Genomic DNA, 43,640 nt, shown 5'->3' with positions numbered 1-43,640 from the left:
CGATAGCGGTGTATCAGTCGCCGCCGCCATCGCAGGCAAGCCAGCTCCCACAGTTGATTGGGTTTGCAATTCAGAATAATGGTTGTTTGTTGGGTCTCATCGGAGTCTGGCAATGGCATTACGCGAATCATGCTTGTGGGAACAACTTACCCCTGGCCGGCCGGATCGCGCCGCGCTCAAGGGCGAGGTCAAGGTGGATGTGTGCGTGATCGGCGCCGGCATCACCGGTTTGTCGGCAGCCATTCACTTGCTTGAACAAGGCAAAAGCGTCGCCGTGCTTGAGGCTCATCGCACCGGCCACGGCGGCTCGGGGCGCAACGTCGGGCTGGTCAACGCCGGCCTGTGGATCCCGCCAGACGAGATCGAAGCCGGTTTCGGCGAGGCGGTCGGCAGCCAGCTCAACCGCATGCTCGGCGCGGCACCGTCCCTGGTGTTCAGCCTCATCGATAAGTACAACATTGATTGCCAGCTGCGCCGCGAAGGCACCTTGCACATGGCGCACAACGCCCGGGGCGAGGCGGACCTGCGCAGCCGTGAAGAACAATGGAAGCGCCGTGGCGCGCCGGTGGAATTGCTCACCGGCCAGGCCTGCGAGCAGGCCACCGGCACCAAAAAAATCGCCGCTGCCCTGTTGGATCGGCGTGCCGGCACTCTTAACCCGATGGCTTACACCACCGGTCTGGCGAATGCGGCGGCCGGGCTGGGCGGGCAGTTGTTCGACCATTCCCCGGTTACTCAGCTTGAGCGCCAAGGCGCGCACTGGTCGGTGCAGACCGCCCAGGGTTCGGTGCAGGCGGCGCAGGTGGTGATCGCCTCCAATGCCTACACCGAAGGCGAATGGACCGAGTTGCGGCGCAATTTCTTCCCCGGCTATTACTACCAGGTGGCGTCAGCTCCGCTCACGGACGACGCGGCCCAGCAGATCCTGCCAGGTGGCCAGGGCTCGTGGGACACGCGCCAGGTGTTGAGCAGCATCCGCCGCGATGCCGACGGTCGCCTGTTGCTCGGCAGCCTGGGCAACGGCAATCAGAAACCGGCGTGGTTTCTCAAGGCGTGGGCCGATCGGGTGCAGCAGCACTACTTCCCGTACCTCAAATCGGTGCAGTGGGAGTGCACCTGGACCGGCTGCATTGCCTTCACCCCGGACCACTTGATGCGCCTGTTCGAGCCAGCACCGGGCCTGGTGGCAGTAACGGGCTATAACGGGCGTGGCGTGACCACTGGCAGCGTGGTCGGCAAGGCGTTTGCCGATTACCTGTGTCACCAGAATCCCCAGGCCTTGCCCATTCCCTTCGCGCCGATGCGTCCGCTGGCCGGGGTGGGCCTGCGCAGTTGTCTGTATGAAGCGGGGTTCTCGCTGTATCACGCCGGGCAATGCCTGCGGATCGTGATCTGATCAGCGAAATACCGCCCAGAAGCCTGCATTTTCTTAGCAAGCTACTAATCTGTATTGGTGCAAGTCGTAGCAATCGCGCACTGTAAATGTGCAGTTCCGTTACGCACATTGTTACAGGTGTAGGAACTGTCGTTTATACGCTTGGTTGCAGGTGCGACCTGCCAGGGTTGTACTTTTTGGATCCATTGGTTGCACCTCTTGGTGCTAGGCGGTTGCACGTCCTGGCAAAAGGAGTCGAAACGCCTGTAATAACAATGACACCGTGTCTTTTTGATTAATAAAAACGTAATGGCACGCGCCTTGCTCTGGGCTTTCTCGTGAAAGTTTGCAGTGAACTCGTAGTGCCAATAAACAAAAACCTCGGAGCACCACTCATGTCCCAGACGTTTTACAAGAAAGGTTTTCTGGCCCTCGCCGTGACAGCGGCACTGGGTGTTTCTACGTTTGTTCAAGCTGATGTGAAGATTGGCGTGGCGGGCCCGATGACGGGCGCCAACGCAGCTTTCGGTGAGCAGTACATGAAGGGTGCCCAAGCGGCAGCCGATGTGATCAACAAGGCCGGCGGTATCAACGGCGAGCAGATCAAGCTGGTGGCCGGTGACGATGCCTGCGAACCCAAGCAGGCCGTGGCAGTGGCCAACCGCCTGGCCGACCAGGACAAAGTGATCGGTGTGGTCGGGCACTTCTGCTCCTCCAACACCATCCCGGCGTCCGAGGTCTACGACGAAGCGGGCATCATCATGATCACCCCGGGCTCCACCAACCCACAGGTGACCGAGCGTGGCCTGGGCGCGGTGTTCCGTATGTGCGGGCGTGACGACCAGCAAGGCATCGTGGCCGGCGACTATATCGTCGACGTGCTCAAGGGCAAGAAAGTCGCGGTCATCAACGACAAAGACACCTACGGCAAAGGCCTGGCTGACGCCACTGCTGCCCAGTTGACCAAGCGCGGCGTGAAACCTGTGCTGGAAGAAGGCCTGACCCGTGGCGAGAAAGACTTCAGCGCCCTGGTCACCAAAATCCGCTCCACCGGTGCTGACGTCGTGTACTTCGGCGGCCTGCACCCTGAAGCCGGTCCTCTGGTTCGCCAGATCCGTGAAGCCGGCCTCAAAGACGTCAAGTTCATGTCCGATGACGGTGTCGTGACCGACGAATTGGTGGCTACCGCTGGCGGCGCGCAATACGTAGACGGCGTGTACATGACCTTCGGCGCCGACCCTCGCCTGCTGCCTGACAGCAAGGCCGTTGTGGAGCAATTCCGCAAAGCTGGCGTAGAACCTGAAGGCTACACCCTGTACGCCTACGCCTCGATCCAGGCCCTGGCTGCCGGCTTCAATGGCGCCAAGTCCAACAAGGGCGAAGACGCGGCCAAGTGGCTCAAGGCTCACCCAGTCCAGACCGTCATGGGCAAGAAAGAGTGGGACGGCAAGGGCGACCTGAAAATCTCCGACTACGTGGTTTACCAGTGGGATAAAGACGGCAAATACCACCAGCTGGAAAAACAGAAGTAATCAACGCGACAGCTTGAACACCCTCCATCCCTGTGGGAGCTGGCTTGCCTGCGATTGCATCACAGCAGTACACCTGAAGCACCGCGGTGTCTGCATCGCAGGCAAGCCAGCTCCCACATGGACAGTGGTTGTTTGAGCCCGGCCACAAATCTGTCTTTTCCTCCAGAAGCGCCGCACACCCACCGGTGTGCAGGTGCTCACCGCGTGAGATTGCGTTATGGATGGTATTTTCCTGCAGCAACTGGTCAACGGCCTGACCCTCGGGTCGGTCTATGGCCTGATCGCCATCGGCTACACAATGGTCTATGGCATCATTGGCATGATCAACTTCGCCCATGGCGAGGTTTATATGATTTCCGCTTACCTCGCGGCGATCAGTCTGGCACTGCTGGCTTACTTCGGCATCGAATCCTTCCCGCTGCTCATTCTCGGCACCTTGATCTTCACCGTCGTCGTCACCGGCGTTTACGGTTGGGTCATCGAGCGTGTCGCCTACAAACCGCTGCGCAACTCCACCCGACTGGCACCGCTGATCAGCGCCATCGGCATCTCCCTGATCCTGCAGAACTACGCCCAGATCGCCCAGGGCGCCAAGCAACAAGGTATTCCCACCCTGCTGGCCGGGGCCTGGCGTGTCGACTTCGGCACAGGCTTCGTTCAGTTGACGTACACCAAGGTCTTCATCCTGGTCGCAGCCTTCGCGGGCATGGCCCTGCTGACCTATGTCATCAAATACACCAAGCTCGGCCGCATGTGCCGCGCCACCCAGCAAGACCGCAAGATGGCGTCCATCCTCGGCATCAACACCGACCGCGTGATCTCCTACGTGTTTGTCATCGGTGCCGCCATGGCCGCTCTGGCCGGTGTGTTGATCACCTTGAACTACGGCACCTTCGACTTCTATGCCGGCTTCATCATCGGCATCAAGGCATTTACCGCAGCGGTACTCGGCGGCATCGGCTCCCTGCCTGGGGCCATGCTCGGCGGGATCATCCTGGGTATTTCCGAGTCGTTGTTCTCGGGGTTGATCAACTCTGACTACAAAGACGTGTTCAGTTTCTCCCTGCTGGTGGTGATTCTGATTTTCCGTCCCCAGGGCCTGCTCGGTCGCCCACTCGTGGCGAAGGTGTAAACATGTCTGCTGCCAAATCGATTGATATCAAGAAAAGTGTGGTCGACACGATCCTCGCCGGGCTGATTTCGCTGATTGTGTTCGGCCCGATCGTCGGCGTGGTCCTCGACGGCTACAGCTTCAACCTGGAACCGGCCCGCGTGGCCTCGCTGGTCGCCATCGTGATGGCCGGCCGCTTCGCCCTGAGCCTGTTCCTGCAAACCCCCAAGGGCCTGAAGATCCTTCAAGGTTTCGAGAGCAGTGGCTCCGGCGTGCACGTACTGCCACCGGACTACAAGTCGCGGCTGCGCTGGATCATCCCGGCGCTGATCGTGATCGCGATCGTGTTCCCGATCTTCGCCAACAAGTATCTGCTGACCGTGGTGATCCTCGGGCTGATTTACGTGTTGCTGGGCCTGGGCCTGAACATCGTGGTCGGCCTGGCCGGCTTGCTCGATCTGGGTTACGTGGCGTTCTACGCCATCGGTGCCTACGGCCTGGCGCTGGGCTATCAATACCTCGGCCTGGGCTTCTGGACGGTGCTGCCGCTGGCGGCAATCTGCGCGGCGCTGGCGGGGTGCATACTTGGCTTCCCGGTGTTGCGCATGCACGGTGACTACCTGGCAATCGTGACCCTGGGATTCGGTGAAATCATCCGCCTGGTGCTCAACAACTGGCTGTCGTTCACCGGTGGCCCGAACGGCATGCCGGTGCCGTCGCCGACTTTCCTGGGCCTGGAGTTCGGGCGCAAGGCGAAGGACGGCGGGATTCCCTTTCACGAGTTCTTCGGCATCGATTACAACCCCAACATCAAGTTCATGTTCATCTACATCGTGCTGTTTTTGGTGGTGCTGGCCGTGCTGTACATCAAGCACCGCCTGACCCGCATGCCGGTGGGCCGCGCCTGGGAAGCCTTGCGCGAAGATGAAATCGCCTGCCGTTCCATGGGCCTGAACCACGTGCTAGTCAAGCTCTCGGCGTTCACCATCGGTGCGTCTACAGCCGGTTTGGCCGGGGTGTTCTTTGCCAGCTACCAGGGCTTCGTCAACCCGTCGTCCTTCACCTTTTTCGAGTCGGCGCTGATCCTGGCCATCGTGGTGTTGGGCGGCATGGGGTCGACGGTGGGCGTGGTGATCGCGGCGTTCGTCTTGACCGTCGCGCCGGAACTGCTGCGCAGCTTCTCCGAATACCGCGTGCTGCTGTTTGGCGTGTTGATGGTGGTGATGATGATCTGGCGACCGCGCGGATTGATCCGCATCAGCCGTACCGGTGTGACCCCACGTAAAGGAGTGGCGCCATGAGCAAGGAAGTCGTCCTTTCCGTTGAACATTTGATGATGCACTTCGGTGGCATCAAAGCCTTGAGCGATGTGAGCCTCAAGGTCGAGCGCAACTCGATCTTCGCCCTGATCGGCCCCAACGGCGCCGGCAAGACCACGGTGTTCAACTGCCTCACCGGCTTCTACAAAGCCAGCGGCGGCAAGATCGAACTCAACGTGCGTGGCAAGCAGACCAATGTGATCCAGCTGCTCGGTGAGCGTTTCCAGCCCATCGACTTTGTTTCGCCGAAAAGCTTCCTCAGCCGCGTCTACTACAAGATGTTCGGTGGCACCCACCTGGTGAACCGCGCCGGCCTGGCCCGGACGTTCCAGAACATTCGCCTGTTCAAGGAAATGTCGGTGCTGGAAAACCTGCTGGTGGCCCAGCACATGTGGGTCAACCGCAACATGCTGGCCGGCATCCTCAACACCAAGGGCTACCGCAAAGCCGAAAGCGACGCCCTCGACCACGCCTTCTACTGGCTGGAAGTGGTGGACCTGGTGGACTGCGCCAACCGCCTGGCCGGTGAGCTTTCCTACGGCCAGCAGCGTCGCCTGGAAATCGCCCGCGCCATGTGCACCCGGCCGCAGATCATCTGCCTGGACGAACCGGCAGCGGGCCTCAACCCTCAGGAAACCGAAGCCCTCAGCGCGATGATTCGCCTGTTGCGCGACGAACACGACCTCACGGTGGTGCTGATCGAACACGACATGGGCATGGTGATGAGTATTTCCGACCACATCGTGGTGCTGGACCACGGCAACGTGATCGCCGAAGGCGGGCCGGACGCGATCCGCAACGACCCGAAAGTGATTGCGGCCTACCTGGGCGCCGACGAAGAGGAGCTGGTATGAGTGCACCTATCCTCGAAATGAAGGACCTGGACGTGTTCTACGGCCCGATCCAGGCCCTGAAAAAAGTCTCGCTGCACATCAACGAAGGCGAAACCGTAAGCCTGATCGGCTCCAACGGCGCGGGTAAATCCACGCTGCTGATGTCGATCTTCGGCCAGCCACGGGCCGAGTCGGGGCAGATCATCTACAACGGCGTCGACATCACCCACAAGTCGTCCCACTACATCGCCTCCAACGGCATTGCGCAGTCGCCGGAAGGGCGGCGGGTGTTCCCCGACATGACCGTCGAGGAAAACCTGCTGATGGGCACCATCCCCATTGGTGACAAGTTCGCCCAGGAAGACATGCAGCGCATGTTCGAGCTGTTCCCACGGCTCAAGGAACGCCGTAACCAGCGGGCCATGACCATGTCCGGTGGCGAGCAGCAAATGCTCGCCATCGCCCGTGCGCTGATGAGCCGGCCCAAGCTGCTGTTGCTGGACGAACCGAGCCTGGGCCTGGCGCCGATTGTGGTGAAGCAGATCTTCGCCACCCTGCGCGAGCTGGCGGCCACCGGCATGACCATCTTCCTGGTGGAGCAGAATGCCAACCACGCGCTGCGCCTGTCGGACCGGGCGTATGTGATGGTCAACGGCGAGATCCGCCTGACCGGCACCGGTAAAGAGCTGCTGGTCAACGAGGAAGTGCGCAACGCCTACCTCGGCGGGCACTGATCTAACCAACGACGCGGACCCTGTAGGAGCCGGCTTTGTGTGGGAGCTGGCTTGCCTGCGATGCAGACACCTCGGTTTGTCAGGGACACCGAGGTGATGCCATCGCAGGCAAGCCAGCTCCCACATGAGGCGGTTCCCACATTCTTTTTTGTGCTATCCACAGACCGTTCTGGAAATTGTGGAAAACAAATCTGGCTCCCCTCCAAAGCGCGACATATAGCCGCCGCAAATCCCTGTTTTGTCACAGTTTTGACTTGTCCCCATCCGCTGTGGAACCGGCTGTGGGTAACGTGGGAGTAGCTGGCTGAAAGCCAATGAATACGTGGCCTGTAGCGCGACGGTTGTTTTTTGATCAGCGGTTTTTTCGTGACCTGCCGAGGGCTTTGTCAACCTGTTTAAAGACACAGGTATATGACCGATTTATGTCCACTCAGCCTGTGGATAAGTCTGTGATTAAACTCTGGAAAGACCTCCGCAGAGGCCGGAATGACTGGCCTGGAGCCATCGCTCGGTTTTCCTCTCGCTCGATGGGCCTACATACGGCCCCGCCCAGGTCAAGCAAAAAACTTTCTAAAACCGCCTGCAAGCCCCGCATACAGGGGCTTCGGGCTTTTTGCACTTGCCCCCAAAGACTGTGGGCGCAGTTGTGGATAACCTGCGTGCATATGGCTGCAGGCCACGTTTTATAAGGCTTTGCGCGACGTGGTTAATAAATGATCAGGCTTGCATGAAGTTATGCGCATAGCGGTTGCCGCAACGGCGGCGTAAGGGCATTCTGCTGGCTGCTTTTTTTCCCGATGCCCGCAAGGAGAACACCATGTCCGACACGCTGTTTATTACTGGCGCAACTTCTGGTTTTGGCGAGGCCTGCGCCCGCCGTTTTGCCGAAGCCGGCTGGAAACTGGTGCTCACTGGCCGTCGTGCCGACCGCCTCAATGCGCTGGTCGAAGAGCTTTCCAGGCAAACCGAAGTCCACGGCCTGGTGGTGGACGTGCGTGACCGCAAGGGCATGGAAGACGCCATCGCCAACCTGCCGCCGTCGTTCGCCAAGCTTCGCGGGCTGATCAACAACGCCGGCCTGGCCGTGGGCACCGACCCTGCGCCCAAGTGCAACCTCGACGATTGGGAAACCATGGTCGACACCAACATCAAGGGCCTGCTGACCACCACCAACCTGCTGTTGCCACGCCTGATCGCCCACGGCCGTGGCGCGGGCATCATCAACCTGGGTTCCATCGCCGGCAACTACCCGTACCCGGGCAGTCACGTGTACGGCGGCTCCAAGGCGTTCGTGAAGCAGTTCTCGCTGAACCTGCGCTGCGACCTGCAGGGTACCGGCGTGCGTGTGACCAATATCGAGCCAGGCCTGTGTGAGAGCGAGTTCTCGTTGGTGCGCTTTGGCGGTGACCAGGCGCGTTACGACGCGACTTATGCGGGTGCCGAGCCGATCCAGCCGCAGGACATTGCCGACACGATCTTCTGGGTCATGAACACCCCGGCGCATGTGAACATCAACCGCCTGGAGCTGATGCCGGTGAGCCAGACTTGGGCGGGATTTGCGATTGAGCGTGGGGCCAAGTAAGGCTTTAGACCGCGCCGCGCCCATCGCAGGCAAGCCAGCTCCCACACTTGGATGTGTGAATACATTCAAATGTGGGAGCTGGCTTGCCTGCGATGGCGTCATATCGGTCAAAAACAGGCCATAAGGTACACTCCCCTCCTGAAAGCCCCTCCGCACTGTGCGGATTTAAGGTTTTGACGGGAGGAAATGTGAGTAACCGAGGTGAGCAGGCACTGCTCAAGCAATCAACGATTCTGATGTTCGCCGTCGCGATCGCCGGGATTGTCACGGGTGTGGTATCTGGCGCCCAATCCATTCTGTTCGACGGCTTTTTCTCGCTGATCGCCACCGCCATCAAGGTGTTGATGCTGATCACGGCCAAGCTGATCGCCAAGAAAAGCAACGAACGCTTCCAGTTCGGCTATTGGCACCTGGAACCCATGGTGCTGCTGATCGAAGGCAGTTTCCTGTTGCTGATCGCCATCTACGCGTTCCTCAACGGTGTGTTCGGCATTATCAATGGCGGGCGCGACATCGAGTTGGGGCTGGTGATCATTTATGCGGCGGTGTTCACCGTTGTGGAGTTCGCCTACTTCTTCTACGTGCGTTATCGCAATCGCACGCTCAAGTCGTCGCTGATCCAGTTCGACAACATCAGCTGGCTGGTGGATGCGATGCTGTCGATCGGCTTGCTGATCAGCTTCCTGGCGGCACTGTTGCTCAAGTCCCAGGGCTATGGCAAGTGGGCGGTGTATGTCGACCCGTTGATCCTGATCCTGCTGGCCCTGAGCATGCTGGCGCCAGCGCTGAAGATCCTGCGCCCGGCCTTGCGCGAGGTGCTGGGGATTGCCCCGGACCAGTTGGACGACAAGGTGCGCGAAGTGATGGAAGCGGCCCAGGCCAAGCATGGTTTCGACGACTACGTGTCCTACGTGCAAAAGCACGGGCGGGCGCGGTTTATCGAGATTCATGTGGTGTTGCCGGCGGATTACCCGGTGGACAACGTCGCGACCCTGGATGGGCTGCGCGAAGAGATATCCACAGGGCTGGGGAAGCCGGATGCGGCACGCTGGTTGACGATCAGTTTTACCGGGGATCGCAAGTGGATTGCGTGATCGGCAGTTAGACCGAGGTGAAGCCATCGCCGGCAAGCCAGCTCCCACAGAGGAATGCGATCAACCTGTAGGAGCCGGCTTGCCGGCGATAGGGCCCTAAAGCTCAGCCCAAATGCTGGATCAACCCCTGATAACAGGTCGCCAAATGATAAGGCGTGGTCGACGGCATATCCCGCCGGCTGACAAGCCCCTGATCATTCAGGCACTCATTCCAACCCTTCTCATGCAAGAACCGCAGTTGCAGCGCCCGTAGCTGGCGCTGCAACACCGCTTCGCTGTTCGGCCGCAAGGTGAGTGCCCGCAGGTACTCGGCCTGGGCCCAAATACGCTGCGTGCCATCGCGCACGGTGCCGTCCAGGGCCAGCATGCCGCTGACGGCTCCGGTCACGTTATCCACACCCTTCTGCTCGGCGTAGGCAAACGCGCGGGTCAATGACGCATGCAGCGGCGTGCCGCGCAGCACGTCGGACGATTCCAACAAAAAGAACCACTCGAACTGGTGGCCCGGTTCAAACCAGTTATCCACAGCGCCCAGCGGTTTTTCCATCATCACGCCCTGCTGGCGGTCGATGAAGCGCTGCTGCATGGCCGTCGCCAAAGACAGCAGGGCCGCTTGCACATGGGCATCGTCACGCACCGCGAGGGTGGCGAGGAAACCTTCGGCCAAGTGCATCAACGGGTTTTGCAACGGGCCGGACTTGAGGGACGACCAGTTGCGTTCCAGCACCGCTTCGTACAGGCCGTCGCCGGTGGCAAAGCGCTGGGCAACCACTTCCAGGGCGGCGTTGAGCACCGATTCCACCAGCGGCTCGCGCACTTTGGCCCAGTAGTGGGCACAGGCGAAGATGATGAAGGCGTGGGTGTAGAGGTCTTTGCGCTTGTCCAGCGGCTTGCCGGCCGGGTCGATGCTGTAGAACCAGCCGCCGTGCTCGGCATCGTGGAAATGCCGTTGCAAGGAGCGGAACAGCGCAGCGGCGCGTTCCTCGGCAAACGCGGCGCCGGGTTCGCCGATCAGGCTGGCGAACAGGTACAACTGCCGGGCGCAGGCCATGGCGCGGTAGCGTTGCGGGGGCAGCGGCTGATGGTCGGCGTCCAGTGCTTCATAGGGCAAGGCCAGGTCGGCATTCCAGCCCGGGCCTTGCCAGAGCGGCACGATCAGGCTGTGGAAGTGCGTGAGCACGGCGTTCAAGGCGGAGTGTGGAGCGGTGGGCATTGGCTGGCGTCGTCACGGCAGGGGTGTAGGCGCGCATGGTAGCAGGGTTGGGTTCTGTGGTGTCTGTGGGACCGCTATCGCAGGCAAGCCAGCTCCCACATTTGATTGGGTTCGCAGATCAAAATGTGGGAGCTGGCTTGCCTGCGATGAGGCCCTGACAGGCGCCGCAAATCAGCCCGCGAGCAACCAAACCCCAGTCGCCGCCGAAGCCGCCCCGGCAATCCGCACCAACGGCGCCGCCGCAGCCGGCAGGAAACGCACCACGCCATAACCAGCGGCGTGCAGCACGGCGGTCGCCCCCACAAACCCGGCCGCATACGCCCAAGGGCTGGACATGTCCGGCAGTTCAAGGCCATGGGCCACGCCGTGGAACAAGGCAAACAATGCAGTCGCCCCGACGGCCACGAACAACGGCGGGCGAACGGCCAAGGCCACCGCCAGGCCCAGCGCGAGCACCGAGGCGGCAATCCCGCTTTCCAGCGCCGGCAGTTCCAGGCCTTCAAAGCCCAGCAGGCCGCCGATCAGCATGGTGCCGACGAACGCACACGGCAGCGCCCAGCGCGCGTTGCCTTTTTGCTGCGCGGCCCACAGGCCGACAGCGACCATGGCCAGCAAGTGATCGATACCGCCCAGAGGGTGGCTGATGCCAGCCACCAGCCCGTTATCGCCATGCCCGGGGTGAGCGAAGGCGAGGGCTGGGGCGAGCAGCAGGGCGGCGGTGGCGAGAAGTTTGTTGAGACCCATGAGCAGGCTCCTTTCAGGGTGGGATCAGGCCGCAGTCAGCAGGCCCTGACGTTCGATAAAGGCGACGATGTCATCCAGGCCGACACCGGTTTTCTGGTTGCTGAACACAAAGGGTTTGCCGTTGCGCATGCGTGTGGTGTCGCTGTTCATCAGCTCCAGCGATGCACCGACCAACGGCGCCAGGTCGATCTTGTTGATCACCAGCAAGTCGGATTTGCAGATACCCGGGCCGCCCTTGCGTGGCAGCTTGTCGCCGGCCGACACATCGATCACGTAGATGGTCAGGTCCGACAGCTCCGGGCTGAAGGTCGCCGACAGGTTGTCGCCACCGGACTCCACCAGGATCAGATCCAGGCCGGGAAAGCGCCGGTTGAGCTGGTCCACGGCTTCCAGGTTGATCGATGCATCCTCGCGGATCGCGGTGTGCGGGCAGCCACCGGTTTCCACACCGATGATGCGCTCGGGCGCCAGGGCCTGGTTGCGCACCAAAAAGTCAGCGTCTTCACGGGTATAGATGTCGTTGGTGACCACGGCCAGGTTGTAGCGGTCACGCAGGGCCAGGCACAGCGCCAGGGTCAGCGCGGTTTTGCCGGAGCCCACCGGGCCGCCGATGCCGACGCGCAGGGGTTGTGTGTTCATGTGCTTCTCCAAGGTAATGGGGCTCTAGGAACGAAACAGGCGGCTGTACTGGCGCTCATGGGCCATGCACGCCAGGGACAGGCCGAATGCAGCACTGCCGATGTGGTTGAGATCGATGCGGCTGGCGTCCTGCTGGGCTTGCTGCAACAAGGGCAGCAGCTCACTGGTCAGGCGCTGCGCCGCTTGTTGGCCCAGGGGCAGGGTTTTCATCAATACGGCCAACTGGTTTTCCAGCCAGCTCCACAGCCACGCGGCCAAGGCGTCATCGGGGCTGATGTGCCAGGCGCGGGCGGCCAGGGCCCAGCCGAGCGCCAGGTGCGGTTCGGCCTGTTGTTCAAGAAAGTGGCGTGCGGCGGCGTCGAGTTCGGGCAAGCCATTCAATAACTGCTGCAGGGAGTAGCCCATTTGGCGACTCTCTTGATACAGCTCGCGGGTCTCACGGCTGGCGCGGTGTTCCTCGCATAACTGCGCCAGACGCGGCCAGTCCTGCTCGGCGGCGGCGCGGCAATGGGCGAGCAGCAGCGGCGCTTCGAAACGGGCCAGGTTGAGCAGCAATTGGTCGCTGATCCAGCGCCGGGCGCTGGCTGCTTCATTGACGCGGCCGTTCTCCACGGCCATCTCCAGGCCCTGGGAATAGCTGTAGCCGCCAATCGGCAGTTGCGGGCTGGCCAGGCGCAGCAGCGCCCATGCTGGGTTCATAGGCGTACGCCGAACTGGTGCAGCTTGGGCGGGTAGTTGAAGTCTTCATCGCCATGGCGCGAATGGTGGTGGCCGCCCCCATAGGCGCCGTGTTCCGGCTGGAACGGTGCCTCGATGGTTTCAGTGGTGGCGCCCAGTTGTTCGAGCATGGCCTTGAGCACGTAATCGTCGAGCAGGCGCAGCCAGCCGTCGCCGACTTGCAGGGCCACATGCCGGTTGCCGAGGTGATAGGCGGCGCGGGTCAGTTCAAAGGCGCTGCTGCAGGTGACGTGCAGCAGTTGTTCAGGGCGTGCGCACACGCGTACGACACGTCCGTCTTCTGCTTGTAGGAATTCGCCATCGTGCAGCGGTGGCTGGCCGCGCTCCAGGAACAGGCCGACGTCTTCACCTTCGGAACTGAAACAGCGCAGGCGGCTTTTGCTGCGGGCTTCGAAATTCAGCAGCAGTTCGGCGGCCCAGAGGGCTTGGGGGGCGATTCGGCGGTGGATCACCAGCATCAGGAAGCTTCCAGCTAAGAGCGATGAAAGAGCTAGAGCAAGGGCCTTGCCAATCACGCCGGGGAGTGGGAATTCCCTGTAGGCAGGCACGGACGTGCCACCCAATAGGGCGTCGATCCATTGGTTGAGTGTTTCAAAATGGTGCGTGCCTGGATTTATAGCACCGGATCCGGGCGTTTTGCGTTGAGAACGGCTCTGCGCTGCATGAAGTTTCTTTCATCTATTTCGCGCTGGTGTTTTTTCGGATTTGTCCTACGCGGTATGGGGATTTGCCGTTCGTGCCGTTACGCGGGGGTTCTTTAGGCTTTGCGCCGTGTTTAATCCACTGCGACGTTCATCATGTTTCGATCAATTTTGTGTTTAGTCATTGTCAGTCTGTCTTTCTTCACGGCCTCGGCCTCGGCCAATGTTCAACCCCGTGCCGCGTTCGGCGCTTCACTGCAGGGCATAAAGCCCACCTCCATCGACGACGTCATCGATCGTGCCCACGAGTTATTGGGTACGCCGTATAAATGGGGCGGGACGTCGGCAGAGCAGGGTTTCGATTGCAGCAGCCTGCTGGTCTATCTGTTCAAAACTGAAGCCAACATCCAGATCCCGCGCACGACGGCGGCCATGCACCGTTCAACGGCGCAGACCATCAAGCGTGAGGCGCTCAAGCCCGGGGACGCGGTGTTCTTCAAGGGCAACGGGCGTGGCCAGGTCAGCCATGTTGGCCTTTATATCGGGGCGGGCAAGTTCATTCATTCGCCGCGCACGGGCAAAAACGTGCGTATCGATTCGTTAAGCAATAGTTACTGGAACAAGCACTACACCACCGCCAAACGCTTTCACACGTCGGGATGACCTTTTTACTCGGTGCTGCCCAGGCCTTGCCAATGCTTGAGGCCGATAAAGATAAAGCGCAGTTGCTGGGTGATTTTCGCCTGGGGCGTGAGGTGGGCCGGCAGGGCCTGGGCCGGAGGGTCGATGATGTCCGGCAGGGTGGCGAACACACTCTTGACGATCAAGTCGGCCATCACATGCAAGCCTTCGGCATCCAGGTGCTGGAGTTTGGGCATCAACGTGAGGTCGGCCGCCAGGTCGCGGGTGATGTCTTCACGCAACGCACCGATGGCCTGGCGCACGGCCAGGCAGCCACCGTATTGCTCGCGGGCGAGGAACAAAAATTGGGAGCGGTTGGCCGAGACCACGTCGAGGAAGATCCGCACGGACGCATCGATGATCCCGCCCATCACGAATTCGTTATGACGCACCAGGCGAATGGTTGCGCGGAAGGTCTGGCCGACTTCACTGACCAGCACAAGCCCGAGCTGGTCCATGTCGTCAAAGTGGCGGTAGAACCCGGTGGGCACGATGCCCGCGGTCTTTGCTACTTCACGCAGGCTCAAACTGCCAAACCCACGGCCACACTCCATCAGATGGCGGGCTGCGTCCATCAAGGCAAGGCGGGTCTGTTGCTTCTGTTCGGCGCGGGGCAGCATGGCGAGCGGGCTTTGTCGGCAAGTACAGCGACGCACTCTAGCAAAACCGCTTTACCGGCGTCGAACTTGGCGGGGGTGGTGCGAGGCGTGATCTATAGAAAAGCAAAAGCCCGATCGGCAGATCGGGCTTTTTTCTGGGCCACCACGGGCTTAGCTCTGAGCTTGATGCAGTTCTTGCAGGCGGTCTGCACCACCTTCGGCAACGCCATCGGTGTAAGCGCGTTTGTTGGCTTGTTCAGCACCGCCTTCAACCAGGCCTTTCTGTTCCAGGCGATCACGGCCACCTTCAGCGACGCCTTCGGTGTAGGCACGTTTGTTGGCGTGTTCCGAACCGTTTTCAGCAACACCTTTGGCGTAGTCGCGGTTCTCTTCTTCTTGCGAACCGCTGCGAGCCAGGGTCTGGCTGGACTGAACGGCTTGCGCTTTGTTCTGTGGGGTGGCCTGTTCGGCGGCTGGCAGGGCAAAGGCACTGGAGGCCAGGACAGACAGCAGGACGGTAGCGAGTACTTGGCGTTTCATGATGGTTGCTCCTTGGGAGGGCGATAAAGTGGGTACAGGGCTAATGCTACTCTCGATAAGTCGATATAAAAGTTCATAAACACAATGGTAATAATCAACAGAATTGATTGTTCCCGGCAGAGGCTCTAGAACGCGCCTCTCAAGCCCGCGGTTTTGCACCGTGGTGGGTATTTTCGACACGACCCTGGGTAACAATGGTGCGCCGTCGATGCTGGAAACTGTCCGTTCGATCAGAAAACTGGCTTTTTGCGACTAAAACGGTGATCCGGTTAAACCCCCGCGCCGTTTGCCAGTCGTAGCCTTATGAGCTGTAGTTCAGCTAGTCGTATTCAGGAGTCATGTGCAATGACGCGCACTCGTAAAATCGTTGTCTGGAGCTGCGCCAGCTTCGCTCTGTTAATCGCTGCGCTGGTGTTGGTCCTGGTGTTTTTCGATTGGAACCGCATCAAGCCGCCGCTCAATGCCAAAGTCTCCGAAGAGCTGCATCGACCGTTTGCCATCAATGGCAACCTGGCGGTGGTGTGGGCGCGTGAGCCGGATCAAGGCGGCTGGCGTGCCTGGGTGCCGTGGCCCCATGTGATTGCCGAAGACCTGACCTTGGGCAACCCCGACTGGTCGAAGAAACCGCAGATGGTCACCCTCAAGCGTGTGGAATTGCGCATCTCGCCGCTGGCGTTATTGGCCCAGCGTGTAGTGATCCCGCGCATCGACCTCACTGAGCCGAGCGCCGACCTGCAACGCTTGGCCGATGGCCGTGCCAACTGGACCTTCACGTTCGACCCCAAAGACCCGAATGCCGAACCGTCGAGTTGGGTGGTGGACATCGGTGCCATCGGCTTCGATAAAGGCCATGTGACCCTCGACGACCAGACCCTCAAGACGCAGTTGGATGTCACCATCGATCTGCTGGGCAAACCGATTCCGTTTGGTGAAATCGTCGGCGCCGCCGATGCCAAGAAGGCCCAGGACAAAGGATCAACCCCCCAGGACTATGCGTTCGGCCTCAAGGTCAAAGGCCAGTACCACGGCCAGAAGCTCGACGGCACGGGCAAGATCGGCGGCCTGCTCGCCTTGCAGGACGCGGCCAAGCCGTTCCCGTTGCAGGCCCAGGTGAAAATCGCCGACACCAGCATTGCCTTGGCCGGTACGCTGACCGACCCCCTTAACCTCGGCGCCCTCGACCTGCGCCTGAAACTGTCCGGTAGCAGCCTGGGCAACCTTTACCCGCTCACCGGCGTCACCTTGCCGGATTCGCCGGCGTATTCCACCGACGGCCACTTGATTGCCAAGCTACATGAAGCCAACGGCGCCTCGTTCACCTACGAGAACTTCAACGGCAAGATCGGCAGCAGCGATATCCATGGCAACCTCGGCTACGTCGCCAGCCAGCCACGGCCCAAGCTCACGGGCTCGCTGGTGTCCAACCAACTGTTGATGACCGACCTGGCTCCGCTGATCGGCGCCGATTCCAACGCCAAGCAAAAGGCCCGTGGTGGCGAAAGCAAACAACCCGCGACCAAAGTGCTGCCGGTGGAAGAATTCCGTACCGAGCGCTGGCGCGACATGGATGCCGATGTGGAATTCACCGGCAAGCGCATCGTGCAGAGCGCCGAATTGCCGTTCACTGACCTCTATACGCACCTGGTGCTCAACGATGGTGAACTGAGCCTTGAGCCCCTGCGCTTTGGCGTGGCCGGTGGCAAGCTGGATGCGCAGATTCGCCTGAACGGCCGCACCACGCCGATGGAAGGTCGCGCCAAACTCACCGCGCGCAACTTCAAGCTCAAGCAACTGTTCCCGACGTTCGAACCGATGAAAACCAGCTTTGGTGAGCTCAATGGCGACGCGGACATTGCCGGGCGTGGCAACTCCGTTGCAGCGCTGCTGGGCAGCTCCGACGGCAACCTCAAGATGCTGATCAATGACGGCGCCATCAGCCGTGGCCTGATGGAAATTGCCGGGCTCAACGTGGGCAACTACGTGGTCGGTCGCCTGTTTGGTGACAAGGAAGTGAAGATCAACTGCGCAGCGGCGGACTTCGGCATCAAGACCGGCCTGGCGACCACTCGCCTGTTTGTGTTCGATACCGAGAACGCGATCATCTACATCGACGGCACCGCGAACATGGCCACCGAGCAACTGGACCTGACCATCACGCCGGAGTCCAAGGGCTTTCGCATGTTCTCGTTACGTTCGCCGCTGTACGTCAACGGGCCGTTCATCAAGCCCAATGCTGGCGTGAAAGCCGTACCGCTGATGCTGCGTGGCGCGGGGATGGTGGCGCTGGGTGTGATCGTCGGGCCTGCGGCCGGGCTGCTGGCGCTGGTGGCGCCGAGTGGTGATGTGCCCAACCAGTGCGCGCCGCTGTTGCAGCAGATGAAGGAAGGCAAGGCGCCGAAAACGGTGAAGGGCTAACTGACTAAACCGCAACCAAAAATGTGGGAGCTGGCTTGCCTGCGATAGCGCTGTAACAGTCAACAGATGCGTTGACGGTTGGATAGCTATCGCGGGCAAGCCCGCTCCCACATTGGGTTCAGAGGTGTTGCGGTTTACAGGTCTTGCAGAATGTCCGCCATGTCGTCGGCGTGCTCTTCTTCCTGGGCCAGGATTTCTTCGAACAGGCGGCGGGTGGTTGGGTCTTTGTCGCCGATGTATTGGATGATCTCGCGGTAGCTGTCCACCGCGATGCGCTCAGCCACCAGGTCTTCGTAGACCATTTCCTTGAGGTCCTTGCCCGCGACGTACTGCGCGTGGGAGTGCTTGGACAGCAGGTCCGGGTTGAACTCCGGCTCGCCGCCCAGTTGCACGATGCGTTCGGCCAGTTTGTCGGCATGCTCGGCTTCCTGGGTGGCGTGCTCCAGGAATTCGCTGGCGGCCACGCTGGCCTTGAGGCCGTTGGCCATGAAGTAGTGGCGCTTGTAGCGCAGCACGCAGACCAGCTCAGTGGCCAGCGACTCGTTGAGCAAGCGGAGGATTTCTTCGCGGTCGGCGTCATAGCCTTCAGTGACGGCGCCGTTTTCGACGTGCTGGCGGGCGCGGCTGCGCAGGGTGGCAACGTCGGTCAAGTGTGCTTCAGTCATCTCAATCTCCTGGTGCTAATCCGGTTTTACGCCACGCTCTGTTGGCGTGATCGCTCCAAGTTGTGAGTGTTGGCTGAAGCAAAAAGTTTTATCGGATTTCAAAGGGCATGGCCGGACAGCTTTGCCTCCGCCTGCACCCACTGGAAAAACGCACGCACCGGCGGATGACGCTCACGCCCCGGCACGCACAGGGCGCTGTAGCCGGCGCCGTCGACGTGGACCTGCGGCTTGTAGGGCGCCAGCAAACCGGTGGCAACACTCTCCGACACCAGGATGTTGCTCGCCAGCACCAACCCCTGGCCGGCAATGGCCGCCTGCAACGCGTAATGCTCCTCGTCGTATTCGCGCAGCAAGGCCGTGTGAGCCAGCCATGTCTCGCCTGATTTCTCACACCAAGCCTGCCAGCCCAAGGCGTACAGCTCAGAGTTGTGCCAGCGCACGCTGATCAGCGTCGGCACCTGGCTGCTCGCCCGTGCGACCTGTTCGGGGGCGCCGTACACCGCAAAGCGCTCATCGAACAGGCACTCGCCGTACAGGTGCGGGTAGTCGCCTAGGCTGTAGCGAATTACCAGGTCGACGCTGGCGTCCTGTTGCAGGTCGACCACGTCGCACTGGGTGTCCAGGCGCAGGCTGATGTCGGGGTGGGCAGCATAAAAACGCCCCAGCCGGGGTACCAGCCACAACGCGGCAAACGCCGGAGTGGTGGAGACGGTGAGCTGCCCGGCGCTGCGTTGCGGGCGCAACGTGTCGAGGCTATGGGCGACGTCCAGCAAGGCGCCGTGCGCGCTGCGAAACAGCCGCTCACCGCCCTCGGTAAGGCGTACCTGGCGTGGCAGGCGCTCGAACAACGGCACGCCCAGCCAGGTTTCCAGGCTGCGAATCTGGTGGGACACCGCCGTGGGCGTCACCGACAGCTCCAGGGCGGCCGCCTTGAAGCTCAATAGTCGCGCTGCCGATTCAAAAGTGCGCAGAGCGGTGAGGGGCAGTGAGGCAAACATCGGGGCTCCATGGATGAAATAAACTCATCCGGATTAACTATTGCTCATTTGTCGGGCCGTGCGCTCATCACTAGATTTGCGAGCAAGAGCGGTGGCCAGTCAGGTCGCCAGAGTCTAACTCGTGAAGGTGATACAGATGAAAAAAATGCTAGTAATTCACGCCAGCCCGCGTGGCGAACGTTCCCACTCCCGACGCTTGGCCGAGTCGTTTCTCGATGCCTGGCAGGCTGGCAACCCGGGTGCACAAGTGACCCGTCGCGAAGTCGGCCGGGCGTTTATCCCCCATGTGACAGAGGCCTTCGTGGCGGCCAATTTCTATCCCGAACCGCAGGCGTTGCCGAAGGTAATGAAGGCCGACCTGCAGTTGAGTGACGAACTGGTGGGCGAGTTGATCGAGCACGAACTGCTGGTGATTTCGATGCCCCTCTACAACTTCGGCGTGCCCAGTGGCCTCAAGGCCTGGATCGATCAGATCGTGCGCATGGGCCTGACCTTCAACATCACCCAGGACAGCAACGGTATCGCCCAGTATGAAGGGCTGTTGAAGGGTAAAAAGGCGCTGATCATCACCAGTCGCGGTGGCAGCGGGTTCGGCCCGGGTGGCGAGTTCGAGTGGATGAACCATGCCGACCCGCACCTGCGCACGGCGTTGGGCTATATCGGTATCGACGATATCAGCGTGATTGCCGCCGAGGGTGAAGAGTCGGACAAAAGTGTATTCAAGCGCTCCTACGACGAAGCCGAGCGCCAATTGCACGATTTCGCCGGGCGCTTTTAAGGTGTCATGAGTCTGTCACCGGGTGGTCATGTCGATTTATGAAACGCTGGTCTAGGATGGGTTCATCGCCTTCCCTATCAGGACCCCTGTGCCATGCCGCACTCCCTTGCCACGCGTTATCCCCTAGTGCTGGTGCCCGGCATGCTGGGGTTCGTGCGCCTGGGGTGGTTTCCCTACTGGTATGGCATCGTCCCTGCGCTGCGCAACGGTGGCGCACAGGTCTTCCCGGTGCAGGTGGCGCCGCTGGATTCCAGTGAGGTGCGTGGCGAGCAATTGCTGGTGCAGATCGAGCGGATCCGCCGCGAAACCGGTGCCGACAAGGTCAACCTGATTGGCCACAGCCAGGGCTCGCTCACCGCCCGTTACGCGGCGGCCAAGCGCCCGGAATGGGTGGCGTCGGTCACCTCGGTGGCGGGGCCCAACCATGGGTCGGAACTGGCAGACCATATCCACACCCATTACCCCGCCGACAGCGTGAAAGGGCGCCTCATGAGTGCGCTGTTTCACTTGGTGGCCGGGGTGATGAGCCTGTTGGAAACCGGTTATCGGGGGCCGCGTTTCAAGGCCGACTTGCACGCCTCCCACCTGTCCCTGACCAGCGCGGGTGTGGCGCTGTTCAACCGCCAGTACCCACAAGGTTTGCCGCAGACCTGGGGCGGGCAGGGCGCAGAAGAGGTCAATGGCGTTCGCTACTACTCGTGGTCTGGCACCTTGCAGCCGGGCAAGACCGATCGCGGGCGCAACCTGCTGGACGGCACGAACCGCAGCTGCCGCTTGTTTGCCCGAAGCTTTGTGCGGGAAAAGGGCCAGTGCGATGGCATGGTGGGACGCTACAGCTCACACTTGGGGTTGGTGATTGGCGACGACTACGCGCTGGACCACTTCGACATCGTTAACCAATCGATGGGCTTGGTTGGGAAGGGGGCTGAGCCGATTCGGTTGTTTGTCGAGCATGCACAGCGGTTGAAAGCCGCGGGGGTTTAGTCGAGAGACCGCGTTATCGTTCATCGCCGGCAAGCCGGCTCCTACAGGGGAACGCATTCCAAATGTAGGAGCCGGCTTGCCGGCGATAGCGCCGGATCAGGCAACACCAACCTCGCGGCGCACCGGCGTCGTCCAACGCTCCGACAAAATCACCCCACCCAAGGTCAGCAAACCGCCGACCAAGTGATACATCGCCAATTGCTCCTTCAACACCACCGCCGCAATCAACGCGGTGATCAGCGGCAGCAGGTTGAAAAACAGCGTGGTACGGCTCGGCCCGAGCGTCTTCACCGAGTGCATCCACGCCAGCGGCGCCAACATCGAGGCGAGCAAGCAGGCGTACAGCACCAGCGGGATGTTCGCCCAGCCCAGGCCCGCTTTTGTCGAGAACAGGAACAGCGGAAACAACACCACCACGGCCACCAGGATCTGCAAGTACAGCAGCACCAGGGGCGGCAGGCGCAGGTGCCACTTTTTCAGCAAGGTGCTGTAGACCGCGTAGGCCAGGGTGGCGACCAACATCATCGCGTCCCCCAGGTTGACCCCGTGTTGCAACAGCGCGCCCAGGCTACCGGCCGAGACCACCACCACCACGCCGGCGAAGGACAGCACGGCACCGGTCAGCGCGCCAAAGGTGAGGCGCTGGCCGAGGCTGATGATCGCGGCCGTCAGCGCCATCAACGGCATCAGCGACAGGATGATGCCCATGTTGGTCGCCGTGGTGACCGTCGCCGCGTAGTACGCCAGGCTTTGGTACACCGCCATGCCGAGTACGCCGAGGATGAAAATCTTGCCCAGGTTCGGGCGGATCTGCGCCCAGTTGGCGATCACCGGCTTGAGCATGAACGGCGTGAACAGCAGCGCCGCCAGCAGCCAGCGGTAAAAGCCGATCTCGGCGGGGAAAATCGAGCCCACGGCGAGTTTGTTGACCACGGTGTTGCCGGCCCAGATAAAGATGGCCAGCAGGGGATACGCGTATTGCATCGAAAGAAACCAGATAGGTTGGTGAGGCAGGATTATCCCTTGTCTGGATCGCAGCCTATACTGCGAACCAGCCAACCGACCTCTGTATCCAGACAACATGCCCAGACACACCGTCCGCCTCGCGGATTTCCCCAGCCTGCCGAGTCCGGTCTACTTCCGTTATTCCGAGTTTGCCCCCGACACCGAGTGCACGCCGCACCGGCATTTCTGGGGTTCGCTGGACTATTCGGCCAGCGGCGTGATGCGCATGGAGGTGGCGGGCAGCCGGTTTATGTCGCCGCCGCAGTACGCCGTGTGGATCCCGCCGGATACCGAACACAGCTCCTACAACGCCCAGGCGATTGTCTACCGCTCCGTGGGCCTGGCGCCGGAGCTGTGCGAGCACCTGCCACAGGTGCCCTGCACCCTGGCCGTCAGTGAGATCCTCAAGGCCATCCTCAGTGACTTTGCCCGGCGCGACGTCAACATCCCGCGGACCGAGGCTGATATTCGCCTGGCCCAGGTGCTGGTGGACCAGCTCAAGCAGGCGCCGGTCCACGATTGCTTCCTGCCCTACGCCCGCCACCCTGGAGTCTTGGGTGTGCTGGAGGGCATGCAGGCCGATCCGGGTGACAACCGCCCCCTGGCGCAATGGGCCGAGCAGGTGCACGTGAGCGAGCGCACCCTGGCCCGGCAATTTGTGCGGGAGGTGGGCATGAGTTTTGGCGAGTGGCGCCAGCGCCTGCGTTACCTGGCAGCGATTGACGCGCTGGGCAGCGAACGCAGCGTGCAGCATGTGGCGTTTGACCTGGGCTACAGCACCGCGTCGGCGTTTATTGCGATGTTCCAGCGCCACGCCGGTTGCACCCCCGAGCAGTACCGTCGGTCGAATATCCGCGCCCGCTGAAGATGTAACAGGCTTTGACTACACTGCTGGGTAGGCCGCGCCCCTTCGGTGCGGTAACAGGGAGAAAACTCCATGAAGATGCTGCGTATTCCGCTGTTGATGATGGGCCTGCTGCTGTGTTCCCAGGGTTTTGCCGCGACCGCCCAGCAAAATAAGATGACCACCTGCAACGCCGACGCCACCACCAAGGCCTTGAAAGGCGATGAGCGCAAAGCCTTCATGAGCACCTGCCTGAAGGCAACCCCGGCCGCCAACGACGCCAAGACCCTGACGCCGCAACAGCAGAAGATGAAAGACTGCAATGCGTCGGCGAAAACCAAGGCGCTGACTGGCGATGCGCGCAAGACATTTATGAGTACGTGTCTAAAAGGCTGATTAAATTTGCCCAGGCGCTGGCGTTCAATGTGGGAGCTGGCTTGCCTGCGATAGCCTCGCCTCGGTCTGACTGAGGCACCGAGTTGCCTGCATCGCAGGCAAGCCAGCTCCCACACTTGATCGCATTCGCAACCAACCCACTCGCTTGATTCCTTCAAGGCTGGCAGACTGCCAATCCTTTAAAGCCGTTCGTTTTGAGGCTGTATGCCAACGTTTTCTCAGCGTCACGTGATATTGCTGGCCAGCTACATCATCATTTTCGGCGGACTGCTGCTGGTACTGCCGCTCAAGTTGCTGCCCAGCCTGCTGGCCGGCCTGCTGGTTTTTGAACTGGTCAATATGCTCACCCCCCAACTGCAACGGCTGATCGAAGGCCGGCGTGCGCGTTGGCTGGCGGTGGCCTTGCTCGGCACCTTGATCGTCAGCGTGCTGACCCTGATCTTTGCCGGCGCCATCAGCTTCTTGCTCCACGAAGCGGAAAACCCCGGGGCCTCCCTCGACAAATTCATGGGCGTGGTCGACCGCGCGCGCGGCCAGCTGCCGCCGTTCCTCGACGCCTACCTGCCGGCCAGCGCTGCCGAGTTCCGCGTGGCCATCGGCGATTGGTTGAGCAAGCACCTGAGCGAGCTGCAACTGGTGGGCAAAGATGCCGCCCACATGTTCGTCACCCTGCTGATCGGCATGGTGCTCGGCGCGATCATCGCCCTGCAGCGCGTGCCCGACCTGACCAAGCGCAAACCCCTGGCCGCCGCACTGTTCGACCGCCTGCACCTGCTGGTCCAGGCCTTTCGCAACATTGTCTTCGCCCAGATCAAGATCGCCGCGCTGAACACCGCCTTCACCGCGATCTTCCTCGCGGTGGTGCTGCCGTTGTGCGGAATCCACCTGCCGCTGACCAAAACCCTGATCGTACTGACCTTCCTGCTCGGCCTGCTGCCGGTGATCGGCAACCTGATGTCCAACACACTGATCACCATCGTCGCGCTGTCGCTGTCGATCTGGGTGGCGGTGGCGGCGTTGGGCTATTTGATCGTGATCCACAAGATCGAGTACTTCCTCAACGCGCGCATCGTGGGCGGGCAGATCAGTGCCAAATCGTGGGAATTGCTGCTGGCGATGCTGGTATTCGAGGCGGCATTCGGCCTGCCTGGCGTAGTGGCGGGGCCGATTTATTATGCGTATCTCAAGAGCGAGCTGAAGCTCGGCGGGATGGTTTGACGCGATAACGGAAGCGCTTTTGCTTCGTGGACTTTAAAGGGACTTAGAGGGAAGTAGACAGTGAGCGACAACATCTACGCGCCGCCAACGGCGCAGTTGAGCGATAGGGTAAAGGCATCGCCTGAGTTTTACGTCATCTCCAAAAAGAAGCTGCTGATTCTCAGCCTGCTCAGTTTTGGGCTGTACACCTATATCTGGTCGTATAAAAACTGGCGCCTGTACAAGGACTTCCACCAGGTGGATATCTGGCCGCTGGCCCGGGCCATTTTCTTTTTTTTCTTCATGCATCAGTTATATCGACGGGCCGATGATCGCGTGGCCCGCAGCGGTCGCAAATTCGATTTTGACTTCGAACAATGGGCGACCGTGTTCGTGGTGGTCACCTTAGGTTCCAGGTTTTTCGGAGCGGCCGCGAGGCGGATCGATCGCTGGGAGGCCTACGAGCCCCTGACGATTCTGGCGGTGCCGCTGTGTGCCTATATCCTCCAGCAAGCCCAAGGCCTGATCAATTTCGCGGCAGATGATCCAGAAGGCTTGAGCAACGACCGTTTCACGCTGTGGAACTACTTGGTGATCGTGCCGGGCGTGGTCATGTGGTGCCTGACGTTGGTTGGGCTTTGGGCCATCTACTTTGAGGGGAAGGTCTGAGGCTGGACTACCGCCATCGCCGGCAAGCCGGCTCCTACAGGTTTACGCAAACCCTTGTAGGAGCCGGCTTGCCGGCGATCGCGATTTCACTGGCGCGAAGCCTCAGTAGCCGTACCGCTTACTGGCCTCAATCGCCAGACCACTGCCGATACTGCCAAAGATATTGCCTTCCACATGCCGCGCATTCGGCAGCATCGCCGAGATGCTGTGGCGCAGCGCCGGGATCCCGCTGGAGCCGCCGGTAAAGAACACCGTGTCCACCTGCGCCACGCTCACCGAAGCGTCGTTGAGCAATTGCGTCACGCTGCCACGCACGCGCTCCAGCAGGCCGTCGATGGAGGATTCGAACAACGCCCGGCTCAAGTTCACGCTCAAGCCCGCTTCGATACGGTCCAACGCCACGTGGCGGTTTTCTTCGTGGGTCAGCTGGATCTTGGTCTCTTCCACTTCCATCGCCAGCCAGTGCCCGGCGCGCTGTTCGATCAACTTGAACAGGCGGTCGATGCCACCGGTGTCTTCGATGTCGTAGCGCATGCTGCCCAGGGCCAGCTGGGATTTCTGCGAGTACACCGAGTTGATGGTGTGCCAGGTGGCCAGGTTCATGTGGTGGCTGGTGGGCATGTAGGCGCCACTCTTCATGCGGCTGCCGTAGCCGAACAGCGGCATCATGCCGTTGAGCGAGAGCTGCTTGTCGAAGTCGGTCCCGCCGATGTGCACACCGCCGGTGGCGAGGATGTCGTCGTGGCGGTTGTCGTTGTGGCGACGGTCCGGCGACAGGCGCACCAGGGAGAAGTCCGACGTACCACCGCCGATGTCGACGATCAGTACCAGCTCTTCTTTCTCGATGGTGGACTCGTAGTCGAATGCGGCCGCGATCGGTTCGTACTGGAACGAGATGTCCTTGAAACCGATCTTGCGCGCCACGTCCACCAGGGTGTTCTCGGCTTCCTGGTCGGCCAGCGGGTCGTCATCGACGAAAAACACCGGGCGGCCCAGCACCACTTCTTCGAACTCGCGGCCGGCGGTGGCTTCGGCACGGCTCTTGAGTTGGCCGATAAACAGCGCCAGCAGGTCGGTAAATGGCATCGCTGTGCCCAGTACGCTGGTGTCGTGCTTGATCAGCTTGGAACCCAGCAGGCTCTTGAGCGAGCGCATCAAGCGGCCTTCGTAGTTTTCCAGGTACTCGTGCAGTGCCAGGCGACCGTACACCGGGCGGCGCTCTTCGAAGTTGAAGAACACCACCGACGGCAAGGTGATCTTGTCGTCCTCCAGCGCCAGGAGTGTTTCCATGCCGGGGCGGATCCAGCCGACGGTGGAGTTGGACGTGCCAAAGTCGATACCGCAGGCACGGGCTGGGGATGGGTTTTCCATGACAATCAGGTTCCGGTTGAAAAACGGCCGCGCAGTGTATGCCAGTCGAAGGCGGATGCGTAGGCCGACCATCCGTTAAATCACGCTTGAAACTGCACGATTCGCCCCCACATCGGGTACATACGGCAAGCGCCGATAACACTTTGACGCACCCCCAGGCCACATCACTCAACAGGTGCAATGCAGCGCACGTTGTGCCCCGGGCTGTGCGATCTCGATTAAGGATGGTGAACCGCCGATGGATTTCAAAGACTACTACAAGATTCTGGGTGTCGAGCCGACGGCTGACGACAAGGAAATCAAGGCCGCGTACCGCAAGCTCGCGCGCAAATACCACCCGGATGTGAGCAAGGAAAAAGACGCCGAAGCCAAGTTCAAGGACGCGTCCGAAGCCTACGAAGCGCTCAAGAGCGCCGACAAGCGCGCCGAGTACGACGAGCTGCGCAAATACGGCCAGCATGGCCAGCCGTTCCAGGGGCCGCCGGGCTGGCAGAGCCGTGGCGGTTTTGGCGGCGGTGGCGGCGGAGAGGACTTCTCGGACTTCTTCAGTTCGATCTTCGGCTCCCGTGGCGACGGCTTTGGTGGCGGCCAACGTCGCCCGGCCGGGCGCAAGGGCCAGGACGTGGAGATGCAACTGACCGTGTCCCTTGAGGAGACGTTGTCAGCCGAGTCCAAGCAGATCAGCTTCCAGGTGCCGCAGTACGACGCCTCGGGCCGGCATGTGACCAACACCACCAAGAGCCTGAACGTGAAGATCCCCGCCGGCGTGGCCGACGGTGAGCGCATCCGCCTCAAGGCACAGGGCGCGCCAGGTATTGGTGGCGGCGCCAATGGCGACCTGTACCTGATCATCAAGTTTGCGCCGCATTCGAAGTTCGACGTCGAAGGCGAAAACCTGGTGATCACCCTGCCGCTGGCGCCGTGGGAGCTGGCGCTGGGCGCCGAAGTGGCGGTGCCGACCCTGACCGGCAAGATCAACCTCAAGGTGCCTGCCGGCAGCCAGAACGGCCAGCGCATGCGTGCCAAGGGCCATGGTTTGCTGAACAAGGCCGGGGAGCGTGGTTTCCTCTACGTGCAACTCAAGGCGGTCATGCCCAAGCAGGCCGATGACGAGACCATTGCGCTGTGGCAGGAACTGGCGAAAAAGGCTGCGTTCAACCCTCGGGAAAACTTTTGATCACACGGCTCGGTAACTAACTACCGCTGAGCGCTCTCGCGGGCATGGTGTGCTGACTCTCTATTTCACAGGAGAGGCACCATGCCCGTTACCCCAGAACTCCCCCCCGCGTCCCTCAGCCTGCATGCTCCGCTGATCGAACAATCCCTGCCCGGCTGGGTCACCCAGGCCACGCCGCAACGACGTGAGGCGCTCAAGCAAAGTCCAGCGTCCGTTCCCGACTGGTATCGCCAAGCCTCCCCCGCGCAACGTCAGGCGCTCAATGATGCCGCCGTCGCCAGTTTCACTGCCCAGACCCAACTGGATCAGGCCGTGGCGACCCTGCAAGACATCGACAGCTTCGCCGAGCCCTTACTGGTCAAGGCACTGCAAGACCAGTTCAACGTGCAGCTGGATGTGCACAAGACGCTGCTGCGGCTGGTCAAACCGGTGGCGCTCGGCGTATTCAACATTGAGATTTCCAGCTTTGAGGCACTGCGCCTTCCTCTGCTGCAAGCGGCACTGCATAACTTCGAAGCCGCCGAAGCCGAATCGGACGCTTTCCATCATACCTCCGGGTTTATCGGCCAGGACTCACAAGGCGGGCAGGCTGCTATCAACACCCCATTAAGCGTGGCGCAGTTCATTGGGCTGTGCCGCTCGTTGGATATTGGCGCGAAATATCAGGCGTACCTGAAAGCGTTTTTCTATCCGGACGATGCCCAGGCGCTGGCAACGCTGCGCTCGACCTTCACGAACGCACAAAAAGGAGCCCTGGGTGCCGCCGCTCAGTTGGCGCTGCTGAACAAAGACATTGAGCAGGCCGACTACCGCATGATTCGATCCGTCATCGACGGTGAGGTCGCCCCCCGGATTGGCGGTAAGCCGGTCTGGTTTCGCGACCTCGCGTTGATGAACCACCGCATGACCGGCTGCATCGTGTTTGTTATCTGCGAGAAATACCGCTACAGCGACGAGCTGATTCTCTACATTCCCAACGACCCCTTCGCGCCGCTCAAACGCCACACTTGGACCAGCCTGCAGACACGGTTCAAACAGCGCTTTACCACGCGTGACGTACCCGAGCCTGGGAATGGCCGTCCCAGCGTTTACCAGCGTTTTTTCAGCCAGTTCGTTGCCTATGCCGACCGGCCGGATTACTTCAGCCAGTTCACCCAGGACGCGTCAGGTACGGTCATTGATGACGTGCTGGCGCCCTTTGCCGCCTTGCTTAAGCAAATAAGCGAGGGCACCAACCCGTTCAGGCTGTTCACCGAGATCAAGGGGGCTCCACCCATGCGGGCAACCCCTCAAGTGCCCAATGACGATCCCTATCTGGCCCCCGCCGCCCGGTCGCGCCCCGGTCACGGTATGTGGCCGGAAAACATCGATCTATGGGGTTACCTGTTCGACCGTCATCGCGAACAACTGATCGCTGACGCGCGCAGCCATGCTGTTCCGACGGCCGATGTGGATGCCCGGGTGCGTTCGGAGAAGTTCGCTCGCCTGCTCAATATCGGCATGCTGGTGTTCAATGCGGTGGCGATGCTAGTGCCCGTGCTGGGCGAAGCGATGATGGTGGTGATGGCGGGCCAGTTGCTGTACGAAACCTTCGACGGCGCCATTGAGTGGGGCGAAGACAACCGCAGGGCCGCCAAGGCACACTTACTCGATGTAGCAGAAAATATCGCCCTGCTTGCGGTCATGGCGGGGGCGGGCAAGGGCCTTGCCAAGCTGGCGGCGGTCAAGCCAGAGCCTGTGATCGAAGCGCTGGAACCCGTGGTGTCGGCAGACGGTAAAGCGCGGTTATGGAGGCCCGACCTCAGCGCTTATGAAAGCCCCGTCACGCTGCCTGAAGGCGCCCGGCCCAATGCCTTGGGGCAATTCCAGGTCAACGGCAAAACCTATATTCGCCAGGCCGGCAAAGTCTATGAACAAACCTTTGACGAAGCGGCGCAGCGCTGGCGTATCCAGCACCCTACCGATGGCCGCGCGTATGCGCCGCCTCTCAGTCACAACCGTGCCGGTGCCTGGCGACACACACTTGAGCGTCCGCAAACCTGGGACCGTCTCACTTTGTTACGGCGCATGGGGCACGTCACTGAGGCTTTTAACGACGAGCAATTGTTAAGCATCGCCGACATCAGCGGTATCGGTGATGCGCAATTGCGCAAGATGCACCTGGACAACGCGCCGCCGCCAGCGGCCCTTGCAGACACCCTGCGCCTGTTCGAAGCGGATCAGGGGGTGACGCGGGTGATCGAACAGGTCGAGACCGGCCAGGCCGTGGACGAGCATTACCTCTACGTGTTGCCCCTGGTGACCGAGATGCCGCGCTGGCCCCTGGGCCGTGTGCTGCAAGTGTTCGACGGGCCGCAACTGTCAGGGGCGTCGATCACGTATGGCGCTGAGCGGCTCTATCCGGGAGCGCCGTATAAACCGCCCATCCGCATCACCCGTGCGGACGTGCTGGGCAGCCAATTGCCGGATCGGATCCTGGCAGCGCTGGATGAATCCGAAGTCACCCAACTGTTGGGCGGCGAGCCGGCCCGGGTGAGGGAAAATCGAGTCCAGGAATTCAGAAAGCAGATCGTCGACCATGCGCGCACCCGTCAGCCGGCGTTGTTTGAAAGTCTTTGTCGGGGCAATGCCAGCAAAGACCCGCTGGTGACAAAGCTGCAGCGGTTGTATCCAGGGCTTGGCGAGTCAGGTGCCGAGGCGGTGCTGGCCGACGCTGACGCGCAGCAACTGGCTGACCTGCGTGCTACCGGTCGCGTACCGCTGCGCCTGCAAGAGCAGGCACGCTGGTACGTGCAGCAGAATCAGCTGGGGCATGCCATTGCCGGTTTACATATGGAAAATCTGGCCTCAGCCGCCAGCAAACGCTTGGCCCTGCACACCCTCGCCAGGCTGCCGGGTTGGTCCGACGCTGTGCGTCTGGAGCTGCGTGAGGAGCACATTGGTGGCCGTTTGCTGGAGGCTATCGGCAGCGACTCCGCTACCCAGCGCAAATATGTGGTCAAGAGTGGCCCGATGTTCCAGGCATTCAACGAGCGTGGCGAGGCACTCAACAGCCTGCCGCGCCAGGGTGACAACTTTTACGCATCGATCATGCACGCGTTGCCCGATGGTTCACGCCAGGCCCTCGGTGTTCCACAGGTGGCGCAGAGCGCGCAATTGCGTCGGGCAATCATTGACCAGGCGGTACGCCAGCGGCCCGAATCCCGAGCCATTGTCGACGGCGGTACGAGGAAAAACCGCTGGTTCAAGCCACCGCAACGCATTTCTGCACAGTTGATCGGTTACCCCGCCAGTGGCGGTGGCCAATTGCACGCACCTCTGCTGGGAAGCCGGGTGCGTGACGTTTACCCGCAACTCACCGACGGTCAGGTCAATGGTTTTATCTTTCAGCGGATGGTGGCCGGTGACAGCGAGCAGCAAATTTTCAATCTGCTTGGCAATCGCCTGCGCGAGTGGCAAAACCTTGAGGGAGTCCTTGATCAGTGGGTGGCTGAACAGGCGCCTCAGCCGCGTGGTGAAGTGTTTGCCGAAAGGAATGGGCGACGGCAAGCGGCACAGGCCATCAAAGACTGCTGGAGGGCGTCGCCCCTGGCGGAATTGCCACGCTTTGGGGACCTGAATCTGTTCCTGGACGAGCCACTACCGTCCCTGGATGCGGACTTTTCCCACGTGCGCAGCCTGAGTATCGGTGGACGCGGCGTCAGCGACACCAATATCGAGCAGGTGCTCGGGTATTTCGCTGAGGTGCAGAAGCTGACAGTCATCGTCACCCACCCGCAGTTGCGCACCGTGCCTGCGGCGCTTGCCAGGGTGCCGCAGGTGTCACGGCTGCATATCGCTTCGAACTTCGCCTTCGACGCCGAGCAAACTGCACGGTTCTCAACGCTCACCGGGCTGACTGAGCTGCACTTGGATGGCGCCGTGCCCCCTGGGCATGTATTGGATGTCAGCCAGATGCAGCAACTGCGCGATTTGAAGATAAGCCGAAGCTATCAGGCAGGACTGCCCACCGGGGTTCTGGACCTGCCGCTGCTGGAGCGTCTGGACCTCAAAGGTACCGCCATCAGCCGTTTGCCAGCGCGTCTATACGAACCGGGGCACGAGCGCCTGTGGTCAGGCTTGTCCCTGGACTGGTCATGCTTTGCGCGGGAAGACTTCCGCCAAGCCTATGACTATGTCCGCAGTCAGCCTATGCATCTGCTGGACCAGGAAGAAATGGTCAGTGGCTATTGCAAGGGTCAGTTGCAGCGCCTGGCCCGACTGGACAGCAGTGGTGCTTATTTCCCGCCGGCGCCTGGCCAGGTCGGAGAGTTGCAGCCGCTGTTCCTCCAGCTTTGGCCCGATGCCCCGGCGCGCTGGTCGGCTATTGAGGCGTTGACGGCGCAGCACGATCTTTTGGTGCAACCCCTGGAAGCCTGGGTTACCAACGGCGTATCCATGGAAGTCATACAGCGCAATAACATGGCAGGCGGTCTCAAACGCAGTTGGTACCAGGGTTTGCTCAAGCGCTATGGCGCGCTGCAGTATTCGGCAGACTTGGAGTTGCCCCGCGTGCGAATCAGCGAGTTTCCCCCGATGCCTCAACAGGGTTTCGAGCATGTGCAATCGCTGAACTTCAAAGGTGCCCGTTTGCCCGCGCAGACGCTGCCGGGTTTTGTGAGTGGTTTCAGCGGCCTGCGCGCTCTGAACCTGGGGGATTGCAGCCTCGCCGACCTGCCCTTGGGTACAGGTGATTGGGCGAGGCTGGAACATCTGGACCTGAGCCACAATCCGCTTGAAGGCCTGGATGTCGGCGCGATGGTCCACCTGCGTACGCTGGGGTTGAGTCACACCAGCCTGTCGGCTTGGCCATTGGGTTGGGAGAATTTGCCTGCACTGGAATGGCTAGATTTGCGCGGCAGCTACATCACCCAAGTGCCGCAGGGGGTGCTGGCTGATGACGCGGCCGTCCTGAGCACCAACCTGCTTGGCACACCGCTGACCGAGGCGGCCAGCTCGCACTGGGCTGCGGCCATGCAGCGGGTGGAACTGAACCAGGGGCTGTCGGCAGGCACCCTGGAGCGTTTTGGCCTGAAGCCCGTTCCCGAGCGGTTTCCACCTCAGGAAACCGGCCGTTCGTTGACCCATCACTTATTGCCCTTGCCCGCTCCGGAAGCGGCGAACAGCCCGCCGCAGCAACGCGTGTTGCGCCTATGGCCTGAGCTTCAGGCTGACGAGCTGCAGCGCTGGGCCACACGGATGGCCGACGAAGGGGTGAGCGAGCAACAGTTGCATACCCGGCTCGATGGGTGGAGTGGCCAGTTCGAGGCACTGGTGCGCCAGCTCAATGGCTGGCTGTTCACCCGTGAAGCCCGTGGTTCAACGTGGACGGTGAGCGCCCAGATCCGCCGGCAGGCGGCTCTGCGGATCGTTGACGCCTGGCGCGAGGGACTGCGCGTGCGCGCTGTCGAACCGCTACGAAGCCTTGAACTGGAAGGCTTGCAATTGGGCGATCTGCCCCGGCTTCCCGACGCATTCGAGCACATTGAAACCTTGAACGCCGCGGGTGTGTTGCTTTCCGAGACTGGCTCCGAAGGTTTCTTCGAAGCGTTTCCCCATGTTCGCACGCTAGTGCTCAATAACAATGCGTTGAGCGAACTGCCCCGTGGGATTGCAGGCATGGCGCACCTGGAACGCCTGGAGCTGGCGGGGAACCTGCTCGCCGAGGGTGACGGGTTGTGTGCCACCCTGGCGCGATACCCCAACCTGCAGTGGCTGGACGTGAGCCAGAATCAGCTGGACGTTTTCAGCGTCGACGGTCTGCCACGCCTGCAAACCCTGCATATCAGCAGCAACCGCTTGGAGGACTGGCCCGACGCAGTGTTGCAGTCGAGCGCCCTGCGTACCCTGGACCTGCGCAACAACAACATCGAGTCCATACCCGCCGAGGCCCTCGACGGAACTCATGATCAATTGATGGAGGGCGTCGACCTGTCCGACAACATTGAATTGTCACGCGACAGCCTGGAGCGCTTACAGGGGTACGCTGCTGATACGGAGCGTTCCGTGGCTCTAGGACTGAGCCGTCGTGAGATCGAAGAGTTGTTGGACGACAACCCGCAAAGTGACGGCGAGACAGTGGAATCCGATGAGGAACTGCCCGAACCGCCGCCGGTGGACGAACAGGTGGGTGGTTGGTTGGGTAGCGTGCCGGTCGATGAGCAGAATCTGCGTCGTGAACGGTGGGCGCAATTGCTGAGCGAACCGGGTAATGCGGCCTTCTTCCACCTGCTCGAACGCTTGCAAGACACCGAGGAGTACCGACTGGCGCGTGCCGATCTGACTCACCGGGTCTGGAGGGTGATGGACGCCGTCAACGATGATGCCGAGTTGCGCGGCACCGTGTTTGCCATGTCCAGCACCCACGGCACCTGCGTTGACGGGCGCATGCTCACCTTCAGCAACCTGGAGATCAAGGTTTTCGAGCATGATGCCTTACAACGCATCGACCCCACGCGCTTGGATCAGAAAGGCCCGGCCCTGTTGAAGTTGGCGCGTCAGTTATTCCGCCTCGACAAGGTTGAAGCCTTGGCCAACCAGGAAGCCAGCCCGGGCATGGACGCGGCCGAAGTGCGCCTGGAGTATCGTATCGGCCTGCGTGATGCGCTGGACTTGCCAGGGCAGCCGACATACATGAGGTTCGGCAGGCCCCTGCGCGGCGCGGCGCAGAGCCGGGCGCTGGAGGCCGTGCGTGCGGCGGAAAGCTCCGAGGCGTTTTATGAGTACTTGATTAACGTCGATTACTGGGCTGCTTATCTTGAGGAAAAGTACCCCGCCGAGTTCGCTGAACTGGAACGCGTCAAATCGCAAAAGCGTGAGGCGTTGGAAATCGCCCATCCGCAGATCGACCAGCAATACGCCGAAGCCGCGACCATGCTGGATATCGAGTTGTCCACGGCGCGCAATGAAAAACTGATCGCCCTGTCACGTCGGGAAGTCGCCGAGCAGTCTGCCCAGCCCGGCCCTTCCAGAGACATTGCCTGAGGCACAACAATAACTATCTAGGCTTTGACTGCGGGGGGCATCCGATAGGCTGGTTTTTTCAGTCAAGCGGAGTCCCCCATGTCAGAAAACCCTGTGCCCGTTTCCTCTCCCGAAGGAACGTTAAACGTTGACCCTCGAGGTGTTCACTACGACTTTCTCAAGTCGCGCATACCCCGCTGGTTCATGCAGGCTGCACCTGATCGCCAGCGGGCTTTGGCCGATCACCCATTGAGCTTGCCCGCGTGGTATTCCACGGCGCCTGCTGTCGCCAGGCAGGCGCTGGCGGGCGGGCAGACCCGGTTCCAGGAGCGGCTCAACGAGGTCGATGCCTGGTTTGGCCGCATCGAAGCCATTGCGGCATTCGCCGAGCCCAGGCTCAAGGCGGCCATCAAGCAACAATTCAACCTCGATCTGGATGTGCGCAATGTGTATTTTGCGCGCAAATACGGCTTCCAGAAGCGAGATGACCTGTATGGCTTTTTTGTGTTTGACGTTAGCCGTGATTCCGCCCTCGATTACCGCTATCGAGGGGTAACGTTGCTGGAGGCGGCCCTGGCCAATTTCACGCCGCAGGAAGAAGAGCCTATTTCCTGTGATGATTGCCAGATCATCACCCACTGGGGCGACTTCGACGGTGATGTCATCCCCTCGTTTGCCGTGCTGGCCGAGTACGCCGTGCCCATCACGCCTCACGCCTTTGCCAAGCTGTGCCGCACACTGGATCTTGGGGCGCTCTACCAGGCGCATATAAAAGCTGTCGTGCAGCCGGAAAATACCTCGGAAAAAACCAGGCTTGAACAGCAGCTTGAACAGTTCCTGTGCGAACAGTTCGGGCTGTGCCTGGAGGTGGCCCACATGCAGGGCGCCATCAGTGTGTCGGCTTACCCAATGCTGGCCAGGATACTCGCCGGGCAGCCAGGTACGTGGGGCGCGAACAAGCCTGTGAGCTCCGCCGCCCTGCAAGTGTTTGACAGTGTGCTGGTCGGGCCTCTGCTGATCGGACCGGAGCGCCTGGACAGTGGTACGAGCGAACGTCTGGTGGTCTACCTGCCCGATGACCCGCAACAACCGCTCAAGGAATACGCCAACAGCGGCGAGTTCATGGCGGACCTGCGAGCACGTTTGCACAGCGCCAGTTATCGACGCTTTTTCAGCCGATATATCCCTGCCCGCGAGCAGGGTCTGTTTTTCCAGCGTTTCGATACGCTGTATCAGCCCGCCGGTGAGAAAAAAACCAACCAGGACTATCCGCTCAGAGGGCACCTGCCGCGCCTGCCCATGAACGAAGTCGCGATCACCGGAGCACTGTGGGAACGCGTGCGCCAGGCCTATGTGCGCAAGCAGTTTGCCGATGCCGCCGCGGTGGCTGTGCCGACCGGGGTAGAAGACCAGGTTGCACGTATGGCGCGGCTGGACAGCTACCTGGAGGCCGTAGTGAACGTGCTTAACCTGGCAGCCTTCGTAGTGCCCGGGCTTGGTCCCATCATGCTGACGGTGGGGGCTGCGCAGATGATGTCGGATGTTTTCGAAGGGGTGCATGCCTATGAGCAAGGCGATCTCGAGGGCATGTGGGCACATTTCTCGTCGGTGGCACTCAATACGGCGTTCATCGCCGCTGGCGCCAGCGTATTGCCGCACATCCAGCTAAGCGGCGCGGTCGATCATTTGAAACGTGTGACATTGGCCTCAGGCGAGCAACGTCTCTGGAACCCGGACCTTACAGCCTATGAGTCGGTGAATGGGAAGCCGCAAACCCAACCAGATGCCCACGGCCTGTATGTCGACAACGACGCCACGACCCTGACGATTCAGGATCGTTACTACCGCGTCGAAGCGGACCCGGACAGCGGCGCTTATCGCATCAGCCATCCGAGCCGTCCCGATGCCTACCAGCCGCGCGTGAGGCATAACGGTCAGGGCGCCTGGTTACACGAAGCCGATTGGCCCCAGACCTGGAGCGGTACACAGTTGATGCGGCGCCTGGGTCCGGTCACGGATGGCTTTACCGACAGCGAGCTGGAACAGATTCGCCAGGTCAGCGGTGTCGAAGAGTCACAATTGCGCCGCATGCACACCGAGGGCGAGCCGACACCTGCCGTACTGCTCGATACCGCACACCGGTTTCGCGCCTATGGCGACGCCATCAAAGTCAGCCAGCAGATACACGCCGGCACCCCATCCGATGAGCTGTGCGGGTTTGGCGCCGCGCTGAGTGTTGAGCTGCCTGGCTGGCCGGCGGGCAAGGCCATTGAGGTGCAGGGCGATGTAGAAGGCGCCCCCCTGCGTTATGGCGTCGCGACGCCAGCTGATGACGTGGTGCGTATCCGGCGCAGTGAGTTGATTCAGGGCCAACTGCCTGCTCGTATCGTCGACAGCCTGACCTCAGAGCAACTCCAGCAGATCCTGGGCCAGCACCTGCCTGCCACAAAACCCCAGCGTGCTCTGTTACTGGCCCAGCGCTTGAGTACCCATGGGATAAAAAATCGCGCAAGACTGTTTCAGAGTATCTATAGCGAGCGACTGCCTGCGGGTAATCCGGCGGTGCGCCTCATGCAGCGAGACTTTAAGCATTTGCCAACCTTGATGGTGCAGGAACTGTTGGACAGTGCGTCTGCCGACGAATTGGCGATGGTCAATAGCCGCAATCGCATTCCCCTGCGGCTGGCGGAGGCGGCGCGCAAACTCCAGGCCCGTGTGCGCCTGGCGCATGCCTACGAAGGCCTTTACCTGCGCGACCTGGCCAACGCCGATACCGAAGCGCTGGTACTCAATACCTTGGAGAAATTGCCGGGCTGGCATAACGCTCTACGCCTGGAAGTGCGCGACGCTTCATTCAGTGGAACGCTGCGTGCCGAGTTTGGCCCCACTGGCGCTGACAGCCGTAAGGTGCTGGTACGGATGGGCGATGGGCGCTACCAGCCCTTCGATGAGCAGGGCCAGGAGCTGCATGGCATCAATGGCTTATACGGTGCGCTGCAACGCGCGCTGCCCGACAGCCACCGCAAGGCGATCGGTCTGCCCCATGTGGGTCAGGGGGAGCAACTGGAAGGGTTGGTTATCGACAAAGCGTTGAATCGTGATCAATTGCGTCAGGTGCTGCGCATGCAGCCCGAGCGAAAACCCGCCTGGCGGCAGCCACGGCGCCTGACGGATAACCGCTTGGGCTATCCGCTCAGCGGACGGGGGGCGGGGCGCCCGGTGACCGTTCGGGAGCGTGTACGCATGCTTTACCCCACCATCAACGACCTGCAACTCACTGAATTCCTGCGGGATCAGCCTGCTACGGATGACGCTTGGCTTCGCGCCCTTGAGAACGAGTTTGAGCAACTGGACAACGCCCTCAATCGCTGGTTGGCAACCGGGCCAAGAGACGTGCCGAACCTGAGGGTTCGTCGCCAGATCCGTGATGTGATTCGAAGCGCCTGGCAAAAAAGCTGTGAGTGGGACGTGGATACCCACGACAACTATCGGGGCCAGCGTATTCGCCTGGAAAACAGACGTGTGGGCGCGCAGCTGGCCACCTTGCCGGCGTTACCGGGCAACTTCGATCATGTTTCGAGCTTGCATCTGCCGGGGTGCGGGTTGACCGACCAGAGCAATGGCTTTCTTTCATCATTCCGCGCGCTGCGCATTCTGAACCTGGAGGGTAATAACCTGACACGGTTGCCGGACGTGTGCGCAGGCATGCCTCGGTTGGAAGGGCTGGACCTCTCCGATAACCGGATCGTATTGACCGAACAGACCGCCTCGCACATTCGCGGGATGCACCGGCTCATTTGGGTGGCATTGGAGGGCAACCCGCTGGGGCGCTCGGTGGATATCAGCCGCATGCCTCAGCTCAAATGGCTGTACCTGGCCGGATGTGGCCTGCAGGAATGGCCGCCAGGGCTGTTTGGCGCGCCGCGGCCGCGGGACTTTTTGCTGGGTTTGAGCGGTAACCACCTCAATGCAATCCCCAACGTGGCGCCCGGCTCCGAACGTGCAAGGATCATTGCCCGAAGTGTCGTGACACGTGCTTATCTCTCACCTGAGGTATCCGAAACCCTCAACCTATATACGGAGTCTGTGGGCATGGACCCAAACCGCCGGTTCCCACCCAGGGGCACCCAGGACAGCGCGCACTGGATGAGCGGCATGCCCCAGCAGAACTGGATGAACAAACAACCGGTGTGGGATGACCTTGAAGAGGCGCCAGGCAGCGAGCCGTTTTTTGATGAGCTTCGCAAACTGAGCGAGCACTTGAGCGAGCGCAGCGAGGCCTACAGGGACGACTTGACAGCCAAGGTCTGGCGCATGCTTGAGGCCATGGCGCGCGACAGTGCGTTGCGCGAGCGTTTGTTCGAGATGGCGCTGGCGCCCACCACCTGTGTGGATGCGGGCGCGCAGCTGTTCAATGCCATGGGGGTCGAGGTGTTGCTGCATGAAGCACTGGGGCTAACCGACCCGGGACTGATGCGCCTTGAACTGCTGGACCTCGCCAAAGGCAAGGCGCGCCTCGACGAGCTGGGGCGCATCGCCCATGCGCGGGTAGCCGAGTTGCTGGCTAACGGCCGTCACTTCCCTGAGTACGACAGCGACGACGGCTTGATCCAGAGCTCCGACGCCGAAGGCAACCCGGTTGCCAGCATTGACGAGGTGGAAATTCACCTGGCATACGTCACGCGCCTGGCGGATCGCCTGGACCTGCCCTGGCAGTCGGCCATGTTTTACAACGAGCCTGATGTCACCCCTGCCATGATCGAGCAGGCCTACACCCGTGTCCGCGAGCTGGAGAGCGGCGACCTGTTGCGCGATGGCATCATCGAGCAGCCGTTCTGGGCTGATTACGTGCAAACAACCTTCGCGGCAGACTTCGCACCGGTCAGCGCGAAGAGCGAAGCCTTGATCAACCTGTATACCGCCCAGCAGGAATGGCTCGACGATGACTCGATATCCGCAGAGCGCAAGGATGAACTGCGCAAGATTATCGATGCGTCGGCGCAGGTGTTGGGTAAGTCGGCGTCGCAGGTCAGTCCGGGCCAGGTGATGAGCGACGACGAATACTATGCCGAGATGGCACGCCTGGGCGATGAGCGCAAAAACGTCCTGCGTACCTTGACCGACCGGATCATGGGCCGTGCGTCTTAGAACAGGAAATACCGCTGGGCCATCGGCAGCACCTCCGCCGGTTCGCACCACAGCAATACGCCATCGGCCTTGACCTGATAGGTCTGCGGGTCAACCTCGATCTCCGGCAGGTAGTCGTTGTGGATCAAGTCGGTTTTCTGCACTTCGCGGCAACCCTTGACCACCGCGATCTGCTTCTTCAAACCCAGGGCTTGCGGCACGCCTGCCGCCTGCGCTGCCTGGCTGATAAAGGTCAGGCTGGTGGCGTGCAGCGAACTGCCGAAGCTGGCGAACATCGGGCGGTAGTGCACCGGTTGCGGCGTGGGGATGGAGCCGTTGATGTCGCCCATCAGGCTGGAGGCAATCGCGCCGCCCTTGAGAATCAGGGTCGGCTTGATGCCGAAGAACGCCGGGCGCCACAGCACCAGGTCGGCCCATTTGCCCACCTCGATGGACCCCACGATATGACTCACCCCATGGGTGATCGCCGGGTTGATGGTGTACTTGGCGATGTAGCGTTTGGCGCGGAAGTTGTCGTTGCCAGGGCCGTCGCCAGGCAGCGGGCCGCGCTGTTTCTTCATCTTGTCGGCGGTCTGCCAGGTGCGGGTGATCACCTCGCCGACGCGGCCCATGGCCTGGCTGTCGGAGCTGATCATCGAGAACGCGCCGAGGTCGTGCAGGATGTCTTCGGCGGCAATGGTTTCGCGGCGGATGCGGCTTTCGGCGAAGGCCACGTCCTCGGCAATGCTCGGGTCCAGGTGATGGCAGACCATCAGCATGTCCAGGTGTTCGTCGATGGTGTTGCGGGTGAACGGCCGCGTCGGGTTGGTGGAACTGGGCAGCACGTTGGGGAAGCCGCAAGCCTTGATGATGTCCGGCGCGTGACCGCCACCGGCCCCTTCGGTGTGGTAGGTGTGGATAGTGCGGCCCTTGAGGGCGGCCAAGGTGGTTTCGACGAAACCCGACTCGTTGAGGGTGTCACTGTGGATCGCCACCTGCACGTCGTATTCGTCGGCGACGCTCAGGCAGTTGTCGATGCTGGCGGGCGTAGTGCCCCAGTCTTCGTGCAGCTTCAAACCGATTGCGCCGGCCTTGACCTGCTCGATCAACGGTTCCGACAAACTGGCGTTGCCCTTGCCGGTGAAACCGATGTTCATGGGGAACGAATCGCTGGCCTGGAGCATGCGCGCCAGGTGCCATGGGCCGGAGGTGCAAGTGGTGGCGTTGGTGCCCGTGGCCGGGCCGGTGCCACCGCCGATCATGGTGGTCACGCCGCTGGTCAGCGCCTCTTCGATCTGCTGCGGGCAGATGAAGTGCACGTGGGTGTCGATGCCGCCGGCGGTGAGGATCATGCCTTCGCCGGCAATCACTTCGGTGCTGGCGCCGATGGCGATGGTCACGCCGGGCTGCACATCCGGGTTGCCGGCTTTGCCGATGGCGTGGATGCGGCCGTTCTTGAGGCCGACGTCGGCCTTGACGATGCCCCAGTGGTCGATGATCAGTGCGTTGGTGATCAGCGTGTCGACCACTTCATGGGCGAGCAACTGGCTCTGGCCCTGGCCGTCGCGGATGACTTTGCCGCCGCCGAATTTCACTTCTTCGCCGTAGATCGTGAAGTCTTTTTCCACTTCGACGAACAGCTCGGTGTCGGCCAGGCGGACCTTGTCACCGACGGTGGGGCCGTACATGTCGGCGTAGGCTTGTTTTGAAATTTTCATGGGCTTGCCTTGGAATTCAAGTGAATGTGAGAACGCTCGCGGGCTCGCTTTCGCCGGCAAACCGGCTTCCCCCAGGGAGCCCACACACATTTAGGAGCCGGCTTGCCGGCGATAGGGCCCTACAGGTCGCCCATGACTCGGCCGGCAAACCCGAACACCCGGCGCCCACCGCTCAAATCGACCAACTCCACCTCCCGGCTCTGCCCCGGCTCAAACCGCACCGCCGTCCCCGCAGGAATGTTCAGGCGCATGCCGCGGCTGGCCGCACGATCAAACGTCAGCGCGTCGTTGGTCTCGAAAAAATGATAATGCGAGCCCACCTGGATCGGTCGGTCGCCACTGTTGGCCACGCTCAGGCTGAGAGTGCGGCGGCCCGCATTGAGCTCGATCTCGCCAGGCTGGATCAGGTATTCACCAGGAATCATGAAGGTTGCCCCAAGGTCTTGAAGTAGATTGCGGTTGGGTGTGAACGCCCGTCCGGGCTTTGGCAGTAGTCGGGCAACTCACCGAGTTTGGTGTAGCGCAGCGACTGGTAGAAGGCTTCGGCCGGCGAGCCGGCTTCGGTGTCCAGGTACAGCAAGCCGCGCTTGTGCTGGCGCGCGGCAAGTTCCAGTGTGTTCATCAATTGCTGGCCCAGGCCATGGCGGCGCGCCAGGCTGTGCACCATCAGTTTTTGCACTTCGGCGCGGTTCAATCCGTTGGCTTTCTGGCACAGCGCCAACTGCACGCTGGCGATCACTTGTTCATCGCGCACCACCACCCACAGCAGCAGGCTGGCGTCTTGCAGTTGGGTGTGCACGCCGGTGAAGTAATCGCGGGCCTGGGCCTCATCAATGTCGGCCATGAAACCCACCGAGGCGCCATGCTTTACCGCGTCCAGCAACAGCTCAATCAAGCCCAGGCGGTAGTGGGCAAAACTTTCAGCATTGACTCGACGCAGTTGCGCAGCACTCATCGACGTCACTCCTTGGGCGGTTGTGCGCCCGGGTTCAAGGTCAGTTGCATGAAGGTCAGGTCCAGCCAGCGGCCGAACTTGATGCCCACTTGGGGCATTTGTCCGGTGGTGATAAAACCCTGGCGCTCGTGCAGGCGGATCGAGGCCTGGTTGCCGCTTTCGATGGCGGCGACCATCACGTGTTTGCCGCAAGCCCTGGCGCGTTCGATCAGGGCTTCCATCAGGCGCGGGCCGAGGCCCTTGCCGCGCTGGTCGTTGCGCACGTACACCGAGTGTTCGACGCTGTAGCGGAAACCTTCAAACGGGCGCCAGTCGCCAAACGACGCGTAGCCAGTCACTTCATCGTTTTCGATGGCGACCAGAATCGGGTAAGCCTGGGCCTGGCGCGCGGTGAACCACGCCTGGCGGTTGGCGAGGTCCACCGGTTGCTCGTTCCAGATCGCGGTGGTGTTGAGCACCGCGTCGTTGTAGATGTCGCGGATCTGCGCCAGGTCCTGCTCGGTTGCATCACGAATCATGCTCGCACCTCAGGCGATCGGCTGGTGGACGGTGACCAGCTTGGTGCCGTCGGGAAAGGTGGCTTCCACCTGGATGTCCGGGATCATTTCCGGGATGCCTTCCATCACTTGCTCGCGGGTCAGCAAGGTGGTGCCAAAGTGCATCAGGTCAGCCACGGTGCGACCGTCGCGGGCGCCTTCCATCAAGGCGGCGGAGATGTAGGCGATGGTTTCCGGGTAGTTGAGCTTCACACCCCGCGCGAGGCGGCGTTCGGCGACGAGGCCGGCGGTGAAGATCAGCAGCTTGTCTTTTTCCCGTGGGGTCAAATCCATGGTTCAAGATCCTTCATAAAAAAACATTCACGAATACACCGCAGCCCTCTGTAGGAGCCGGGGGGGGGGGGGGGGGGGGGGGGGGGGGGGGGGGGGGGGGGGGGGGGGGGGGGGGGGGGGGGGGGGGGGGGGGG

Annotated in this window: 35 protein-coding genes; 19 read left to right on the top strand and 16 right to left on the bottom strand. The window is 61.4% G+C overall.

What is annotated here, in order from left to right; genetic code table 11:
• The first annotated feature begins 112 nt into the window (after window positions 1–112).
• The 8 genes from amaA (at window position 113) to AC07OV_RS17235 (ending at window position 9,580) form a co-directional block, all read left to right on the top strand.
• Window positions 113–1,396 carry an L-pipecolate oxidase gene (amaA, locus tag AC07OV_RS17270; RefSeq protein WP_495092644.1) on the top strand — a complete coding sequence of 428 codons (1,284 nt, stop codon included), beginning with the start codon at window positions 113–115 and terminating at the stop codon, window positions 1,394–1,396.
• A 374-nt stretch (window positions 1,397–1,770) separates the two neighbouring features.
• Entirely contained in the window at window positions 1,771–2,907 is a 1,137-nt protein-coding gene (locus tag AC07OV_RS17265) for a branched-chain amino acid ABC transporter substrate-binding protein (RefSeq protein ID WP_176997109.1), read from the top strand.
• Between the two features lie 217 nt (window positions 2,908–3,124).
• Window positions 3,125–4,039 carry an ABC transporter permease subunit gene (locus AC07OV_RS17260; RefSeq protein WP_058423439.1) on the top strand — a complete coding sequence of 305 codons (915 nt, stop codon included), beginning with the start codon at window positions 3,125–3,127 and terminating at the stop codon, window positions 4,037–4,039.
• Window positions 4,040–4,041: 2 nt separating this feature from the next.
• Window positions 4,042–5,319 carry a high-affinity branched-chain amino acid ABC transporter permease LivM gene (gene livM, locus AC07OV_RS17255; protein ID WP_178918699.1) on the top strand — a complete coding sequence of 426 codons (1,278 nt, stop codon included), beginning with the start codon at window positions 4,042–4,044 and terminating at the stop codon, window positions 5,317–5,319.
• The gene (locus tag AC07OV_RS17250) at window positions 5,316–6,191 is read left to right on the top strand and encodes an ABC transporter ATP-binding protein (protein ID WP_176997107.1); all 876 of its coding nucleotides are present in this window, start codon (window positions 5,316–5,318) and stop codon (window positions 6,189–6,191) included. Before livM ends, AC07OV_RS17250 begins: the two co-directional genes overlap by 4 nt.
• Entirely contained in the window at window positions 6,188–6,904 is a 717-nt protein-coding gene (locus AC07OV_RS17245; protein ID WP_176997106.1) for an ABC transporter ATP-binding protein, read from the top strand. Before AC07OV_RS17250 ends, AC07OV_RS17245 begins: the two co-directional genes overlap by 4 nt.
• A gap of 817 nt (window positions 6,905–7,721) precedes the next feature.
• Window positions 7,722–8,486, top strand: coding sequence for an SDR family oxidoreductase (locus AC07OV_RS17240; protein WP_176997105.1), 765 nt, complete (start codon window positions 7,722–7,724; stop codon window positions 8,484–8,486).
• Window positions 8,487–8,674: 188 nt separating this feature from the next.
• Entirely contained in the window at window positions 8,675–9,580 is a 906-nt protein-coding gene (locus tag AC07OV_RS17235) for a cation diffusion facilitator family transporter (RefSeq protein WP_494997892.1), read from the top strand.
• Between the two features lie 103 nt (window positions 9,581–9,683).
• On the opposite strand, the gene AC07OV_RS17230 is transcribed toward AC07OV_RS17235, so the two are convergent.
• The 5 genes from AC07OV_RS17230 to ureE form a co-directional block, all read right to left on the bottom strand.
• Window positions 9,684–10,793, bottom strand: coding sequence for an AGE family epimerase/isomerase (locus AC07OV_RS17230; RefSeq protein WP_495092643.1), 1,110 nt, complete (start codon window positions 10,791–10,793; stop codon window positions 9,684–9,686).
• A 171-nt stretch (window positions 10,794–10,964) separates the two neighbouring features.
• Window positions 10,965–11,537 carry a HupE/UreJ family protein gene (locus AC07OV_RS17225; protein WP_494997890.1) on the bottom strand — a complete coding sequence of 191 codons (573 nt, stop codon included), beginning with the start codon at window positions 11,535–11,537 and terminating at the stop codon, window positions 10,965–10,967.
• 24 nt (window positions 11,538–11,561) lie between these two features.
• Window positions 11,562–12,176, bottom strand: coding sequence for an urease accessory protein UreG (ureG, locus tag AC07OV_RS17220; RefSeq protein WP_016972570.1), 615 nt, complete (start codon window positions 12,174–12,176; stop codon window positions 11,562–11,564).
• Between the two features lie 24 nt (window positions 12,177–12,200).
• Complete coding sequence (locus tag AC07OV_RS17215) at window positions 12,201–12,875, bottom strand: urease accessory protein UreF (protein ID WP_495092642.1); 675 nt, start codon at window positions 12,873–12,875, stop codon at window positions 12,201–12,203.
• Window positions 12,872–13,372 carry an urease accessory protein UreE gene (gene ureE, locus AC07OV_RS17210; RefSeq protein WP_495092641.1) on the bottom strand — a complete coding sequence of 167 codons (501 nt, stop codon included), beginning with the start codon at window positions 13,370–13,372 and terminating at the stop codon, window positions 12,872–12,874. The genes AC07OV_RS17215 and ureE overlap by 4 nt, the downstream gene beginning before the upstream one ends.
• Window positions 13,373–13,711: 339 nt before the next feature.
• Between ureE and AC07OV_RS17205 the strand changes: the two genes are divergently transcribed.
• Complete coding sequence (locus AC07OV_RS17205) at window positions 13,712–14,218, top strand: C40 family peptidase (RefSeq protein WP_176997099.1); 507 nt, start codon at window positions 13,712–13,714, stop codon at window positions 14,216–14,218.
• A gap of 5 nt (window positions 14,219–14,223) precedes the next feature.
• On the opposite strand, the gene AC07OV_RS17200 is transcribed toward AC07OV_RS17205, so the two are convergent.
• Together AC07OV_RS17200 and AC07OV_RS17195 are read right to left on the bottom strand one after the other, a co-directional pair.
• Window positions 14,224–14,856: a TetR family transcriptional regulator gene (locus tag AC07OV_RS17200; protein WP_110623849.1), complete on the bottom strand. Its 633-nt coding sequence runs from the start codon at window positions 14,854–14,856 to the stop codon at window positions 14,224–14,226.
• Window positions 14,857–15,006: 150 nt separating this feature from the next.
• The gene (locus AC07OV_RS17195) at window positions 15,007–15,375 is read right to left on the bottom strand and encodes a hypothetical protein (protein WP_176997098.1); all 369 of its coding nucleotides are present in this window, start codon (window positions 15,373–15,375) and stop codon (window positions 15,007–15,009) included.
• A 345-nt stretch (window positions 15,376–15,720) separates the two neighbouring features.
• Between AC07OV_RS17195 and AC07OV_RS17190 the strand changes: the two genes are divergently transcribed.
• A complete protein-coding gene (locus AC07OV_RS17190) occupies window positions 15,721–17,790 on the top strand; it encodes an AsmA family protein (protein ID WP_495092640.1) in 2,070 nt (689 codons plus the stop codon).
• Window positions 17,791–17,924: 134 nt separating this feature from the next.
• Here AC07OV_RS17190 and AC07OV_RS17185 read toward each other — a convergent pair whose 3' ends face one another.
• Complete coding sequence (locus tag AC07OV_RS17185; protein WP_494997886.1) at window positions 17,925–18,455, bottom strand: ferritin-like domain-containing protein; 531 nt, start codon at window positions 18,453–18,455, stop codon at window positions 17,925–17,927.
• A 98-nt stretch (window positions 18,456–18,553) separates the two neighbouring features.
• A complete protein-coding gene (locus tag AC07OV_RS17180) occupies window positions 18,554–19,453 on the bottom strand; it encodes a LysR substrate-binding domain-containing protein (protein WP_495092639.1) in 900 nt (299 codons plus the stop codon).
• Between the two features lie 136 nt (window positions 19,454–19,589).
• Between AC07OV_RS17180 and AC07OV_RS17175 the strand changes: the two genes are divergently transcribed.
• Window positions 19,590–20,231, top strand: coding sequence for an FMN-dependent NADH-azoreductase (locus tag AC07OV_RS17175; RefSeq protein ID WP_494997884.1), 642 nt, complete (start codon window positions 19,590–19,592; stop codon window positions 20,229–20,231).
• Between the two features lie 93 nt (window positions 20,232–20,324).
• A complete protein-coding gene (locus tag AC07OV_RS17170; protein WP_495092638.1) occupies window positions 20,325–21,215 on the top strand; it encodes an esterase/lipase family protein in 891 nt (296 codons plus the stop codon).
• 96 nt (window positions 21,216–21,311) lie between these two features.
• On the opposite strand, the gene AC07OV_RS17165 is transcribed toward AC07OV_RS17170, so the two are convergent.
• Window positions 21,312–22,199, bottom strand: a complete 888-nt coding sequence (locus AC07OV_RS17165; RefSeq protein WP_176997092.1) for a DMT family transporter — start codon at window positions 22,197–22,199, stop codon at window positions 21,312–21,314.
• Between the two features lie 97 nt (window positions 22,200–22,296).
• Here AC07OV_RS17165 and AC07OV_RS17160 point away from each other — a divergent pair, with 97 nt between their 5' ends.
• The 4 genes from AC07OV_RS17160 to AC07OV_RS17145 all read left to right on the top strand — a co-directional run bounded on the left by AC07OV_RS17160 (window position 22,297) and on the right by AC07OV_RS17145 (window position 25,326).
• The gene (locus tag AC07OV_RS17160; RefSeq protein WP_494997882.1) at window positions 22,297–23,085 is read left to right on the top strand and encodes an AraC family transcriptional regulator; all 789 of its coding nucleotides are present in this window, start codon (window positions 22,297–22,299) and stop codon (window positions 23,083–23,085) included.
• 72 nt (window positions 23,086–23,157) lie between these two features.
• Window positions 23,158–23,460, top strand: a complete 303-nt coding sequence (locus tag AC07OV_RS17155) for a PsiF family protein (RefSeq protein WP_494997881.1) — start codon at window positions 23,158–23,160, stop codon at window positions 23,458–23,460.
• A gap of 204 nt (window positions 23,461–23,664) precedes the next feature.
• Window positions 23,665–24,678: an AI-2E family transporter gene (locus AC07OV_RS17150; protein ID WP_176997089.1), complete on the top strand. Its 1,014-nt coding sequence runs from the start codon at window positions 23,665–23,667 to the stop codon at window positions 24,676–24,678.
• A gap of 60 nt (window positions 24,679–24,738) precedes the next feature.
• A complete protein-coding gene (locus AC07OV_RS17145; protein WP_494997880.1) occupies window positions 24,739–25,326 on the top strand; it encodes a hypothetical protein in 588 nt (195 codons plus the stop codon).
• Window positions 25,327–25,428: 102 nt separating this feature from the next.
• Here the strand turns inward: AC07OV_RS17145 and AC07OV_RS17140 are convergent, their stop codons facing one another.
• Window positions 25,429–26,697, bottom strand: coding sequence for an Hsp70 family protein (locus AC07OV_RS17140; RefSeq protein WP_494997879.1), 1,269 nt, complete (start codon window positions 26,695–26,697; stop codon window positions 25,429–25,431).
• A 238-nt stretch (window positions 26,698–26,935) separates the two neighbouring features.
• On the opposite strand from AC07OV_RS17140, the gene AC07OV_RS17135 reads away from it, so the two are divergent.
• The 3 genes from AC07OV_RS17135 to AC07OV_RS17125 all read left to right on the top strand — a co-directional run bounded on the left by AC07OV_RS17135 (window position 26,936) and on the right by AC07OV_RS17125 (window position 40,024).
• On the top strand, window positions 26,936–27,874 hold the full coding sequence (locus AC07OV_RS17135; RefSeq protein ID WP_176997086.1) for a DnaJ C-terminal domain-containing protein: 939 nt from the start codon (window positions 26,936–26,938) through the stop codon (window positions 27,872–27,874).
• An 81-nt stretch (window positions 27,875–27,955) separates the two neighbouring features.
• On the top strand, window positions 27,956–34,897 hold the full coding sequence (locus AC07OV_RS17130; RefSeq protein ID WP_495092637.1) for an NEL-type E3 ubiquitin ligase domain-containing protein: 6,942 nt from the start codon (window positions 27,956–27,958) through the stop codon (window positions 34,895–34,897).
• 183 nt (window positions 34,898–35,080) lie between these two features.
• On the top strand, window positions 35,081–40,024 hold the full coding sequence (locus AC07OV_RS17125) for a dermonecrotic toxin domain-containing protein (RefSeq protein WP_495092636.1): 4,944 nt from the start codon (window positions 35,081–35,083) through the stop codon (window positions 40,022–40,024).
• On the opposite strand, the gene ureC is transcribed toward AC07OV_RS17125, so the two are convergent.
• The 5 genes from ureC to AC07OV_RS17100 all read right to left on the bottom strand — a co-directional run bounded on the left by ureC (window position 40,021) and on the right by AC07OV_RS17100 (window position 43,506).
• The gene (gene ureC / locus AC07OV_RS17120; RefSeq protein ID WP_495092635.1) at window positions 40,021–41,721 is read right to left on the bottom strand and encodes an urease subunit alpha; all 1,701 of its coding nucleotides are present in this window, start codon (window positions 41,719–41,721) and stop codon (window positions 40,021–40,023) included. The two genes, AC07OV_RS17125 and ureC, sit on opposite strands and share 4 nt — an antisense overlap.
• A gap of 119 nt (window positions 41,722–41,840) precedes the next feature.
• Window positions 41,841–42,146 carry an urease subunit beta gene (locus AC07OV_RS17115; RefSeq protein WP_495092634.1) on the bottom strand — a complete coding sequence of 102 codons (306 nt, stop codon included), beginning with the start codon at window positions 42,144–42,146 and terminating at the stop codon, window positions 41,841–41,843.
• Window positions 42,143–42,676 carry a GNAT family N-acetyltransferase gene (locus AC07OV_RS17110; protein WP_176997081.1) on the bottom strand — a complete coding sequence of 178 codons (534 nt, stop codon included), beginning with the start codon at window positions 42,674–42,676 and terminating at the stop codon, window positions 42,143–42,145. The genes AC07OV_RS17115 and AC07OV_RS17110 overlap by 4 nt, the downstream gene beginning before the upstream one ends.
• 5 nt (window positions 42,677–42,681) lie before the next feature.
• Window positions 42,682–43,194 (bottom strand): GNAT family N-acetyltransferase, encoded by a 513-nt coding sequence (locus tag AC07OV_RS17105; RefSeq protein ID WP_494997874.1) that lies wholly within the window; start codon window positions 43,192–43,194, stop codon window positions 42,682–42,684.
• A 9-nt stretch (window positions 43,195–43,203) separates the two neighbouring features.
• Window positions 43,204–43,506 carry an urease subunit gamma gene (locus AC07OV_RS17100; protein ID WP_069075162.1) on the bottom strand — a complete coding sequence of 101 codons (303 nt, stop codon included), beginning with the start codon at window positions 43,504–43,506 and terminating at the stop codon, window positions 43,204–43,206.
• Window positions 43,507–43,640: the final 134 nt, after the last annotated feature.

The sequence above is a fragment of the Pseudomonas sp. GW821-FHT09A09 genome (assembly GCF_059418405.1).
This window is presented reverse-complemented; position numbering and strand designations above follow the sequence as displayed.

Excerpts from the sequence above, each read along its gene's own strand:
- amaA (WP_495092644.1), top strand. The coding sequence starts at position 113 with ATGGCATTACGCGAATCATGCTTGTGGGAACAACTTACCCCTGGCCGG.
- AC07OV_RS17265 (WP_176997109.1), top strand. The coding sequence starts at position 1,771 with ATGTCCCAGACGTTTTACAAGAAAGGTTTTCTGGCCCTCGCCGTGACA.
- AC07OV_RS17260 (WP_058423439.1), top strand. The coding sequence starts at position 3,125 with ATGGATGGTATTTTCCTGCAGCAACTGGTCAACGGCCTGACCCTCGGG.
- livM (WP_178918699.1), top strand. The coding sequence starts at position 4,042 with ATGTCTGCTGCCAAATCGATTGATATCAAGAAAAGTGTGGTCGACACG.
- AC07OV_RS17250 (WP_176997107.1), top strand. The coding sequence starts at position 5,316 with ATGAGCAAGGAAGTCGTCCTTTCCGTTGAACATTTGATGATGCACTTC.
- AC07OV_RS17245 (WP_176997106.1), top strand. The coding sequence starts at position 6,188 with ATGAGTGCACCTATCCTCGAAATGAAGGACCTGGACGTGTTCTACGGC.
- AC07OV_RS17240 (WP_176997105.1), top strand. The coding sequence starts at position 7,722 with ATGTCCGACACGCTGTTTATTACTGGCGCAACTTCTGGTTTTGGCGAG.
- AC07OV_RS17230 (WP_495092643.1), bottom strand. The coding sequence starts at position 10,793 with ATGCCCACCGCTCCACACTCCGCCTTGAACGCCGTGCTCACGCACTTC.
- AC07OV_RS17225 (WP_494997890.1), bottom strand. The coding sequence starts at position 11,537 with ATGGGTCTCAACAAACTTCTCGCCACCGCCGCCCTGCTGCTCGCCCCA.
- ureG (WP_016972570.1), bottom strand. The coding sequence starts at position 12,176 with ATGAACACACAACCCCTGCGCGTCGGCATCGGCGGCCCGGTGGGCTCC.
- AC07OV_RS17215 (WP_495092642.1), bottom strand. The coding sequence starts at position 12,875 with ATGAACCCAGCATGGGCGCTGCTGCGCCTGGCCAGCCCGCAACTGCCG.
- ureE (WP_495092641.1), bottom strand. The coding sequence starts at position 13,372 with ATGCTGGTGATCCACCGCCGAATCGCCCCCCAAGCCCTCTGGGCCGCC.
- AC07OV_RS17205 (WP_176997099.1), top strand. The coding sequence starts at position 13,712 with ATGTTTCGATCAATTTTGTGTTTAGTCATTGTCAGTCTGTCTTTCTTC.
- AC07OV_RS17200 (WP_110623849.1), bottom strand. The coding sequence starts at position 14,856 with ATGCTGCCCCGCGCCGAACAGAAGCAACAGACCCGCCTTGCCTTGATG.
- AC07OV_RS17195 (WP_176997098.1), bottom strand. The coding sequence starts at position 15,375 with ATGAAACGCCAAGTACTCGCTACCGTCCTGCTGTCTGTCCTGGCCTCC.
- AC07OV_RS17190 (WP_495092640.1), top strand. The coding sequence starts at position 15,721 with ATGACGCGCACTCGTAAAATCGTTGTCTGGAGCTGCGCCAGCTTCGCT.
- AC07OV_RS17185 (WP_494997886.1), bottom strand. The coding sequence starts at position 18,455 with ATGACTGAAGCACACTTGACCGACGTTGCCACCCTGCGCAGCCGCGCC.
- AC07OV_RS17180 (WP_495092639.1), bottom strand. The coding sequence starts at position 19,453 with ATGTTTGCCTCACTGCCCCTCACCGCTCTGCGCACTTTTGAATCGGCA.
- AC07OV_RS17175 (WP_494997884.1), top strand. The coding sequence starts at position 19,590 with ATGAAAAAAATGCTAGTAATTCACGCCAGCCCGCGTGGCGAACGTTCC.
- AC07OV_RS17170 (WP_495092638.1), top strand. The coding sequence starts at position 20,325 with ATGCCGCACTCCCTTGCCACGCGTTATCCCCTAGTGCTGGTGCCCGGC.
- AC07OV_RS17165 (WP_176997092.1), bottom strand. The coding sequence starts at position 22,199 with ATGCAATACGCGTATCCCCTGCTGGCCATCTTTATCTGGGCCGGCAAC.
- AC07OV_RS17160 (WP_494997882.1), top strand. The coding sequence starts at position 22,297 with ATGCCCAGACACACCGTCCGCCTCGCGGATTTCCCCAGCCTGCCGAGT.
- AC07OV_RS17155 (WP_494997881.1), top strand. The coding sequence starts at position 23,158 with ATGAAGATGCTGCGTATTCCGCTGTTGATGATGGGCCTGCTGCTGTGT.
- AC07OV_RS17150 (WP_176997089.1), top strand. The coding sequence starts at position 23,665 with ATGCCAACGTTTTCTCAGCGTCACGTGATATTGCTGGCCAGCTACATC.
- AC07OV_RS17140 (WP_494997879.1), bottom strand. The coding sequence starts at position 26,697 with ATGGAAAACCCATCCCCAGCCCGTGCCTGCGGTATCGACTTTGGCACG.
- AC07OV_RS17135 (WP_176997086.1), top strand. The coding sequence starts at position 26,936 with ATGGATTTCAAAGACTACTACAAGATTCTGGGTGTCGAGCCGACGGCT.
- AC07OV_RS17130 (WP_495092637.1), top strand. The coding sequence starts at position 27,956 with ATGCCCGTTACCCCAGAACTCCCCCCCGCGTCCCTCAGCCTGCATGCT.
- AC07OV_RS17125 (WP_495092636.1), top strand. The coding sequence starts at position 35,081 with ATGCAGGCTGCACCTGATCGCCAGCGGGCTTTGGCCGATCACCCATTG.
- ureC (WP_495092635.1), bottom strand. The coding sequence starts at position 41,721 with ATGAAAATTTCAAAACAAGCCTACGCCGACATGTACGGCCCCACCGTC.
- AC07OV_RS17115 (WP_495092634.1), bottom strand. The coding sequence starts at position 42,146 with ATGATTCCTGGTGAATACCTGATCCAGCCTGGCGAGATCGAGCTCAAT.
- AC07OV_RS17110 (WP_176997081.1), bottom strand. The coding sequence starts at position 42,676 with ATGAGTGCTGCGCAACTGCGTCGAGTCAATGCTGAAAGTTTTGCCCAC.
- AC07OV_RS17105 (WP_494997874.1), bottom strand. The coding sequence starts at position 43,194 with ATGATTCGTGATGCAACCGAGCAGGACCTGGCGCAGATCCGCGACATC.
- AC07OV_RS17100 (WP_069075162.1), bottom strand. The coding sequence starts at position 43,506 with ATGGATTTGACCCCACGGGAAAAAGACAAGCTGCTGATCTTCACCGCC.